46 protein-coding genes and 5 pseudogenes (1 of these 51 running past the window's edge) are annotated in these 46642 nt (G+C 59.4%); 21 read left to right on the top strand and 30 right to left on the bottom strand.

The features are described 5' to 3' along the window. The 3 genes and pseudogenes from hemW to rph form a co-directional block, all read right to left on the bottom strand. Positions 1-425, bottom strand: partial view of a radical SAM family heme chaperone HemW gene (gene hemW, locus E4P82_RS04215; RefSeq protein ID WP_169247724.1) — the 5' end (the start) only. It extends 748 nt beyond the left edge of the window; only the first 425 of its 1173 coding nucleotides appear in the window; it begins with the start codon at positions 423-425; its stop codon lies beyond the left edge, outside the window. Positions 426-435: 10 nt separating this feature from the next. Further along, positions 436-1050 carry an RdgB/HAM1 family non-canonical purine NTP pyrophosphatase gene (gene rdgB / locus E4P82_RS04220; RefSeq protein WP_169247725.1) on the bottom strand — a complete coding sequence of 205 codons (615 nt, stop codon included), beginning with the start codon at positions 1048-1050 and terminating at the stop codon, positions 436-438. Positions 1051-1069: 19 nt separating this feature from the next. Then, positions 1070-1793: pseudogene (gene rph / locus E4P82_RS04225) on the bottom strand (ribonuclease PH). A gap of 193 nt (positions 1794-1986) precedes the next feature. Here rph and E4P82_RS04230 point away from each other — a divergent pair. The 3 genes from E4P82_RS04230 to E4P82_RS04240 all read left to right on the top strand — a co-directional run bounded on the left by E4P82_RS04230 (position 1987) and on the right by E4P82_RS04240 (position 4699). Then, on the top strand, positions 1987-2853 hold the full coding sequence (locus E4P82_RS04230; protein ID WP_169247726.1) for a YicC/YloC family endoribonuclease: 867 nt from the start codon (positions 1987-1989) through the stop codon (positions 2851-2853). 196 nt (positions 2854-3049) lie between these two features. After that, positions 3050-3865, top strand: coding sequence for a cysteine hydrolase family protein (locus tag E4P82_RS04235; protein ID WP_169247727.1), 816 nt, complete (start codon positions 3050-3052; stop codon positions 3863-3865). Positions 3866-3952: 87 nt separating this feature from the next. Then, positions 3953-4699 carry a protein phosphatase 2C domain-containing protein gene (locus E4P82_RS04240; RefSeq protein WP_169247728.1) on the top strand — a complete coding sequence of 249 codons (747 nt, stop codon included), beginning with the start codon at positions 3953-3955 and terminating at the stop codon, positions 4697-4699. 222 nt (positions 4700-4921) lie between these two features. On the opposite strand, the gene E4P82_RS04245 is transcribed toward E4P82_RS04240, so the two are convergent. The 3 genes from E4P82_RS04245 to ubiK form a co-directional block, all read right to left on the bottom strand. Continuing rightward, entirely contained in the window at positions 4922-5398 is a 477-nt protein-coding gene (locus E4P82_RS04245) for a hypothetical protein (RefSeq protein ID WP_246327358.1), read from the bottom strand. Positions 5399-5445: 47 nt separating this feature from the next. After that, on the bottom strand, positions 5446-6957 hold the full coding sequence (locus tag E4P82_RS04250; RefSeq protein WP_169247729.1) for a YifB family Mg chelatase-like AAA ATPase: 1512 nt from the start codon (positions 6955-6957) through the stop codon (positions 5446-5448). A gap of 167 nt (positions 6958-7124) precedes the next feature. After that, entirely contained in the window at positions 7125-7427 is a 303-nt protein-coding gene (gene ubiK / locus E4P82_RS04255) for a ubiquinone biosynthesis accessory factor UbiK (protein WP_169247730.1), read from the bottom strand. A 315-nt stretch (positions 7428-7742) separates the two neighbouring features. Here ubiK and glnK (E4P82_RS04260) point away from each other — a divergent pair, with 315 nt between their 5' ends. The 3 genes from glnK (E4P82_RS04260) to glnK (E4P82_RS04270) all read left to right on the top strand — a co-directional run bounded on the left by glnK (E4P82_RS04260) (position 7743) and on the right by glnK (E4P82_RS04270) (position 10022). Then, positions 7743-8081 carry a P-II family nitrogen regulator gene (gene glnK / locus E4P82_RS04260; protein WP_169247731.1) on the top strand — a complete coding sequence of 113 codons (339 nt, stop codon included), beginning with the start codon at positions 7743-7745 and terminating at the stop codon, positions 8079-8081. 134 nt (positions 8082-8215) lie between these two features. Further along, a complete protein-coding gene (locus E4P82_RS04265; protein WP_169247766.1) occupies positions 8216-9556 on the top strand; it encodes an ammonium transporter in 1341 nt (446 codons plus the stop codon). 127 nt (positions 9557-9683) lie between these two features. Next, positions 9684-10022: a P-II family nitrogen regulator gene (gene glnK / locus E4P82_RS04270; RefSeq protein WP_169247732.1), complete on the top strand. Its 339-nt coding sequence runs from the start codon at positions 9684-9686 to the stop codon at positions 10020-10022. Between the two features lie 68 nt (positions 10023-10090). Here glnK (E4P82_RS04270) and speE read toward each other — a convergent pair whose 3' ends face one another. After that, on the bottom strand, positions 10091-10984 hold the full coding sequence (speE, locus tag E4P82_RS04275; protein ID WP_211203023.1) for a polyamine aminopropyltransferase: 894 nt from the start codon (positions 10982-10984) through the stop codon (positions 10091-10093). A gap of 8 nt (positions 10985-10992) precedes the next feature. On the opposite strand from speE, the gene speA reads away from it, so the two are divergent. Next, positions 10993-12915 carry a biosynthetic arginine decarboxylase gene (gene speA / locus E4P82_RS04280; RefSeq protein WP_169247768.1) on the top strand — a complete coding sequence of 641 codons (1923 nt, stop codon included), beginning with the start codon at positions 10993-10995 and terminating at the stop codon, positions 12913-12915. On the opposite strand, the gene E4P82_RS04285 is transcribed toward speA, so the two are convergent. The 5 genes from E4P82_RS04285 to E4P82_RS21750 all read right to left on the bottom strand — a co-directional run bounded on the left by E4P82_RS04285 (position 12912) and on the right by E4P82_RS21750 (position 18318). After that, positions 12912-14336 (bottom strand): HDOD domain-containing protein, encoded by a 1425-nt coding sequence (locus E4P82_RS04285; protein WP_169247733.1) that lies wholly within the window; start codon positions 14334-14336, stop codon positions 12912-12914. The genes speA and E4P82_RS04285 overlap by 4 nt on opposite strands. A gap of 102 nt (positions 14337-14438) precedes the next feature. Continuing rightward, the gene (locus E4P82_RS04290) at positions 14439-14879 is read right to left on the bottom strand and encodes a hypothetical protein (RefSeq protein ID WP_169247734.1); all 441 of its coding nucleotides are present in this window, start codon (positions 14877-14879) and stop codon (positions 14439-14441) included. Further along, positions 14876-16660, bottom strand: a complete 1785-nt coding sequence (argS, locus tag E4P82_RS04295; RefSeq protein ID WP_169247735.1) for an arginine--tRNA ligase — start codon at positions 16658-16660, stop codon at positions 14876-14878. The genes E4P82_RS04290 and argS overlap by 4 nt, the downstream gene beginning before the upstream one ends. Positions 16661-16670: 10 nt before the next feature. Further along, positions 16671-17009 carry a putative nucleotidyltransferase substrate binding domain-containing protein gene (locus tag E4P82_RS21745; RefSeq protein WP_312914123.1) on the bottom strand — a complete coding sequence of 113 codons (339 nt, stop codon included), beginning with the start codon at positions 17007-17009 and terminating at the stop codon, positions 16671-16673. After that, positions 16894-18318 carry a DUF294 nucleotidyltransferase-like domain-containing protein gene (locus E4P82_RS21750; protein WP_169247736.1) on the bottom strand — a complete coding sequence of 475 codons (1425 nt, stop codon included), beginning with the start codon at positions 18316-18318 and terminating at the stop codon, positions 16894-16896. The genes E4P82_RS21745 and E4P82_RS21750 overlap by 116 nt, the downstream gene beginning before the upstream one ends. 55 nt (positions 18319-18373) lie before the next feature. Between E4P82_RS21750 and E4P82_RS04310 the strand changes: the two genes are divergently transcribed. Continuing rightward, positions 18374-18643, top strand: coding sequence for a hypothetical protein (locus tag E4P82_RS04310; protein ID WP_169247737.1), 270 nt, complete (start codon positions 18374-18376; stop codon positions 18641-18643). A gap of 74 nt (positions 18644-18717) precedes the next feature. Here E4P82_RS04310 and E4P82_RS04315 read toward each other — a convergent pair whose 3' ends face one another. The 5 genes from E4P82_RS04315 to bamB form a co-directional block, all read right to left on the bottom strand. Continuing rightward, on the bottom strand, positions 18718-20397 hold the full coding sequence (locus E4P82_RS04315; protein ID WP_169247738.1) for a cation acetate symporter: 1680 nt from the start codon (positions 20395-20397) through the stop codon (positions 18718-18720). Continuing rightward, complete coding sequence (locus tag E4P82_RS04320; RefSeq protein WP_169247739.1) at positions 20394-20702, bottom strand: DUF485 domain-containing protein; 309 nt, start codon at positions 20700-20702, stop codon at positions 20394-20396. Before E4P82_RS04320 ends, E4P82_RS04315 begins: the two co-directional genes overlap by 4 nt. Positions 20703-21097: 395 nt before the next feature. Continuing rightward, entirely contained in the window at positions 21098-23308 is a 2211-nt protein-coding gene (locus tag E4P82_RS04325; protein ID WP_312914112.1) for a primosomal protein N', read from the bottom strand. Between the two features lie 11 nt (positions 23309-23319). Beyond that, positions 23320-23955, bottom strand: a complete 636-nt coding sequence (locus E4P82_RS04330; RefSeq protein ID WP_169247740.1) for a MarC family protein — start codon at positions 23953-23955, stop codon at positions 23320-23322. 53 nt (positions 23956-24008) lie between these two features. Continuing rightward, the gene (bamB, locus tag E4P82_RS04335; protein WP_169247741.1) at positions 24009-25157 is read right to left on the bottom strand and encodes an outer membrane protein assembly factor BamB; all 1149 of its coding nucleotides are present in this window, start codon (positions 25155-25157) and stop codon (positions 24009-24011) included. Positions 25158-25333: 176 nt separating this feature from the next. Between bamB and E4P82_RS23970 the strand changes: the two genes are divergently transcribed. Together E4P82_RS23970 and E4P82_RS04345 are read left to right on the top strand one after the other, a co-directional pair. Next, positions 25334-25510, top strand: coding sequence for a DUF444 family protein (locus E4P82_RS23970; protein WP_478219226.1), 177 nt, complete (start codon positions 25334-25336; stop codon positions 25508-25510). Further along, on the top strand, positions 25507-27021 hold the full coding sequence (locus E4P82_RS04345; RefSeq protein ID WP_169247743.1) for a SpoVR family protein: 1515 nt from the start codon (positions 25507-25509) through the stop codon (positions 27019-27021). The genes E4P82_RS23970 and E4P82_RS04345 overlap by 4 nt, the downstream gene beginning before the upstream one ends. Before the next feature lie 251 nt (positions 27022-27272). On the opposite strand, the gene E4P82_RS04350 is transcribed toward E4P82_RS04345, so the two are convergent. From E4P82_RS04350 to E4P82_RS04360, 3 genes are read right to left on the bottom strand one after another with little or no spacing between them, the layout of a single operon-like run. Continuing rightward, positions 27273-27923: a lysophospholipid acyltransferase family protein gene (locus E4P82_RS04350; RefSeq protein WP_169247744.1), complete on the bottom strand. Its 651-nt coding sequence runs from the start codon at positions 27921-27923 to the stop codon at positions 27273-27275. An 8-nt stretch (positions 27924-27931) separates the two neighbouring features. After that, the gene (locus E4P82_RS04355) at positions 27932-28864 is read right to left on the bottom strand and encodes a phosphatidate cytidylyltransferase (RefSeq protein ID WP_169247745.1); all 933 of its coding nucleotides are present in this window, start codon (positions 28862-28864) and stop codon (positions 27932-27934) included. Beyond that, positions 28855-29466: a CDP-alcohol phosphatidyltransferase family protein gene (locus E4P82_RS04360; protein WP_211203024.1), complete on the bottom strand. Its 612-nt coding sequence runs from the start codon at positions 29464-29466 to the stop codon at positions 28855-28857. Before E4P82_RS04360 ends, E4P82_RS04355 begins: the two co-directional genes overlap by 10 nt. A gap of 658 nt (positions 29467-30124) precedes the next feature. Between E4P82_RS04360 and E4P82_RS04365 the strand changes: the two genes are divergently transcribed. The 3 genes from E4P82_RS04365 to E4P82_RS04375 all read left to right on the top strand — a co-directional run bounded on the left by E4P82_RS04365 (position 30125) and on the right by E4P82_RS04375 (position 31502). Further along, on the top strand, positions 30125-30706 hold the full coding sequence (locus E4P82_RS04365) for a hypothetical protein (RefSeq protein ID WP_169247746.1): 582 nt from the start codon (positions 30125-30127) through the stop codon (positions 30704-30706). 72 nt (positions 30707-30778) lie between these two features. Next, the gene (locus tag E4P82_RS04370) at positions 30779-31141 is read left to right on the top strand and encodes a metallophosphoesterase family protein (protein WP_312914125.1); all 363 of its coding nucleotides are present in this window, start codon (positions 30779-30781) and stop codon (positions 31139-31141) included. Then, positions 31110-31502 carry a metallophosphoesterase family protein gene (locus E4P82_RS04375; protein ID WP_169247747.1) on the top strand — a complete coding sequence of 131 codons (393 nt, stop codon included), beginning with the start codon at positions 31110-31112 and terminating at the stop codon, positions 31500-31502. Before E4P82_RS04370 ends, E4P82_RS04375 begins: the two co-directional genes overlap by 32 nt. 47 nt (positions 31503-31549) lie before the next feature. Here the strand turns inward: E4P82_RS04375 and E4P82_RS04380 are convergent, their stop codons facing one another. The 5 genes and pseudogenes from E4P82_RS04380 to E4P82_RS04400 all read right to left on the bottom strand — a co-directional run bounded on the left by E4P82_RS04380 (position 31550) and on the right by E4P82_RS04400 (position 35511). Continuing rightward, entirely contained in the window at positions 31550-31960 is a 411-nt protein-coding gene (locus E4P82_RS04380) for a roadblock/LC7 domain-containing protein (protein WP_169247748.1), read from the bottom strand. Positions 31961-32013: 53 nt separating this feature from the next. Next, positions 32014-32418, bottom strand: coding sequence for a roadblock/LC7 domain-containing protein (locus E4P82_RS04385; protein ID WP_169247749.1), 405 nt, complete (start codon positions 32416-32418; stop codon positions 32014-32016). A gap of 438 nt (positions 32419-32856) precedes the next feature. Continuing rightward, on the bottom strand, positions 32857-33318 hold the full coding sequence (locus tag E4P82_RS04390; RefSeq protein ID WP_312914115.1) for a GTP-binding protein: 462 nt from the start codon (positions 33316-33318) through the stop codon (positions 32857-32859). Continuing rightward, positions 33318-34274, bottom strand: a complete 957-nt coding sequence (locus E4P82_RS04395) for a hypothetical protein (protein ID WP_169247750.1) — start codon at positions 34272-34274, stop codon at positions 33318-33320. Before E4P82_RS04395 ends, E4P82_RS04390 begins: the two co-directional genes overlap by 1 nt. 660 nt (positions 34275-34934) lie before the next feature. Then, positions 34935-35511, bottom strand: a pseudogene (locus tag E4P82_RS04400) (superoxide dismutase). 262 nt (positions 35512-35773) lie between these two features. On the opposite strand from E4P82_RS04400, the gene E4P82_RS04405 reads away from it, so the two are divergent. From E4P82_RS04405 to feoB, 6 genes and pseudogenes are all read left to right on the top strand, one after another. After that, positions 35774-36136 carry a BON domain-containing protein gene (locus E4P82_RS04405; RefSeq protein ID WP_169247751.1) on the top strand — a complete coding sequence of 121 codons (363 nt, stop codon included), beginning with the start codon at positions 35774-35776 and terminating at the stop codon, positions 36134-36136. Between the two features lie 38 nt (positions 36137-36174). Further along, a pseudogene (locus E4P82_RS04410) lies at positions 36175-37972 on the top strand (N-acetylglutaminylglutamine amidotransferase). A gap of 123 nt (positions 37973-38095) precedes the next feature. Next, a complete protein-coding gene (gene grxD / locus E4P82_RS04415) occupies positions 38096-38443 on the top strand; it encodes a Grx4 family monothiol glutaredoxin (RefSeq protein ID WP_169247752.1) in 348 nt (115 codons plus the stop codon). 239 nt (positions 38444-38682) lie between these two features. After that, the gene (locus E4P82_RS04420; RefSeq protein WP_169247753.1) at positions 38683-39192 is read left to right on the top strand and encodes a hypothetical protein; all 510 of its coding nucleotides are present in this window, start codon (positions 38683-38685) and stop codon (positions 39190-39192) included. A 135-nt stretch (positions 39193-39327) separates the two neighbouring features. Further along, on the top strand, positions 39328-39564 hold the full coding sequence (locus tag E4P82_RS04425; protein ID WP_169247754.1) for a FeoA family protein: 237 nt from the start codon (positions 39328-39330) through the stop codon (positions 39562-39564). Beyond that, on the top strand, positions 39561-41348 hold the full coding sequence (feoB, locus tag E4P82_RS04430; protein WP_169247755.1) for a ferrous iron transport protein B: 1788 nt from the start codon (positions 39561-39563) through the stop codon (positions 41346-41348). The genes E4P82_RS04425 and feoB overlap by 4 nt, the downstream gene beginning before the upstream one ends. A 34-nt stretch (positions 41349-41382) precedes the next feature. Here the strand turns inward: feoB and E4P82_RS04435 are convergent. Together E4P82_RS04435 and E4P82_RS04440 are read right to left on the bottom strand one after the other, a co-directional pair. Next, a pseudogene (locus E4P82_RS04435) lies at positions 41383-42112 on the bottom strand (esterase family protein). Between the two features lie 128 nt (positions 42113-42240). Then, positions 42241-43194, bottom strand: coding sequence for an acetylxylan esterase (locus E4P82_RS04440; protein ID WP_169247756.1), 954 nt, complete (start codon positions 43192-43194; stop codon positions 42241-42243). A gap of 161 nt (positions 43195-43355) precedes the next feature. On the opposite strand from E4P82_RS04440, the gene E4P82_RS04445 reads away from it, so the two are divergent. Next, positions 43356-43835, top strand: a complete 480-nt coding sequence (locus E4P82_RS04445) for a hypothetical protein (RefSeq protein WP_169247757.1) — start codon at positions 43356-43358, stop codon at positions 43833-43835. Between the two features lie 59 nt (positions 43836-43894). On the opposite strand, the gene E4P82_RS04450 is transcribed toward E4P82_RS04445, so the two are convergent. Next, positions 43895-44950, bottom strand: coding sequence for a protoporphyrinogen/coproporphyrinogen oxidase (locus E4P82_RS04450; protein WP_169247758.1), 1056 nt, complete (start codon positions 44948-44950; stop codon positions 43895-43897). Continuing rightward, entirely contained in the window at positions 44895-45101 is a 207-nt protein-coding gene (locus E4P82_RS04455) for an FAD-dependent oxidoreductase (RefSeq protein WP_169247759.1), read from the bottom strand. The genes E4P82_RS04450 and E4P82_RS04455 overlap by 56 nt, the downstream gene beginning before the upstream one ends. 147 nt (positions 45102-45248) lie before the next feature. Here E4P82_RS04455 and E4P82_RS04460 point away from each other — a divergent pair, with 147 nt between their 5' ends. Further along, positions 45249-46085 carry an SDR family oxidoreductase gene (locus tag E4P82_RS04460; RefSeq protein ID WP_169247760.1) on the top strand — a complete coding sequence of 279 codons (837 nt, stop codon included), beginning with the start codon at positions 45249-45251 and terminating at the stop codon, positions 46083-46085. Between the two features lie 91 nt (positions 46086-46176). Here E4P82_RS04460 and E4P82_RS04465 read toward each other — a convergent pair. Next, positions 46177-46642, bottom strand: a pseudogene (locus E4P82_RS04465) (IS701 family transposase); the annotation flags it as partial.

Consider the following 46642-nt stretch of genomic DNA (forward strand, 5'->3'; position numbering starts at 1 on the left):
ATCCGTCCCAGAGCGTGCAGGTGTCCGTCGTCGAAGCTTTGTACCCCGATCGACAGGCGATTGATGCCAACCTCACGGAATTCGGCGAATTTACTCCGCTCCACCGTGCCGGGGTTGGCCTCCAGGGTGATTTCCAGATCGGGGCGCAGCGGCAGGCGGGCGCGCAATCCCGACAGCAGCCGGTCCAACGCTTCGGCCGAAAACAGGCTGGGGGTGCCACCACCGATAAACAGGCTATCGATGCGTCGTCCCCAGACTCGGGGCAGATCCTGTTCCAGATCGGCCAGCAGCGCGTCCGCGTAGGCCCGCTCCGGCAGCGGCTCGCGCGCTTCGTGGGAATTGAAATCGCAGTACGGACACTTGCGGGCGCACCAGGGAATATGGACATATAGCGCCAGCGGGATCGGCGTGGTGAAAACGGGCATCGCGCCGCGCTCAGTTCGGCGGCGGCGGCAGTGGGTTCAGCTTCAGCGCTTGCGCCAACTGGGCCAGCGCCTGGCCGCGATGGCTGAGCCGGTTCTTGACCGCCGGATCGAGTTCGGCGGCGGTCTGGGCTTCGCTGGGAACGAGGAACACCGGATCGTAGCCGAAGCCGCCGTCGCCATACGGCTCGAAGGTGATCAGCCCCTCCCAACTGGCCTGACAGATCAACGGCATCGGGTCGGCGGCATGGCGCAGCAAGGCCAGGGCGCAATGAAAGCGGGCGCCACGCCATTCGGCGGGGGTTTCGCCCAATTCCGCCAGCAGTTTGGCGATGTTGGCGCGGTCGTTGGCTTCGGGACCAGCGTAACGGGCCGAGTAGATCCCCGGCGCTCCCTCCAAGGCGTCCACCACCAGGCCGGAATCGTCCGCCAACGCCGGCAATCCGGTATGCCGGGCGGCGTTACGGGCCTTGAGCAAGGCATTCTCGACGAAACTCAGTCCGGTTTCCTCGACTTCCGGCACGGCAAACGCCGATTGGGGCACGATCTCCACCTCCAGCCCGGTCAGAACGGCGTTGAATTCGCGGACCTTGCCGGGATTACCGGTCGCTAGCACGATTTTGCGCATGGTCATGCTCCGCCCGCGCTCAGGCCGGTAGTCCCAATACTTCCCGCTGCTTGCGCAGCAGGCGTTCGATGCCGCCGCGCGCCAGTTCCAGCATCGCCTGCAATTCCTCGATGCGGAAGGCGTGCCCCTCGGCGGTGCCTTGCAGTTCGATGAAGGCCCCGGCGTCGTTCATCACCACGTTCATGTCGGTTTCCGCTTCGGAATCCTCGGCGTAGTCCAGATCCAGCACCGGCGTGCCCTGAAAGATACCCACCGACACCGAGGCCACCTGCCCGTGCAGCGGGTTTCTCTTGAAGGATTTTTTTGTTGATCAGATGGCGTACTGCATCAGCCAGCGCCACGAAGCCGCCGGTAATGGCGGCGGTGCGGGTACCGCCGTCGGCCTGGATCACGTCGCAGTCCAGGGTGATGGTGCGCTCGCCCAGCGCTTCCAGGTCCAACACCGCGCGCAGCGCCCGGCCGATCAGGCGCTGGATTTCCATGGTCCGCCCGTCCTGCCGGCCACGGCTGGCCTCGCGGCTGGAGCGGGTGTGGGTGGCGCGCGGCAACATGCCGTATTCGGCCGTCACCCAGCCCCGCCCCTTGCCCTTGAGAAAGGGCGGCACCCGTTCCTCGACGCTGGCGGTGCAGATCACCCGGGTGTCGCCGAACTCCACCAGCACCGATCCTTCGGCGTGCTTGGTGAATTGGCGGGTTATCCGGATCGGGCGCAGTTCGTCGGCGGCGCGGTTGCTGGGGCGCATGGCGGGTTTCCTGTGGTGAAGGCGTCAAGTTTCGAAGGGGCGGCACTATAGCAGAACCGACGCCAAATCGGCCGACGGTGCGGGTCCGCCGTCCCGTTTCGAACGGAGTCGTCAGGAAAATTCGGCGCGATGACGCGCTAATCCAGGCGGCTCGACCTAAGATATAAAGGACCATTGAAGACGAGGATAGCCCATGTTACGCAGCATGACCGCCTTTGCGCGCCAAGAGCAGTCCAGCGCCTGGGGTACCATCACTTGGGAATTGCGCTCGGTCAACCACCGTTATCTGGAAACCACCATCCGTCTGCCGGATGCGCTGCGCGGATTGGAATTATTGGCGCGCGAGCGTATCGGCGGGGTGTTGAGTCGCGGCAAGGTGGAGTGCGCCCTCAAGTTGCAGACCGCTGGTGCGACGGCGGCCGCGCTCACGCTGAACCGGCCACTGGTCGAACGTCTGCTGGACGTTGCGGTGGAGGTGGAACACCTGATGGGGCCGGGTACCGGTCTGCGCCTGGTGGACGTGTTGCGCTGGCCAGGCGCGGTCAGCGAGGCGGAACCGGATCTGGATGAAATTCGGCTGGCCATTCTCGACGGTCTGGACGCGGCGCTACGGGAACTGGTCGTCACCCGGGAACGGGAAGGCCAGCGCACCGCCGAATTGCTGCGGCAGCGCTGCGACGCCATGCGAGTCCAAGTCGAGCTGGTGCGCGCCCGCCGGCCCGAAGTATTGGCGCGGTGGCGCGACAAGCTGTTGAGTCGGCTGGCCGATATCCCGGTCGACGCCGATACCGGCCGACTGGAACAGGAACTGGCGCTGATCGCCCAGCGCCTGGACGTGGACGAGGAACTCGACCGGCTGGATACCCATCTCGACGAGATTCAGGCCGTGTTCGAGCGCGACGAGGCCGTCGGGCGGCGGCTGGATTTCCTGATGCAGGAACTCAACCGGGAAGCCAACACCCTGTCCTCGAAGTCCGCCGATGCCGATACCACCCGCGCCGCAGTCGAGCTGAAGGTGCTGATCGAGCAGATGCGGGAACAGGTGCAGAACATTGAGTAGGATTTCACCCCGTTTCACCTCGTCTTGCCATACTCTGGAAAGCCGCTATTTCAGCGGCTTTCGTATTCTTGCGTTGCGATCCATCGCAACTATCCGAACCATCGTTTGAAATCTTGGGAAAGAATTTTCCACGGATACGCATACCGGTGGTTTGCCATGGATAATCAACGAAACGGGTCAAACGAGGAAACTGGAAATGTCTTCCACTTTGCACCAAAAACTAGAATTCCTGATCGTCGATCCGCAGAACGACTTTAGCGACGCACCGGACGCGGCGTTACCGGTAACGGGTGCCGGGGCGGACGCCGAACGTCTGGCGCACTTGCTGGAGCGGTTGCGCGACCGCATCGACGGCATTCGCGTCACCCTCGATACTCACCAGTTGCTGGATATCGCCCATCCCGTGTTCTGGGTCGATGATGCAGGCCGGCGGCCGGCGCCTTTCACCCAGATCAGCGTGGCCGAGGTCGAGAACGGGATTTGGCGTGCCTACGACGGGCATGCCCAACAGCGAGCGCTGGCTTACGTGCGGGCGCTGCGCGATAACGGCCGCTACCAACTGACCATCTGGCCGCCGCATTGCCTGATTGGCACCTGGGGCCATAACGTGATGCCGGTGGTGGCCAAGGCGCTGCGTGCTTGGGAGGAAGCCAAGTTCGCGCGGGTGGATTACGTGATCAAGGGTCATAATCCCTGGACCGAACATTATTCGGCGGTACAGGCCGACGTGCCCGATCCGGCCGATCCGGGCACCCAGATCAACCGACGATTGATTCAAGTCCTGGAAAACGCCGATGTGGTGGCCTTGTCCGGCCAAGCGCTCTCGCATTGTGTCGCCAACACGGTCCGGGATATCGCCGACCAGTTCGGCCAGGAGAGTATTCGCAAGCTGGTGCTGATCGAGGATACCAGTTCGCCGGTACCGGGCTTCGAGGCGCTGGCTCGGCAATTCGTGACCGACATGCTGCGGCGTGGCATGAAAACCGCCAGGGCGGCGGATTTCCTGCGCTGAGTAGCGGGCGGGCGGTCTAGCTGGCCGCATCCGACTCGCCAACATGGTCTGGCATCGTTTCCACTTAGCCCCGCGGGTAACTGCTCCATGACGATTACCCTGGACTCGCATTACACCATCGGTCAGTTGCATCTGTTCTGCCAGGACTATGTCTGTCACGGTCGGAAGCCTTACCCTCATGTGATCCTGGCGGACGGTTGTTCCGCCGAGCCGGATAGCGACTTGGGAGCGAGGTTGCTGGTGTTGAACGCCCGCCGCTTGCTGCCGCGATTTGTCGCCGCCGCCACGGACGAAGCTGGACGTCACGCCTGTCATTGGCGATTGGGGCGGCGGATCGTGCGCCGCGCCGCCCGACAAGCGCGGGAGTTGGGCGCGGACAGCGCGCTTGATGCCACGTTGTTGATCGCTTGGTGCGATGGGACCACGGTATACGTGCATCTCTATGGCGATGGCTGTCTGGCCGCTCGGCGCGCCGACGGCGGGGTGGTGGCGATTCAGGTCGAGTACGCCGGAAACGCTCCCTATTACCTCTCTTATCTGCTGGATCGAGAACGGTTGGCGCTTTATCGGGTAGTCGCCGGCAATCCGCTGGCGGCACAAAGCGTCAGTTATGTCGACGAGACCGGAACGACGACCCGGCTGGAGCGTTTCGATGCCCCCCCTCGTGTTCAGCTTCTCCTTGGACGCCTTCCCGACGGTGGCGGTGGCCACCGACGGTCTGCAGTCGTTTGTCAGCGCAAGTACCAGCGAACGGTTGAGCGTGCGGGATGTGACGCGGGAGATGCTGGAGTTCGACCGGTCGCAAGATCGTTTCGTCCAGCGCCGGTTGCATGAGCTGCTGCTCGAATACAGCAAGCAACTGGTCTTCAATCTCGACGATCTCGGTATCGGAATATTCACCCGAACGGAGTAAATCCACGGTCGCGACCGAACCGGGCCAGGTGGTGTGGGTCGACCATGGCCATGTTGCCGCGTCGTACGAAAAGCCGCCCTTTACCGTCCGATCGGCGCGCCTTCTTACCGCGCGGCATCAGCCGCCATGCGCGGTAAGATCGGTCAGAAGAACCGCAGGTAGGCTTCCAGCACCTTGAGGGTGTAGTCGCCGGTCGCGCCGTTTCGGTACTGTTCCGGGTCGCCGCTCATCCACCAGGCGGCGGCACGCTGCACGGCGACGATCTCGTTGTTGTTGCTGGCGGCAAGCTGCTCGCGTAGCACGTTCCCCATCACGCAGGCCACCACTTGTCGGGCCAGGGCCGGGTCGGCGGCGAACTGATCCGGCGTCACGTCCTGGTTCAGGCAGCGCCGCGACCAGCGAACGATATTGTCCGGCTTGACTTGCCAGTCGCTGTATAGTCCGGCCCCGGCTTGCGGCGCCGACAGGCGCAGCGCCTCGACCAGGGCTTCCACCTTGGCCTCGGAAATCGGTGCTTGGGCGGTGGCCAGCAGGGTCCAGAACAGCAGCAGGGTTCCCAGCAGCGGCAAGCGGCGCGGCCGGGCGCGAAGGGGTACGGTGACGGGGTCGGTGCCAATCATGAAGCCTTCTCTCGCGGTGACAAAGGAAAGGGTCGAGCGATGCCGTGCTAGCGTGCCAGGGTCCGGTCCAGTGCGCGATAGCTGATGGCCTCGGTAAGATGCGGGGTCTTGATGCCGTCGCCGCCGGCCAGATCGGCGATGGTCCGAGCGACTTTCAGAATGCGATGATAAGCGCGCGGCGACAGGCCCAGTCGCTCCAGCGCCTGTTCCAGCAGGCGATGGTCGGCTTCGCTCAGCGTGCAATGGCGTTCGATCTCGTGAGTGCGCAAAAGGCTGTTGGGTTTTCCGGCGCGCCGCAGTTGCTGCTCGCGGGCGGCGCAGACCCGCACCCGCACCGCTGCGCTGTTTTCTTCCGGGACATCGCCGCGCAGCGCCCGATGCGCCAGTCGCGGTACTTCGATGTGCAGGTCGATGCGGTCCAGCAGTGGACCCGACACCCGCGCCCGGTAGCGGCGCACCTGTTCCTGGCCGCAGGCGCAGCGTCGCTCGGTGTCGCCCAGGTAGCCGCAGGGACAAGGATTCATGGCCGCCACCAGTTGGAACCGCGCCGGAAAATCGGCTTGGCGGGCGGCGCGGGAGATGGTGATGTGTCCCGATTCCATCGGTTCGCGCAGCACTTCCAGCACCCGCCGGTCATACTCCGGCAGCTCGTCCAGGAACAGCACGCCGTGGTGGGCCAGCGAGATCTCGCCTGGTCGCGGCAGACCCCCGCCGCCGACCAGCGCCACCGCCGAGGCGGTATGGTGCGGCGCCCGGAACGGCCTTACCCCCCATTGTCGCAAGTCCAATCCCTGCGCGCTGATCGAGGCGATGGCAGCGGTTTCCAACGCTTCGGTTTCGCTCAGCGGCGGCAGGATGCCGGGCAGCCGGCTGGCGAGCATGGTCTTGCCGGTGCCGGGCGGGCCGATCAGCAGCAGGTTGTGACCGCCGGCGGCGGCGATTTCCAGCGCGCGCTTGGCGTGTTGCTGGCCGCGCACGTCGCTTAGATCCCGCTCCAGCAGCGGTTCCGGTTCCGGACGGGATGGCGGGTGCGACGGCAGCAGGGCCGCGCCGGTGTTCAGTTGCCGGCAAATCTCCAGTAGATGGCCCGCGCCCAACACGGTCGCCCCGCTGGCCAGCAATGCCTCGGCGGCATTATCGGCCGGCGCCAGCAGGGTCCGTCCGGCGTCGCGACAGGCCAGCGCGGCCGGCAGTACGCCGCGAACGCCGCGTAATTCGCCGCCCAGCGCCAGCTCGCCGAGGCATTCGTACTGCCCCAGCCGTTCGCGGCCGATCTGACCCGAGGCGGCCAGGATACCCAGCGCGATCGGCAGGTCGAAGCGGCCCCCCTCCTTGGGCAGATCGGCTGGCGCCAGATTGATGGTGATGCGCCGGCTGGGAAATTCGAAGCGGCTGTTGAGGATGGCGCCACGCACTCGGTCCTTGCTCTCCTTCACCGCCGCTTCCGGCAGACCGACGATGAACAGCCCCGGCAGACCGGCGGACAGATGCACTTCCACGCTGACCGGCGGTGCGTCGATACCGACTTGGGCGCGGGTGTGGACGATGGCAAGGGACATGGGAATCCTGCGAGCTGCTACGGATTACCGTCAAGCGGATTGTTGGATGGCGGCGCCGGTTGGCAAGGCGGTTTTGCACTATTTTGGGGCAATAAAGGATTGCGATAGCGATCGGTGGTGGGGCGGACATGCCATCCAGTCATAACGGAAGAGACGATCGCTGGCGGTTAACCATCGCCTTCTTCGGATTCCGCGGGTTTTTCTGCGGTTTTGCGCCGTTTGCCGCCGGGTGCCTTGCCTTCCAGTTCGGCCACTTGCTTTTCCAGCGTCTCCAGTTTGGCGCGGGTACGGGCCAGCACGGCCTGCTGCACGTCGAATTCCTCTCGCGTCACCAGGTCCAGCTTGGCGAAGGCCGCTTGCAGCGCCGCATGGAAGTTCTTTTCCATCTCCGTTTGAAACTGGCGAAAGCTGGGTGGCAGCGCTTCGGTAAAACGTTTGGCCAGATCATCAAAAGTTTTGGGGTCGATCACGTCATTTCTCCACATGAAAATTGCCGTCACTTTAGTTTAACGGGATTTTGCGGTTTGTGCGTGCCGACTGTTACGCACGAAAATGGTGCAAAGTTGGGGGTATGTGCCCAGCTACGGATTAATTACCGGGAAAAAATCCCATGAATTAAGAGTAATTTATTGTTTTTAATAAATATTATATTGATGGCACACGATATGCTTTTTTGCTGGCAACTAGCCGCCCCGTCAATGCATGACGGACGGAAGCTGTCTAGATGCGGAAATAACAAGCCGCGCCCCGTCGGGGGTGTTCCAAGCCATGGGAGATTTTGATTCATGAAACTCATTACCGCGGTTATCAAGCCGTTCAAACTGGACGATGTCCGGGAAGCACTTTCGGAAGTGGGCGCGCAAGGCATTACGGTGACTGAAGTCAAGGGATTCGGTCGGCAAAAAGGCCATACCGAGCTGTATCGGGGCGCGGAATATGTGGTGGATTTCCTGCCCAAGATCAAGATTGAGGTCGGCGTGACCGACGATCTGGCCGACCGGGTGGTCGAGGTGATTTCCGGAGCCGCCAACACCGGCAAGGTCGGTGACGGCAAGATTTTCATCGTCGAATTGGACAACGCCGTGCGCATCCGTACCGGCGAGTCCGGGCCCGAGGCGTTGTGAAGACCGTACTCACCTCTCGATCGTATTCCGAATCTTGCGGCGTGGCGGCCGACTGGCCGGTTCCCACCCAACCTGAATTCCAGGCATGACCCTTTTAGAGTTTTAACCCTAGGAGAACCTTACTAATGACGAGAATGATACAAGCGGCGAAAAACGGCGGTCTGTTGCTGCTGCTGACGGCGGTGCTGGCACCGGCGCTGGCGGTGGCCCAGGAAGCGGCGGCCCCACCGACCTTGAGCGCGGGCGACACGGCCTGGATGCTGACCTCCACCGCCTTGGTGCTGTTCATGACCATTCCGGGGCTGTCGCTGTTCTACGCCGGCATGGTGCGCGCCAAGAACGTGCTGTCGGTGATGATGCAGTGCTTCGCCATTACCGCGCTGATCACCGTGCTGTGGGCGCTGTATGGCTACAGCTTGGCGTTCGATGCCACCGGCATGACCAAGGAAGCCATCAATCTGTACACTTTCATCGGTGGTCTCGGCAAGGCGTTCTTGGGTGGAGTCGGCCGGGATAGCCTGACCGCAACCATACCGGAAAGCGTGTTTGTCACCTTTCAGATGACTTTTGCGATCATTACCCCGGCGCTGATCGTTGGCGCCTTCGCCGAACGGATGAAATTTTCCGCGTTGCTGGTGTTCATGGCCGTCTGGTTCACCGTCGTCTATGCCCCGGTGGCCCACATGGTGTGGGGCGGCAACGGCGCATTGATGTGGGATTGGGGCGTGCTGGATTTCGCCGGCGGCACGGTGGTGCATATCAACGCTGGTATCGCCGGTTTCGTGGCCTGTCTGGTGCTTGGTAAACGCAAAGGCTATCCGCATACGGCGATGCCGCCGCATAATCTGAATTTCACCATCATGGGCGCCGGGATGCTGTGGGTTGGCTGGTTCGGTTTCAACGCCGGCAGCGCGGTGGCGGCCAATGAGTCGGCGGGCATGGCCATGCTGGCCACCCAGATCGCGACCGCCATGGCGGCGCTGACCTGGATGTTCGCCGAATGGCTGTCCCACGGCAAACCCAGCGTGCTGGGCATCGCTTCCGGCGCGGTGGCGGGCTTGGTGGCGATCACGCCGGCTTCCGGTACCGCCGGTCCGATGGGGGCGCTGCTGATCGGTTTTGCTTCCGGTCTGATCTGCTTCCTGACCTCCACCAAACTGAAGAGGGCGCTGGGTTACGACGACTCGCTGGACGTGTTCGGCGTGCACGCGGTGGGTGGTATCCTTGGCGCGATCCTGACCGGTTTGTGCGCCGACGCCAGCATGGGTGGCGCGGGTTTGGCCGAAGGCATGACCATCGGCGGTCAGTTGTGGGTGCAGACCAAGGGTGTGCTGTTCACCATCGTTTATTCCAGCGTTCTGAGCTTCGTGATCCTGAAAATCATCGATGTCGTGATCGGCTTGCGGGTCACGGAGGAGCAGGAAACCGAAGGTCTGGATATCGCGCTGCACGACGAGCGCGGTTATAACCTGTAATGTTGGGCGGCGGACACCGGCACGGCGGGACTCCGGTGTCCGTCCGACATCGCGCGCAACCATGGATTTCGGTTATATTCCCGCGCAAGCATTGTGTTTTGGGTCAGGCGAACGCTAGAGGGTATCCATGAAGCTAGTCACAGCAATCATCAAACCGTTCAAATTGGACGATGTGCGGGAAGCCCTTTCGGCTATCGGGGTGCAGGGCATCACCGTAACCGAGGTCAAGGGTTTCGGTCGCCAGAAGGGGCATACCGAACTGTATCGCGGCGCCGAATACGTGGTGGATTTCCTGCCGAAGGTCAAGCTGGAAATCGCCGTGGACGACAGTTTGGTCGACAAGGTGGTGGAGGCGGTCTGCTCCACCGCCAACACCGGCAAGATCGGCGACGGCAAGATCTTCATCATCGATCTGGAGCGCGCAATCCGGATTCGTACCGGCGAAATCGGTCCCAGCGCGTTGTAACCGCCCGTGCGGTGCATCAGACAGGGCGGAGCCAGCGGCTTCGCCCTTTGCGTTTCAGGGCGGTGGATTCAGGTCGATCCGGCCAGTGCCCGCCGCATGAACTCCGGCGTGGCCAGTGCGGCGCGGTGGATTTCGGCGTTGTAATACTCGGTGGCGAACGGCTTGGCGGCGGCATCCGCTTCGCGAAAATCGCTCACCCGGCCGGTCTTGCGGGCCAGGGTGGCGGTCCACCAGCCGGATGGGTAAACGCACTGCGGGAAATGCAGGGTGTGGGTGTCGGCGAAACCGGCGGCGCGCAGCGCCCGGTGTAGCGGCAGCAGGATGCCGTCGAGATGAAACAGCGGCGACTCGCTCTGCTGGACCAATAAGCCGTCGGCGCCCAGGGCGCGGTGGCAGTCGCGCAGGAACGGTTCGGCGAACAGACCTTCGGCCGGTCCGACCGGATCGGTGCTATCCACGATAATCACGTCGTAACTGCCCATCTCCGCGTTTTTGACCCAGGCGATGCCATCCTCGAAGCGCAGTTGCGCCCGCGGATCGTGATTGGAGGCGCACAGTTCGGGAAAGTAGCGCTCGGCTGCGCGAGTCACCTCCGCGTCGATATCCACCTGGATCACGGTCTCGACGTCTGGATGCTTGAGTACTTCCCGCAGGGTGCCGCAGTCGCCGCCGCCGACGATCAGCACCCGTTTCGGCCTGGGGTGAGTGAACAGCGCCGGATGGGCCATCATCTCGTGGTACAGAAAATTGTCACGGCTGCTCAGCATAATATAGCCGTCGATCGCCATCAGATGGCCGAAGGCCTCGGTGGCGTGGACCGCGATGCGCTGGTAGGGGCTTTGCGCTTCGTGGAGCGTGCCCTTGAGCTTGAGGGAGAAGGCGGAACCCGTCGCCGGGTGGATCTCGGAAAACCAGGACTGATCCAGCGTCACGTCGAACCCTTTCTTGTGGAGGAGAGGCATTGAACGACATGCGGCATTCACCGCCGGCCTGGACCGTGGCTCAGGCGCGCGAAGTATACAATACCGCCCGCTGGGGCGGTGGCTACTTCGAGATCGACGACGCCGGCAAGGTGCGAGTGCGTTCGCCGCGTCATCCCGATCATCCCGGAGTCGATCTGGCCGCCTTGGCCGAGGATTTGCGGGTCCGGGGTTACGGGCCGCCGGTACTGGCGCGGTTCAGTCATATCCTGCACGATCGGGTCGACACTCTGTGCGGGGCCTTCGCCGCCGCCATCGCCGAGTTGGATTATCGTGGTGGCTATACCGCCGTCTATCCGATCAAGGTCAACCAGCAACGACGGGTGGCGGGCGAAATCGTCCGCCACGGCGGTTGCCGGGTCGGATTGGAAGCGGGCAGCAAGCCGGAACTGATGGCGGTGCTGGGCTTGTCCGCGCCTGGCGGCGTGGTGGTTTGCAACGGCTACAAGGACCGCGAATACATCCGCCTGGCCCTGATCGGCCAACTGATGGGCCTCAAGGTCTTTATCGTGGTCGAGAAGCTGTCCGAGCTGGATGCGATCATCGAGGAATCGGCCCGGTTGAACGTGCGACCGCAATTGGGGATGCGGGTGCGGTTGGCCTCGATCGGGGCCGGCAAATGGCAGAACACCGGCGGCGAAAAATCCAAGTTCGGTCTGTCGGCCAGCCAGGTGCTGGCGGCGATACGGCGGTTGCGGGAACAGGGGATGCTGGATGCGCTGACGCTGCTGCATGCGCATCTGGGTTCGCAAATCGCCAATATCCACGACATTCAGCGTGGCCTGCGGGAGGTGGGACGCTATTACGCCGACCTGTGGCGGCTGGGGGCTTGCCTGCGGTGGGTGGATGTCGGCGGCGGCTTGGGCGTGGATTACGAGGGCGCCGGTTCCCGCGGCGACTGTTCGATGAACTACAGCGTGCGGGAGTACGCCAATACGGTGGTTCATACTCTGTGGGAGGTCTGCGCCGAACAGAACCTGCCGCAGCCGCACCTGTTCAGCGAATCGGGGCGGGCGCTGAGCGCCCATCATGCCGTACTGATTGCCGAGGCGATCGATCGCGAACCCGCGCCCGGCGAGGCGTCGCCCCCGGCGCCCGGCGCTGGCGATCCGTTGATCCTGCACAATCTCTGGAAAGGGTACCAAAGCCTCGCGCGCGGGTCGGTGGTGGAGGCGTACCACGCCGCCGTGCATTGGCTGACCGAGGCGCGGGGTTTATACCTGCACGGCGTGTTGCGGCTGGAACAGCGTGCCCGCGCCGAGCAGCTCTATTTCGCGATCTGTCGCAAGCTGAGGCCGCTGCTCAATCCCAGTGTCCGCGCTCATCGCGATTTGTTGGACGAACTGAACGACAAACTGGCCGAGAAGTTGTTCCTGAATTTTTCGCTGTTTCAGTCGATGCCGGATGTGTGGGCACTGGATCAGATTTTTCCGATCCTGCCGCTGCAAGGGCTGGATCGGCCACCGAGCAGCCGAGCGATGCTACAGGATCTGACCTGTGATTCCGACGGTTGCATCGAGCGCTATGTGGATGGCGAAGGGCTGGAGAGTACTTTGCCTTTGCCGCCGTACCGGACGGGCGAACCGTACCGGCTGGGAATTTTCCTGCTGGGGGCCTATCAGGAGATTCTCGGCGACATGCACAACCTGTTCGGTGATACCGCTGCGGTCAACGTGGAGCTGAGCGCGGACGGCGGTTACCGGCTGGTCGAACCCACGCGGGGCGATACCGTGGCGGATGTGCTGCGCTACGTGCGCTACGAGCCGACGGCGTTGTTGGCCGCTTGCGGGGAAAAAATCGCGGTCGCCGATCTCGATCCGGAACGACGCGCCGCCTGTCTGGCGGAGTTGGAAGCCGCCTTGGCGAACGATACGTATCTGGAACCCTGGCGGGATGATGCTAGCCTCGGCTAACCCTCGGAGGGTAGTTGCAGCGCTTCCGACAAGGTGTCGAGTGCTTGCATGCTAGCTTGCACCTGCGTCAGCGCCGCCATGGCCTGGTCGTGACCGATGCCAAGCGTGAACATGGCCAGGGCTGGCAGGCGACTACTTTCTTCATCTCCGATCCCGATGTAGTGCAGCAAGCGGTTGGCGATCAGCACCAAATTGGAATAAGCCGCATGAGGTTGGGTGCAGTCCTCGTGGTGATGCCAGCGCACGGCGGCGATCACTTCCTCGGGCATGGACCACGAATGCATCAGCCAAGCACCGATATGCCAGTGCTCGGTGCCCAGGACATAGCGCTCGATCGCGCTGACCGGTACATGCCGGTTGACCGCCAGAAACCGGTTGAACAGAAAAAAGCGGGCGGGGAATACGTGGCCCAGCACTAGGTAACCGAAATCATGTAGCAGCCCGCACAGGTAGGCGAGCTCCGGCTTGACATCCACCGACTCGGGCAACAGCTTGGCCAGCTCACTGACCAGGGATGCGCAGTAGATACTGTGCCGCCAGAAGGCTTTCAAGCCGACCGGGCCATCGGCCGGGATGCGAAAAGTTTGGCTCATGCTGGAGCCGAGCAACAGGTTGAGCGTGTTATCGACGCCCAGCACCTGTTCGATCGCGGTTTGCAACGAATCCACGGCGACCGGATGGCCGTGCAATGGTGAGCGTGCCCAATACACCACCTGGGCGGCCAGACTGGGGTCCTGCTCGACGATGCGGAGGATATCCTGGGCGTTGGTGGTTAGATGGGCGCGCAACATCAGGATCTGTTGCACGGTTTGCGGCATGACCGGCAGTTCGGTGATGGCCTCGATCCCTTCCCGCAATCCCGCCGGGGTATAACGATTGGTAAGGCTGGTCAGGTTTTGCGGCGTGATGGCCTGCTGGCTGAGCAGGGAATCGAGATCGTCGACGGGAACCGCGAAGTGTTCCCAGCGCGCCCGGCCGAGCAAACTCCGGAAATCGACGTTGCGCATGCCGATCAGGGTGTCGCCACTGCCGCCGTCGAAGTAGATTTCATCTTCGTCCGCCAGGATCAAACCATCGTCGGCCAGCGCGGGGATACCGAAAGCCTCATGCAGGGGTGGGTAGGAACCTGCCTTACAGCCGCGGTTTTGGAAAAAACGGATGGTTTCCGCGCCGTATAGGGGTGCCAAGTCGCGCCGCAGCGCCTGGCACAGCATGGAAAAATCTAGGATGTGGCTACCCGGCAGAATAGCCATGACCAAGCCGGAGCTGTCTTTCAACAGGACGATCCGCACCATCCGGCGGAGCGGGAGATCAAGCCGCGTCGCGACCTGACCGAGCGTTTCACCGCTTGGGCACGCCATCGTCCGATAGGGCAGCTGCCGCTGATCCAGGTAGCTCCGAACGGTATCGGGCAGGTTCATGGTGGTGGCTCTGGAAGAAGTATGGCGATAACCGTTGTGCCGGTCAGAAAGATAGCTCGAATAGGGAGAATGGTTGCTTCAGCCCAAAACGCGGGATGAGGGTCATGAGTGATCGGCCATGCCTTGGCCGGCGGCGGCCTGGATCATGGTCGGCGGTTTGCGCAACGGCGCGACGGTCGGCTTCGGGCGAGCGGACGGTGGGTGCGAGACACCACGCGGACCGGGAGGGTCCTGTTGAAAGTTGATCTGCCGCTTAGGTAATTCAGTGTAAAAATCGTATTTAGGTTTGAGCGGCGCGGGCACGATTTCGGGCGCGGCGGGCGGCGGTTGGGGTACAGCGGGGCTGCTGGCCGATGGCGCGGGTGGACTGGGCGCAACGGCCGAGACTGCTGGATGCGGGCTCCGGTCGCCCTTGATGTAGGTCAGCAAGCCACCAAACAGGCCAATTAGCACCAGCGTTACCACCAGCAGACCATGACGGCGCGCCGACTGCCGGCGGCGTTGCCAGGTCGAGGCAGGCTTGTAGTCGCGTCGGATGCTCACATGACCTCCGGAGCCGAAACGCCCAGCAGGGCGAGGCCGTTTTTGATTACCTGGCGCGTAGCCACGGTCAGATTGAGCCGGGCATCACGCAGCGCGTCGTCGCTCACCAGAACCCGATGCTCGTTGTAGTAAGTGTGGAAGGCATTAGCCAAATCCCGCAAATAATGCGCCAACTGATGTGGTTCATGATTGAGAGCAGATGTTTCCACGATTTCGGAGTAGCGCGACAGTGCCACTAGCAGGACTTCCTCATGCGGTTCGACTAGCAGTGCCATCTGGGCTTGGCCACGCGCCGGGTCGTGGGAGAGACCTTTTTCATGCAGTTGTCTCATGACGCTACAAATTCTAGCATGGGCATACTGGATATAGTATACGGGATTATCCTTGGATTGTGACTTGGCCAAGTCGAGATCGAAATCCAGATGTTGCTCGCTCTTGCGCATGACATAGAAAAAACGGGCGGCATCGTTGCCGACTTCCTGGCGCAACTCGCGCAAGGTGACGAACTCGCCGGAGCGGGTGGACATCTGCGCCCGTTCGCCGTTACGGTAAAGAATGGCAAACTGCACCAGCAGCACGTCCAGGCGGTCGGGATTCTCGCCCAGCGCTTGTAGCGCGGCCTTGACTCGCGGGATGTAGCCGTGATGGTCGGCGCCCCAGACGTCGATGACCCGGTCGAAGCCACGCTCGAACTTTTCCAGGTGGTAGGCGATATCCGAAGCGAAATAGGTGATCTGGCCGTTTTCCCGCTGTACCACCCGGTCCTTCTCGTCGCCGAAGGCGCTGGAGCGAAACCAGAGCGCCCCGTCCTGCTCGTAGATGTAATCCGTATCGCGCAGCCGGTTGATGGTCTTGTTGACCGCGCCGCGTTCCGTCAGGGTGAGTTCGGAATACCACTCATCGTAGACTACGCCGAACTCCCGCAGGTCGTCGCGGATGTCGTCCAAGATGGTGTTCAGACCCAGTTCGAAAATGTAGCGGTAGTGATGGGCGCCCAGCAGGGTGCGGGCACGTTCGACCAGGGCGTCGATGTGGGCTTCCTTGTCGCCAGGCGCGACCACCTCGCCCGCTTCGTTGCGAATCTCGTCCGGCGGCGTGTCCTGGAACACCCGCGCCGCCGAAGCCACATAGGCGCCGCCGTGTTCGGCGTGGAGGCGGGCGGCGATGTCGCGCACGTAATCGCCCCGGTAGCCGTTGCTGGGAAAGCGAAACTGTTCGCCGCAGTGCTCCAGATAGCGCAGCCAAATGCTGGCGGCCAGGATATTCATCTGTCGGCCGGCGTCGTTGACATAGTATTCGCGGTGGACCCGGTAGCCAATCGCTTCCAGCAAATTGGCGACGGTGGCGCCAAATGCCGCGCCGCGGCCGTGGCCGACGTGCAGCGGGCCGGTGGGGTTGGCGGAGACGAACTCCACCTGTACCCGCTGGCCGCCGCCAAGCACGCTCCGACCGAAACCGTCCCGCTGTTCGAGGATCTCGTCCACTGTTGCCTGGTAGGCGGCGGGCGCTAAAAAGAAATTGATGAAACCAGGCCCGGCGATGTCCACCTTGGCGACATGGGCGGATGGGGGTAGGGCCGCCATGATGCGTTCGGCCAGTTCGCGGGGCTTGCGGCGGGCGGTTTTGGCCAGGGCCAGCGCGATGGTGCTGGCGATATCGCCGTGCGTGCGGTCGCGGGTGCGTTCCAACGGAATCGAGGATGGATCGACATCGACCAGCACCCCCTCCCGTTGGAGTTGTTGGAGCGCCTGGGCGATGAGGTGGTGCAGATGCGTTTTCAAGGGGAAAGCCTCATGGGGGTTTTCCGGTTAACTGATCATCCCCAGTTTGAAGTGGTAGGTGATGAATTTTTTTGAATTCGTTGACGATCTTGAACGAATCGCGCAGCACTTCCCGTTGCAGCTTGTTGAGATCCTTGGGGTTCAGGTAATTGTCTTGCGGTATTCCCTGTTTGATTTTGCGCAGACCGGCCTCGGCGCGCAAGGTGGACAGATAGGTGAAGACTTCGATCAGTTCACCGCCGAAGGAGGGCTTGAACAGGTTGCGCTGGCTTAAGGCCATGATGCGGTCCACGGTATGGGTCTGCGGCAGCCGGTATTCCAAGGCCAAACTGCGGGCACCGTGAACGATGGGGAAAATGCCGCCTTTCTTGATGTCCAGCTCGTCGCGGTTTTTTTTCGACCACGAAATTGGTGAAGAACCCCAGCGGCGTTTCGAACGCAACAGTGGATTTGGCGAACTGGCTGTAGAAAGAGCGATGATCGCCGAGCAGACGATACATGTGGTCCTTGACATGGCGCAGCAGATTCTCGTCGCCGGCCACCGCCGTGGCGTCGAAGAAGATGGCGAATTGCAGAAAGGAGTCGTGAGTCGGGTGGACGATCCATTGGAACAGTTCGTCCTTGAAGGCGGCAACCGATTTACTCCAATATGGGTTCGACACCATGATGTTGCCGGGACAGCGCGGATAACCGAAATCGATCAAGCTTTCGGTAAATTCGTGGGTGATTCGCTCCAGGTCGGGGTAACTGAAGCCGTCGCGCAGGATCAGGGCATTATCCTGATCGGTCTTCAGCACCTGTTCCTCGCGGCCTTCGCTGCCTAGCACCAGCAGGCAGGCGTTTTCCAGCAGTTCCGGCGGTGCGATCAAAGCGAACAGCTTGCGCAACAGTTTCTTGTTGAGTTCCGACACCAGTTGCATGATGTAGCGGATTTTGATGCCCTTGTTGTGCAGGTCGCGGATCACGTTGACCAGATCGTGGCTGGCCCACTTCAGATCTTCCTGGGAGCGCGCCCGGTCGATTTGCAGGGCGATCAGATGCGAGTGGTTGGAAAGATAACTGAGCAGATCGATCTGTTCGAGAATGCCATGAATGGTTTTGCTGTCGCGGATCACCAGCCGGTTGACGTTATGGTGGGTCATTCGCAGCAGGGCATTGAATAGAAAATCGCCCGGTTCCATGCCGATCAGGTCGTAGGTGGCGAGTGGCCCGATGGCTTCGTCCACGGACCGCCGCTGGATGATGGCCGCTTCCCGCAGATCGGTGGCGGTGACGATACCGACCTCATCGCCATATTGGACCAGCACCGAATTGATTTTGTGGGTTTTCATCGCCAGCGCGGCTTCGTGGATGGACGCTTCGGCGGTCACGAAAACCGGTGGATGAATATAGACGTCCTGAATCCTGGCGATGGTGAAGGTCGCCAACTCTTGGCGGTCGTCGATCTCGCGCAGGGTGGCGAGCCGCTGGGAAATTTTCTGATTGTAGAAAGCCGCCAGCGATGGATGGTTCTGAATGACTTGCAGGAAGACCGGTCGCGGCATCTGCAAGCAGTGGGTTGGTTTGCCGACCACGAAACTGTGGATACCCGTGCCTTCCAGCAAGGCGCCGGCGTCAAAGACATCCTCGGCGCCATACAGGGCGATCACGCACCACATGGGCGGGCCATCGTTGGCGACTGTGGCAGTCTCCGCGCTCGCGCGACCCGGGAGCGTGGGGGTCGCCGTCCACCTCGTAAACCAAGCCGTCGACGATGAGGTAGAGACAGGCGGGGACTTCACCCGCTTTCTGCAAGATTTCGCCCGGTTGAAAGTGGCCGACCTTCAATTCGTCGGCAAGGCGTGCCAGATCCGGCTCGGAAAGCTGGTTGAAGGGAGCAAGGCGCGCGAGGAACGTTTGATGATCCGGGATAGTCACGGCGGCGATTCGATTCCGATTGGCCAAACAAGAACCCCTTCGCGGCGCGAGCCGGAAGGGGCTTAATCTTAGCAGGATTCGACCGAAGCCGGAGGATCGCCGCACTCGCGCGGCGACCTCCAGACCGGGTGGACCACTGCCTAGTGGCTGGACGCGCCCTCGGCGCCAATGCCGGTCTGGCAACGGATGTCCTGCGCTTCGAAGGCTTCGTGTTCCCGCTTGGCGCGTTCGCTACCGTCCAGCATGGAACCGATCCAGATGCCCAGGAAGGCGATGGTCATCGAGATGAATGCCGGGTACTTGTACCCGAAGAGCGGATCGCCGAGTTGCAGAATTTCTTTCCACACGGTCGGACCGACGATCACCAGAACGGTGGCGCTGATCAGACCCAGCCAGCCACCGATCAATGCGCCGCGGGTGGTCATCTTGCCGTAGTAGATCGACATCAGCAAAATCGGGAAGTTGGCGCTGGCCGCTACCGAGAAGGTCAGGGCTACCAGGTAGGCGATGTTTTGCTTCTCGAAGGCGATGCCCAGCAGGATGGCGATGATGCCCAGCACGACGGTGGCGATCTTGGAGACCCGCACTTCCTGTTGTTCGTCGACGTTGCCATGGGCGAACACGTTGGCGTACAGGTCGTGGGAAATCGCCGAAGCGCCGGCCAGGGTCAACCCCGACACCACCGCCAGGATGGTGGCGAAAGCCACGGCGGAGATGAAGCCGAGCAAGAGATTACCACCCACCGCCGCCGCCAGGTTGACCGCCGCCATGTTCTGGCCGCCCTTGATGCCGCCGATCGCGGAAGGATCAGCGAATTCGGGATGACCGGTCAGCAGCACGATGGCGCCAAAGCCCATCAGGAAGGTCAGGATGTAGAAGTAGCCGATCCAGCCGGTGGCGTAAAATACGGACTTGCGGGCTTCGATGGCGTTGCCCACGGTAAAGAAACGCATCAGGATATGTGGTAGGCCGGCGGTGCCGAACATCAGCGCCAGACCCAGCGAAATCGCCTCGATCGGGTCGTTCACCAGTTTGCCCGGACCCATGATGCTGATGTCGCCCTTGCGTGCTTCGACGGCTTTGGCAAACAGCCGTTCCGGACTCATGCTGCCGTCCGAGGCTAGATATAGCGCGCCGAAGGCGATGATGGTCGCGCCAAATAGCAGCAGACCGGCTTTGATGATCTGCACCCAGGTGGTGGCCAGCATGCCGCCGAAGGTGACGTACATGATGATCAAGACGCCGACGATGATGACCGCATAGGTGTAGTCCAGACCGAACAGCACCTGAATCAGTTTACCAGCGCCCACCATCTGGCCGATCAGGTACAGAACCACCACGATCAACGCGGCGGTGGCCGCCAGGGTGCGCATTGGCACTCGCTCGAAGCGATAGGAAACTACGTCGGCATAGGTGTATTTGCCCAGGTTGCGAAGCTGTTCGGCGATCAGGAACATGATGATCGGCCAGCCGACCAGCCAGCCCACCGAGAAGATCACACCGTCGTAGCCGTTCAGAAACACCAGGCCAGAAATACCTAGGAAGGAGGCGGCGGACATGTAGTCGCCCGCGATGGCCAAGCCGTTTTGAAAGCCGGTGATTCCGCCGCCGGCGGCGTAGAAGTCCTTGGCGGTCTTGGTGCGTTGCGCTGCCCAGTAAGTGATGCCCAGAGTGGCCGCGACGAACACCAGAAACATGATGATGGCGGGGATATTGACTTCCGCCTTTTTGACCGCCCCCAAATCGCCGCCGGCGGCTAGGGCACTGCCGGCGACCAGCATCAAAAGGAGGGTGGGAAATACACGCTTCCAGAAACTCATAATACTTCCTCCTTGATTTCGCGGTTGAGCTTGTCGAAGACAGCGTTAGCCCGCTGGATATAGATACCGGTCAGGATAAAGGCCGAGATAATCACCCCGATACCGATCGGAATGCCAATCGTCGTGACGGAACCGGACGACAGGGGAGTGGCCATGAACTGCTTATTGAAGGCGATGGTCAGGATGAAGGCGTAATAGATCACCAGCATCACAACGGACATGGTCCAAGCGAACTTAGAGCGCTTGGAAACCAGTTCGTGGTACTTCGGATTGCTTTTTATCTTGTGAACCATGTCTTGCTGCATCGTTTTTTCCCATCGGTGGTAAGTGGATGACGGGTGTCGTGACGAGCGGGATTCGCAGCGTGAACGCAGCCGCGGGTGAGGTGGACTCACCCCGGATACCTCTCAGGAATCCAATCCCGCCACACCTCCTTTAGTGGTTGCTCTCGGCTGCGGAGAAACCCCGCGAGCCTCGAAAAAGTCTAGCCGTATCCCACGTCAAGTAAAGGGTCAATGACGAAGTTATTTTTTCAATTATTTGAAATTATTGAAAATCAGTTGTGGCAAATAGTCGCGCATTTTCTGGGTATAAGTTTATAATGTAATGATTTATATCATTTATTTTTTTAAATGAAACATATTCTTGCGCGCGACTTGACCCGAAGGGTAGGGAGGGCGACGCGATTTCAACAGGATGTTCAGAAGAGTTCCGCCGGATCGATATCCAAGGACCAGCGTACCCGGCGATCCGCGTGCTCCGCCCGCAGTCGCGCGATCCAGGATTCCAGGAAACGATGCAGATCCTGACGTCGCGCCGCTTGCAGCAGCAAGTGTGCCCGGAAGCGGCCGGCTCGGCGCTCCATCGGCGCGGGCGCCGGACCCAGCAGTTCGATTCCGTCGGCATAGGGATCGGCCAGCGTCCGCGCGGCTCGTAGAAACGTGGTGGCTCGCCCCGGCTCGGCTGCTTCCGCCCGCAGTAGCGCCTGATGGGCGAACGGCGGTAGCCATGCCGATTGTCGCTCCGCCAATGCCGCCGTCGCGAACGCCGGATAACCCTGGGATACCAGCACATGCAGCAGCGGATGGTCGGGGTGATGAGTCTGAATGATGACCACGCCCGGTTTCTCGGCGCGGCCGGCGCGGCCGGCGACCTGTAGGACCAGTTGCGCCATGCGCTCGCCGGCCCGAAAGTCGATGCCGTACAACCCTTGATCGGCATCGACGATCCCCACCAGGGTCACCTCGGGGAAATGGTGACCCTTGGCCAGCATTTGGGTGCCGATCAGGATGCGGCGTCCCCCATTGTGAATATCGGCCAGCAGAGCTTCCAGACTGCCGCGACGGCGGGTGCTGTCGCGATCCATGCGGGTGAGGTCGGTCTCTGGAAATTCCCGCCGCAGCGCTGCCTCCAGGCGTTCGGTGCCGTGGCCGATCGCCCGCAGGTCCACGCTACCACAGAGCGGGCAGGCGGCATCCACCGGCTGACTGTCGCCGCAGTGGTGGCAGATCAGCCGACGCTGGCGCAGATGCAAGGTCATGCGGGCGTCGCAGTGGCGGCACTGACTCAGCCAGCCGCATTCGTGGCAGAGCAGAATCGGGGCGAAGCCGCGTCGGTTGAGAAATAGCAACACCTGCTCGTTGCGGGCCAGATGGATTCGCATTCGCTCCAGCAGCGGTCGCGACAGTCCCTCGGCCATCGGCTGGCGACGCACGTCCAGAATTTCGATGGGTGCTTCCGCGCCGCCGCCGACCCGTTCCGGCAGTTGCAGCAAGCGATAGCGGCCGCGCTCGGCGTTGTGGCGGCTTTCCAAAGCCGGAGTGGCCGAACCCAGTACCACCGGAATCCCGAGTTGCCGGCCACGAACGACCGCCAGATCGCGGGCGTGATAGCGGAAGCTATCCTGCTGTTTGAAGGATGGATCGTGTTCCTCGTCGACGATGAGGATGCCCGGCGCGCGCAGTGGCGCGAATACCGCCGAGCGGGTGCCGACCACCACCCGGGCGATACCGGCGCGAGCCAGCAGCCAGGCATTCAAGCGTTCCCGATCGCTCAGACCGGAGTGCAGCACGGCCAGCGGTCCCGGTAGCCGCTCCCGGAAGCGGGCCAGCAACTGCGGGGTCAGACCGATTTCCGGTGTCAGTACCAGCGCCTGCCGGTCGCGCGCCAGCACGGCTTCGATCAGGCGCAAGTAGACTTCGGTTTTGCCGCTGCCGGTGACGCCTTCCAGCAGAAAGACCTGGAAGCGGTCCAGTTCGGCCGTGACGCTGGTCACCGCCGCCGCTTGCGCCGCGTTGAGTGCGGGCGGCGGGCGTGGCGCGCACGCGGTTTCCGCCAGGATGGCGGCTGGGCGGGCCAGTGGTTCCGCCCAGTTCTTGGCGCGCAGCGCGCGCAAGGTGGCGGTGCTGTCGCGCACCACCGCGCGCAAGGTGTCGGCATCGGCGCCGTCGGGACAACGTGCCAGATAATCGAGCAGCAGCTTCTGGGCAGGTGCGCGGCTTGGGCCGGTGGCGAGCGCGGCACGCCCGGAGGCGGTGATTTGCCAGAGTGGCGCTGGCGCTGGCAACTCGGTCGATTCGCCTTGGCGCAAGAGAGTCGGCAAGGCGGTGGCGAAGACCTCGCCAGGGGGATGATGGTAGTAACGCTGTGCCCATCGCAACAGCGCCAGTACGTCGGCGGGCAGCACCGCTTCGGTATCGAGCACCGCTTGCGCCGGCCGCAGCGCGGTGGGGTTCAGGGTGGTGTCGGTGCCAAGTTCGAGCAAAAAACCGACGACGTGACGCCGGCCGAATGGTACCCGTACCCGCAGGCCGGGTTGCAGAGTAGCCAGGTCGCAACCCGGCGGCGGCAGGTAATCGAAGGTCCGATCCAGAGGCGAAGGGACGGCGATCCGCAAGATCAGGTCGGACACGGCGCGGATCGTCAGGTGCCGAACAGACCGGCGCGCAGTCCCTCGAACATGAACTGAACGGCCAGCGCCGCCAGGATCACGCCCAATAGGCGGTCGATTACGTTGGCGCCGGTTTCGCCCAGCAGTTTCATCAGCGGTGGGGCCAGCAACAGGGTCAGCAGGGTCAGCAGCAAAACCGCCAGCAGCACGCCCAGCACGGCGAGAAACAGCAGAGGGTGTTTCGCCGAGGATATGCTACTGGTGGTGAGCAGAATGGTGGTCAGCGTGCCGGGGCCGGCCAGCAAGGGAAACGCCAGCGGAAACACCGAAATATCATCCTTGTACTGCGCTTCTTCCTGTTCCCGTACCGTCGCCGACCGCAGGCCGGAAGGCCGGGCGAACACCATGTCGATCGCTAGCAGAAACAGCAGGATGCCGCCGCTGACCCGGAATGCCGCCAGGCTGATGCCGAGGAAGCGCAGCAGGGCGTCGCCGGTGAACACGAAGAACAGGCAGATCAAGGTGGCGATCAAGGTGCCCTTGAGCGCCATGCGCCGGCGATAATGATCGCTGCCGCCGCGCGTCAGCGCCGAAAACATCGGCGCGACGCCGATCGGGTCGATCACGACCAAGAAGGTCACGAAGACGGTAACGAGCTGTTCCAGCATGGCGGACGCCGGGGGCGCGGCGTCAGGCTACGACGTGGCCGCGCGTCCGGACTTCACCCTTCAGCCCGGAAAGCGCTGAGCGCGCCGCCCTGGCCGTACACGAACACGATGTTGCCCGCCGCGACGGGTGGGGCAACGATACCCTTGCTCGCGGCTCGAACCCGGCCGACGATCCGACCGCTGTCCTTGCTCAGCCAGTGCAGGTAGCCCTCGTAATCGCCGACGACCACGTAATCGTTGGTGGCGGCCGGGGCGGACAGCCGGCGGCCGCTCAGTTCGGATTGTTTCCAGAGCGTGCCGCCGTTGCCGCGATCCAGCGCCAGCACCGAGTCGGTATCGTCGCTGAGGTAAACCTGCCGGGCATCCACGTCGAGCCCGGCATAGCTGGACAGGTTGCGAGTCCATAGCAGATTGCCATCGCGCATGTTGATCGCGGCCACGTTGCCGCGATAGGCCGCCAGATACAGGGTGTCACCGAACACCTTGGGTTCGGAATCGATATCGATCAGTCGTTCGATCTCGGTGCGTCCGCGTGGTGGCGCGATGGTCTTCTCGGTGATGGGCAATCCCTTGTCCAGAGACAGTACCAGCAGCTTGCCGGTATCCAGTCCGGCGATGATCAGGTTGCCGACCACCAGCGGCGGCGCGCTGCCGCGCAGGCTGAGCGCCGGCACGATATGGGAATATACCCAGCGCCGCTCCCCAGTGCGGGCGTCGAGGCCAGTGAATTTGCCATCGTTGCTGCGCACGACCACCAGATCGCCGCCGGCGCGCGGCGGGGCCAGCACCTCGCTTGAAACCTGGGAGCGCCAAGCTTCCTTGCCGTCTTCCTGGCGTAGCGCGACGACCTGCCCCTTGTCCGTGCCGAACAACACCATGCCGTTCTGGCTGACGCCCACGCCGCCGGAAATCGGTAGCTTGGTCGCGGTTTCCCATAGTCGCTGTCCGTTAATGGCATCCAGTGCCACCACCGTGCCATCGTGGCTGGCCGCATAGAGCCGGCCATCCAGCAGCGCCGGGGTCAAGCGGATGAATTGTTTCTCCGTGCCGGAGCCTACCTGGGTTTCCCAAAGTTGCTGCACGTTGATCGGTTGAGCAATCGATATCAGTTCGGCTGGCGGGATCGAGTTATCGGAGCCGCCGAACCAGCTACAGCCGGCGCTCAGGATAAGGAGCAGTAACGGGACTATGCGGCGGATCATGGGATTATTGACCTGGTGCGGGAGTGGGTGATATCGGCACGGGCGCCGTTTCGCCGTCAACGGTGGTCGCGGTGGGCTCGACCGGTGGGGTTGCGGGCTCGACCGGTGGGGTTGCGGANNNCGACAACGGCNCCACGGNTTCGCCGGCCTGCCGGGACATCCTGCTCAAGCAGATCGTGCCGTTCGTGCGCTACTACGCCTACATCGAAATCACCCCGGACCGCCATCAGAGCCTGTGGGAAGCCTACGAGGAAGTGAAGGAGCAACACCCACACTTCGCCATGCGGCAGATCGACGGCCCGGCCGACATCTACCCGGTATTCCGGGATCTGTTCAAGAGGCGCGTGTCATGAGCTCGTCGCGACTGATTGCCGAGTCGTCCGAATGGACGTTCTCGATGCTGGAACGTTACAACGAGGTCATCGGCCGCATCGCCGCCGAGGAATTCCAGCTCGATACCTACCCCAACCAGATCGAGATCATCACCGCCGAGCAGATGATGGACGCCTACTCCTCGGTGGGAATGCCGCTGGGCTACAAACACTGGTCCTACGGCAAACAGTTCGTGTTGACCGAGAAGAATTACCGGCGCGGGCAAATGGGATTGGCCTACGAGATCGTGATCAACTCCAACCCTTGCATCGCTTATCTCATGGAAGAAAACACCGCCATGATGCAGGCGCTGGTGATCGCCCATGCCGCCTACGGCCACAACTCCTTCTTCAAGGGCAACTACCTGTTCCGTGCCTGGACCAGCGCCGACGCGATCATCGACTATCTGCTGTTTGCCCGAAACTATGTCGCCGAATGCGAGGAACGCCACGGCGAGCAAGAAGTGGAACTCTTCCTCGATTCCTGCCATGCGCTGATGAACTATGGGGTGGATCGCTACAAGCATCCGGCGCCGCTGTCGATGCGGGAAGAACAGCAGCGACAGCAGGAGCGGGAAGCCTACCTGCAATCGCAGCTCAACGATCTGTGGCGGACCGTGCCAGTTCGGCCGTCCGAAGCCGCCGCTGCGGTTGAATCGCGCTACCCGAGCGAGCCGCAGGAAAATCTTTTGTATTTTATCGAGAAGAACGCGCCGCTGCTGGAACCGTGGCAGCGCGAGATCGTGCGCATCGTGCGCAAGATCGCCCAGTATTTCTACCCGCAGCGACAGACTCAGGTCATGAACGAAGGCTGGGCGACCTTCTGGCATTACACGCTGATGAATCGCTTGTACGACGAGGGCTATGCCAACGACGGTTTCATGATCGAATTCCTGCAATCGCACACCAGCGTCATTCAGCAATTACCGTTCGACCATCCCTACTATTCCGGCATCAATCCTTACGCGCTGGGCTTTGCCATGATGAGCGACATCCGCCGCATCTGCCAGGAGCCCACCGCCGAGGACCGTCACTGGTTCCCGAACATCGCCGGGCAGGACTGGATCAAGACGCTGGACTTCGCCATGCGCAATTTCAAGGATGAAAGTTTCATCGCCCAGTATCTGTCGCCGAAGGTCATGCGCGATCTCAAACTGTTCGCGGTGCTGGATGACGATATGCAGGAAGAGCTGGAGATCACCGCCATCCACGACGAGGCCGGCTACCGGCGGCTGCGACTGGCGTTGGCCGATCAGTACAACCTCGGCAGCCGCGAGCCTAATATCCAGGTATGGAACGTCGCTCACCGTCAAGATCGCTCGCTGACCCTGCGTCACACGCCCTACAATCGCCGGCCGCTGCACGCCGACAGCGCCCAGGAAGTGCTCAAACACTTGCACCGGTTATGGGGCTTCACGGTGCGCTTGGAAACGGTGGACGAAGAGGGTCAAGCGGAATTGATCGGGGAATGCCCGCAGGGGCGGGGACGATGAAATTTCGGCTCCATGAAATTTTCCGTGGTAGCCACAAGAAATATGTGGTGTGGGTTTCACGCCCAAAGGCATGGACCCTCGATATCCAACCACATCCAGCGAAACGGCTCGACCAGGCGATCAAGACCAAAGCGTCGGCACTTGAACACCTTGCGTTTGTTGTTGATGCCTTCAACAAAGCCGCTGCATGGCTGCCGGAATACGCCCAAGCCGGCGTTCAATGTCGACGCTGCCGGATAAAACCCGCGACGCTAGATCTGCCCCTCGCGGACCGCCGCCACTTGCGGTTCCGGGGGCGTCAGACTGGCCGCCAGCGCGGCCATGAACCCGGACCGGTCACCTTGCCAGCGCAACGTCTCCCCCACCCAGGCATCGCAAAGGAACGGCACCGGCAACCAGTGACCCTTGGGTAGCACCTTGCCCAAACCGGACAATCGCACCGGATGAACCGGTGTCTCCGGCAATTGCTCGACCAGCCAAACGATACCGGTCTTCAGCTTTCCCAGGCATTCCGGCTCGCCGCGCGTCCCTTCCGGGAAAAAGATCACCATATCGCCCACCGCCAGCGCATCGCGCACCGGCTCCAACACTTCGGCGCGGGAACCGCCGCCGCAAGTTGCCACCGGAATAATCCCGATCACACGAGTGGCAAACCAGGATCGCCAGCGCCCGCGCAAAAAATACTCAGCCGACGCCACCGGCCGCACGCGCGGCAACAAGCGCAAAGGCAACATGGCCATCAGCACCAGCGCATCCAAATGGCTATTATGGTTGGCGACGATCAGGGCCGGCCCCCGCCGCGGCAAGCGGTCGCGGCGGCGCACGTTGATCCCCACCGCCAGCAGCAGAAACGGCTTGACCACCAACAGAAAGAACAGCAGGCGTAGTGCGGCGCAACCCATGGTCAGCTTCAAAAATAAAAGTAACGGATGAAATGGAAAAACAGCGGTGCCGTATAGGTCAGGCTATCCACCCGATCGAGAATGCCACCATGACCCGGTAGCAAATTACCGCTGTCCTTGATACCCAAATCGCGCTTCAGCGCCGACAGGCTCAAATCGCCGAAGAAGCCGGCCACCGCGATCAGCGCGCCGGCCAATAGTGCGTCCACAGTGGAAAACGGCGTCAGCCACGGCGCCAGCAGCGCGGACAACAGCACGGTGGTGACCACCCCGCCGACGAAACCCTCCACCGTCTTGTTCGGGCTGACGGTGGGCGAAATTTTATGCTTGCCTAGCCCCTTGCCCCAGCAGTACTGGGCCACGTCGTTCAACTCGGTCAACAACAGCAGAAACAGCACAAGCCCCGCGCCGCTCACGTGAGGATACTGGGCTTGCGGCAACACCAGCAGATAGGCGAGATGGCTCAGGCCGAACACCATGCTCATCAGTCCCCAATGCAGGCTGCCGGCGGTGCGCAAATGGCCCTGGGTTTCGCCACTCAACACCATCGCCACCGGCAGCAGCAGGAACAGATAAACCGGGATGAAGATGATGAACATCCCGTACCACTCGATATGAATCCAGAAATATTGCACCGGAATGCTCAAGTAGGCCCAGAGCAACACCCGGCGGTCGGCGCGGCGAGTGGGAATCAGGGTTAGGTATTCCTTGAGCGCCAGGAAGCTGACCAGGGCGAAAAACAGCAGCGCCGCCGTCCGGCTGAAGGTCAGCGCCAACGAACACAGCACCACGATCAGCCACCAACTCCGAACGCGCGGACGCAACTCCCCGTTCACGGCGGAAGCCGGTTCCAACCGCCAAACCACGGCGGTCGCCAACAGCAGCAGCGCCCACACTCCGCCCAAAACGACCGTCAGCGGCGAAAACAAAGTCACGGACATGAGGAAAGCTCCCGCAGCGCGGCACGCAGTCGGTTGAAACAGGTCACGGCCAACAAACCGCTGGCAACCAACAATATGGCCGTCAGCCAAAAACCGGGCGACAGGCCGAAACCCAGTAACAAGGCAATGCCGCCGAACAGCAAGGCGCGGTCGCTTTTGCCCAGGGGACCATCGTAACGACGGCTGGCGCCGATCAGCACCGCCACCACACCACTGAACTCGCTCAGCAGCGCCAGCAACACGAATGTCACCACCCATGCGACCGGTGCACCGGGGACCAGTGCCAATGGTAGATACAACCCGATATCAGCCAACACATCGCCCATTTCGTTCAATATCGCCCCCAATGGAGTCGGTTGCTGAAAATCGCGGGCCAGCATACCGTCCAAGGCATTCAGCGCCATACGCAGCAACAGCATCGGCGGAACCAGCAACCAAACCACCGGTGCGACCCATCCGCACAACGCGGCACCGGTCGCAAGCGATAACAATAAAGCCGCGACCGTAATCTGATTGGCACTGACGCTGTGATCGTGCAGCCAGCGCGCGATTGGTCGCAACAGTTTCTGAAAACCAGGTTTGAGCGAATAGAGGGTGATCATGTGAACTTCCGAATCAGTGGGACATCGGGCCAGGTCGGCTAGCGGGTTCGGTGCAACGGTTTGAGTCCACCCGATCACCCATAAGTCATTCATCGCTGGCGTACACGGCGCGAGTGGATTCCTCACCAGCCGATGGCATTTAGAGAATGCCGATCGATCATTCGACCGCAAGGCGATTGCGGTAGACGTAATCCAGACAGCAGGCGCAGACCCGGAATCGCATGATTGCCGGCGCGAATTGCCGTATCCCGCTCCATCGATGCAATGCCGCAATAACTGAGAAGTAGGCTTCGGCATACCGAATTGAACCGACGAACAGCGCGAAAATATCTGATGATGAGATATGTTAGGGGGATACTTGGCTATTTACCTGTTACACCATACAAGTGTTATACTTTAGTTGGCCAGTAAATTTTTATAAACTTAGCAGATAAAAATCCGATTTTTCCAAAATCTGCAAAACCATTTTATGAGGTATCGCTTGCGTGAACTCAACAACTCCAATTAAGGATATTCAAATTATTGGTTCAGTTCAACCAGATCAAAGTATAGATCTTAATACGATCCATATGATATTCAAGAGTGAAGCTCGACCACTAATCCATGGCGATACGTTTACAGGACGCCCTGTCACTAAAAATAATCGCTGACGATCACTATGTCATCAAGTACCACTCTGAATACCAATTCAACGAACGCGACAGTAAACGCTGGATTGAAAAAAACTCTAGAGAAGGAACGCCAATATTGTGTTCACAACCCTGCAAAAACCTGGTTTTATATATGGCAATCCGAGCAGATTCTCATTGCCAATATAACACCAAAGCTGTTGCCATTACATATCGGATATAAAACTATTTCTCCAGATGAGTTACTGAAGCATATAGCAAATATGGCGGACATGTATTTTCGAGTTGCCGCTAATTTCAATGTCAAACTTGACGAAGGATTATCTAATTATGGCATTGATGGACAAGGAAACCTACACTACCTAGATGATGATATCTACAAATGGGATAATTTTACTGGATTAACTCAGATACTAGGTGTTTGGTTTCGACAATTGGAGTGGTTGACCCAAGAACACGCTCAAAGACTTGGTGCCATCTTTCAGGAAGTACTACTCAAATATTTCACTGATACTCATTGGATTGTGGTTATCAGCCGACAGCTCAACTCATTATTTTACGCCAATAAAAATACAAATAGAACGCAAACAATATTTTCTGAAGGGCTTTGAAAAAAATACCTTCAATCAAAGGGATAAACAAAAAAACAACAACCTCCAAAAGTTGAGGGAAAGCGATTTGCTATTCTAGCGGATATACATGCCAACTATCCTGCCCTAATGGCCGTATTAAACCGGTTGGATGAGTTGGAAATTAAAGATGCGATTGTCCTGGGAGACATCGTCGGTTATGGCCCTCATCCAATGGAATGTATTCGCGAGCTTCAAAAGCGTAACTTCTTGGTTATTAAAGGCAACCATGACCATGCATTGGTCACCGGAATCCCTGCCCGCGGATTTTCACCAGTTGGTCGCTGGGTATTGGAGTGGAGTGCGGCCGAGGTAGAAAAAGCAGAATGTGACTGGTTGGCTAATTTACCAGCCTATCATCAACAGGACAATTGGATTGCGGTACATGGCGCACCACAAGATAAAACATTTTTTTAATGCCTATGTCTATCGCCTGACCTATGAAGAAAACTTGAGCTATCTAGCAGAGCACGCCATCCCTATCTGCATACATGGACATACACATATTCAGGGTACTTATTATCTTCGTGGGAAACGTCATGGATTTGAAAACACCGATGAATTACGGCTTGATGATATCAAGCACTGTCTGGTATGCCCAGGCTCCGTGGGACAACCTCGTAGCGGCAAGACTGATGCGGAATTTGCCATCTTCGACCAACAACAAGAGATTATTCAATTCCATCGAACAAATTACGACTTGGAGTGCATTGTGAAAGATATGCACCACCATGGTTTTCCGGTACAGCTCATCGATCGTCTTCGCCAAGGACGATAAAAAAGGCGCTCAGCGAGCGCCATAGGAAGGCTAATCAACAATATTCTTCAGGATGGGCACAAAGGAGCAACTTTAGGCAAAGCCCCCCGCACCGCAGCCCATCCCATCCCTAGATTTGCTTTTTTCCCAGTAATCAGCACAAGCAAAGAATTTTCCTTACCTGGAACGACCGACATAAAATGATATGTCTTCTCGGTCGTCATTTGTACTTCTTTAATCATATGACTTACAGTCGAGCCTCGCTGGGTGCTTAACATATCCTCAACGGCGCTGACAGTATTGCCACGGAACATATCCACTGCCGCTGCCGCGACCGCATCCAGGTAGCTTTGAGTGAAATAAGGTACATTATGGGCCACAGCTAACAATAGCCCAGAAGAAAGGTCCACAACAGCGGCACCCAACGCATCGTTAACGCCTTTAACCAATTGCTCACAAACTTCATTCAAGGAAGACATACAGGGTTCTCCTCATTATTAAAAAAGGGTTATTAAAACACACCTTACAACTTTCACGGCAGTATCTTTGCCAAAGAATCCGCAGTGTTACGACCAGCACTCAACAACATTCCAAGATTCGTGCTCTTGGAGGAAATACAGGTCAGCATCAATATATCATTGACGCGCAAAGAAACGACACGACCATCACTGTTTTCCAAAATAACAAATTGACAAAGCTGCTGTAAAGACTCTCTGGCGATGCTCTCGCCAAGCGCCAACAAGGAGCTATTCATTGTCGATATTTTGTGTGTCGGTAGGTCTCGCTTTAGAGAATACGCAATTTCATGACCATCTACTGTTGAAATAAGCGCACCATAAGCGCCAATACACGCACTCATGAACTCAGCAAGCTTTGCTTCACTCTGTGCCAACTGTTCTTTAGTATAATTAACAACAATTGTATCTTCGTATTCCATGCCTGATTCCTGGGTTTCTACTTCAGTTTCATCACTTGCAGATTCAATCTCTGAAACTAACTGAGCAGAGTCGCTTATATCAGCTTGCTCATTTGCTTGTTCAATATCGGTCGGTTGTATTGAATCTGTTTGTTCTTTTTTCGCTCAAATCCATCTGCGATTCGGAGGCATGGGTAGGTTTTTTTTTCTGAGCCGATAGCCTTATCCTGGCCTTTAAACCCCAACAAGGCGCTTAGTTTATCTCTCGTAAGCTTCATGGCGGGTTATTCTACCTTATGCATTCACGTATCAGATGGTCCACATATATCAATCTTGAATACTATATCAACAATAAAACAAAGAATTCACTGAAACCAAGATGTACATAGCTCATGAAAGTTCCAAACATGTCAATAAAAGCATTTAGCAAAAAAAAGCACATCATCCTTATTGCGAGCATCAATAGCAAAGGTTGGAAAAACCTGGCCACGCTTTTGCAAAAAATTCCTGATAATCATCGATGCTTGGAGTGTCTTTAATATCCGAACAAGTAACACCAATAACCGCATCAGTTTCGTTAATAAAATCAGCAAAATTGTCCAAATACATTTCTAAATCTTTAAGAGGCTCTGGACGTCTATTATCGACCAGAACAATTAAACCCAGACCACCTTGTACCAAAATATCCCACATAAACTTAAAGCGTTTCTGGCCTGGAGTTCCATAAAGTCCAATTTTCTGCCCATTATCCAAAGTAATTTGTCCAAAATCCATGGCTACCGTTGTTTTTTCCTTAACCTTCGACAAACCATCAGTGGAAAACACATCCGTGGAAACCGGTGGGAACTCGCTAATAGTTGCGATCGCCGTTGTTTTTCCAGCCCCTGGTGGTCCGGTAAAAATAAATTTAATTTGTTTCATTAGATCCCCAATCGACTACGAATCCTACTGAATAAGCTACGTTTGCCGGTATTTGATGGTTCTTTCTCAGGTACCGAGGCAGGTTTCCCTTGTTGTTCCAAATAACTCAAGGTACGGCAAGCATTAATAAAATCAATAACATCTTCGATTGGAACCTTAAGATGATCAGCAAAATAACTGATATTGCCGCCACGTCTTAACAACGCCGTAAGCTTCAAATGCAGGGGATCTTGGCCTAATTTCTTCAGATCGGGCCAGCGATTTAATCGATAGGATTCAGCAAGAGATAAGCCATCAAATAACTGACCAGTAGATATGGCTAAGGCTGCTATCCAGAGTGGCACGTCTAAATCTTGTGCCTTAAGGTTTTGTATCGCTTTAGCAAGCTGATTATGATTAACTTCTTCTAGTTGTATATTTTCAACAGGAGAAGCAAGCAAATCCTCTATTTCCATTTGAACAAGATTGGTGGTGTAATAGCGGCGATGCTCTATATCGAAAATGACGAAACGTCCAACCCTATCGATAATTTTTATTATTTTATTATGATTGTTATATAAAACTTCCAAAACCCGACGAACTCCCACGGAAGTACTTGCAGTATCAATTTTCTCGTCCAGTGCACTAGACTGAGAAACCCGAGGAGATTCTTGCTCTTTTTGTTCTGGAACACGACCGAGAAACTGCTTGCTAGCCTGCCGCAAAACCGGCACCAACTCCGCAGACCGCAATGGACGAGGCAAGACCAAAACCTTTTCCGGTAAGCCTTCAGTCCTACCACTGAATGCGATTAACACTTGGCGCTTATTTTCACGCGCCCAGTCTTCCAATTGAAGGCGCCCCCCCTCACTATCGGCATCGACCAGCAAAGCCGCCGCCGTCTCCAGGTTGTTGGTATGCTCCCAGCTTGCCACTTCATCATTTTTGGTAAACTCTAGAAATACTTTCAGAGTCAACTCATTACTACGGGATAAATAGCTGGTGAAAAGCTGTAGTCTTTGTGGCATTGGCAGTGGTTACAAATGAGGTTGTAAACTATGTAAGTGTTCAAAATAACCGCTAGCGTGACCGGTTAAGGCATGGTGACCCAGCAGCGCCAGCGCGCGGCCTATGTTCGGTGGGAATCTCAGTAGCGGGGGTGGCTTCAACCGTGAAGACAGCAGGCGGATCGTTATTTGCGCTACCCCCCTTCATCCTTCAACTCCAATCGCTGGATTCTGAGTTCGTTAACCGACTGATCTTGCTTGTGTGCAATGCACTCGTATCACTATTCACATGGATCTACAGCTCAGTATAGGCATGAAATTATAAAAAAATCCATTTTTTTTGTAATATAAGCTACACAATCGAAACCCTAAACTTTAGAAGTTACACAATATAAACATTAACTCATTGATTTATATTGAAACCTGGTTACTTGCTATATGAGCTTAATTTAATAAAAAATCAACAAGTTATATATTCTGCCAAGCATTAATCGGATGGCCTATGTGTATAAAAATTTGAGAATTTATGTAATTTCATGAAAAGCCACTAAATGGCGACACGGAACATTTGGTGGTTGAGGCAAGCCCGATATACACCTAACCCCAACCACACTCGTTCAACTCGTTCAATCAGAACTGGCTGGCGACGAAATCCCAGTTGACCAAATTCCAGAACGCTTCGACGTACTTGGGACGAGCGTTGCGGTAATCGATGTAATAGGCGTGTTCCCACACATCGCAGGTCAGCAGCGCGGTCTTGCCAGAGGTCATCGGCGTACCAGCGTTGCTGGTGCTCATCAGTTCCACCGAACCGTCCGCGTTCTTGACCAACCAGCCCCAGCCGGAACCGAAGGTACCGACCGAAACCTTGGTGAATTCCTCCTTGAACACCGCCAGTGAACCAAATTTTTTTATTGATCGCCTCGGCCAGCGCTCCGGTCGGCTCGCCGCCACCGTTGGGCTTCAGGCAATTCCAGTAGAAAGTGTGATTCCACACCTGCGCGGCGTTGTTGAACAGCCCTCCAGACGACTTCTGGATAATCGCCTCCAGCGGCAGTTCTTCGTATTCGGTACCCTTGATCAGGTTGTTGAGGTTGGTGACGTAGGTCTGGTGGTGCTTGCCGTAGTGATATTCCAGGGTTTCCGCCGAGATGTGAGGCTCCAGCGCGTTCTTGGCATAGGGTAGTTCGGGCAGTTGATGAACCATCGTCGTCTCTCCATTGATCCAGTAGATGACAGATAAGCCTTCAGGGTCGCAGCGCCCGGTTAGAGCATGGGGAAGGCATTAAAGTTTTACCGCCGGTGTGGGGTCCGATCAGCAAAGCCGGGCTAGTCTAGACGCCGGTTCCAACCGATGCAACGCGGGTTTCAGCCAAGCGGGGTGTGTTATTCTTGCCGCCAGACCGGCCGCCGGACTGGTACGAAGTCGGTCCGCACGCCCTGCGTTTCAGCCCACGGAGACCGAACAAATGCATAAACTCTCTCTCATTCTCGCTTTTCTCGCCGCCCTGACCCTCACCGCCTGCGTCGGGCTGGGTGGCGGCTCCAGCAGTGACACCAGCACCAGCGCCAGCACCAGCACCAGCCTCAGCGACAATGCGCGCCGTGGACCTAAGGTCAGCGATTCCGAAATCACTGCCTCCATCAAGGATGCCTTTAAGCAGGACGATCTATTGTCGAACGCCAGTATCACGGTCACTTCCGATCAGGGTGTCGTCAGCATGAGCGGCCGCTTGACCGCCCGCGCCGCCAACCGTGCCATGTCGCTGGCCCGCGCGGCACCCGGCGTGTATCGGGTAGTCTGGTCCAGCATCGACTACATTCCCGAATAAGCCGAAATACCGGCCCATCCCACAAGCGCGACGATTCCATGTGCGGCATTGGCGGTGAATTGCGCCTCGACGGCGGCGAACCGGATGGAGCCTTGATGGGGCGGATGCTGCGGCGTCTGGCCCGGCGCGGCCCCGATCACGAAGGCACCTGGTCCGATGGTCCTCTGTTGCTGGGTCACCGGCGGTTGTCGGTGATCGATCTCAGCGACCGCTCCAACCAACCCATGGTGGACCCTGAACTGGGGCTGGCGCTGGTATTCAATGGCACCATTTACAACTATCGAGAACTACGGCGAGATCTGCTGGCCAAGGGTTACCACTTTTTCTCCGAGGGGGATACCGAAGTCATCCTAAAGGCTTACGCCGAATGGGGCGAGTACTGTGCCGAGCACCTCATCGGCATGTTCGCTTTCGCCATTTGGAACCTGCGCGAGCGCACGCTGTTTCTGGCGCGCGACCGCCTGGGCATCAAGCCGTTGTATTACAGCCGCACTACGCGCGCCTTCCGTTTCGCCTCCAACAGTCAAGCTCTGCTGGAGGCACCGGATGTGGATACGGCGATCGACCCGATCGGTCTGCACCATCAGTTGACCCTGCACGCGGTCATCCCCGCGCCACGCACGATCCTGCAAGGCATCCGCAAGCTGGCGCCCGCGACAACGCTCAGCATCGCCGCCGACGGCCGGGAAACCAGCCGAGTCTACTGGCAGCTGCGCGCCGAACGGCCAAAGACGCCACATGGCGAGCGGGAATGGCTCGACGCCGTGCACGATGCGCTGCGGCTGGCGGTGCGGCGACGGCTGGATATCGCCGACGTGCCGGTGGGCGTGCTGTTGTCCGGCGGACTAGATTCCAGCCTGCTGGTGGCGTTGCTGGCCGAATCCGGGGTGCGCGACCTGCGGACCTTCTCGGTCGGCTTCGAGGATCAGCCGGAAGAAAAAGGTAGCGAGTTCGAATATTCCGACCAGGTCGTCGCCCGTTACCAGACTCGCCATCACAAATACCTGATCCCCAACGACCGCGTGCTCGAACGCCTGCCCGAGGCGATCACCTGCATGGCCGAGCCGATGGTCGGTCAGGACGCGGTGGCGTTTTTCCTGCTGGCCGAACAGGTTTCCCAGGCGGTCAAGGTGGTACAAAGCGGTCAAGGCGCCGATGAAGTATTCGGCGGCTATTTCTGGTACCCACGGATGGCCGCCGAGACCGGCGACAACCTGGAGCGGTTTCGACGGCACTACTTCGACCGCGATCACGACGAGTGGCTGGCCACGGTCGCGCCGGCCTACCACGGCCCCGACCACACCGCCCAACTCATCTCCCAGCGGCTAGCGGAACCCGGCGCCGAGGAATACCTGGACCGGGTGCTGCGGCTGGACGTCACCACGCTGATCGTGGATGACCCGGTCAAGCGCGTGGACAACATGACCATGGCCTGGGGGCTGGAAGCCCGAGTGCCGTTCCTGGACCACGAACTGGTGGAACTGGCGATGCAACTGCCGCCGGAATTGAAGATCGGTGGCGGCGGCAAATACGTACTGAAAAAAAATCGCTCGCGGACTACTGCCGGATGCGGTGATCGACCGGCCCAAGGGTTATTTTCCGGTGCCGGCGCTCAAGTTCGTGCGTGGGCCATTTCTGGCATTCATGCGCGACATCCTCGACTCGCGCGCCTGTCGGGAGCGCGGCCTGTTCCAGCGTGACTATCTGGATCAGCTACTGGCCGAACCGGAAGCGCACCTGACCCGACTGCTGGGCAGCAAGCTGTGGCATGCGGCACTGCTGGAACTGTGGCTGCAACTGAATGTGGATTCGGTTGGCCGGAACGACGTGCCCTGATCTCTCCCAATCGGATACCCGCCATGCAACCTCTCGCGCGCCGCCGGTCTAAAATCGCGTATATCCATCCAGGATAGCAATGCCGTTTTCTTGCCGAATCACTCTCTAACCCGAGGTCATGCAATGGACGTCTTGGAACTGATCAAACAGCAAGTGGAATCCAATCCAGTGGTTATCTACATGAAAGGCACCCCGGAGATGCCGCGCTGCGGTTTCTCGCAGCGCGCGACCCAGGCGCTGGCGGCCACCGGCCTGCCGTTTGCCTACGTGAACGTAATGGAAGACCCGGAGATTTTCGATAACTTGCCGCGCTATGCCGACTGGCCCACTTTTCCCCAGATCTATGTCGGCGGCGAACTGATCGGCGGTTGCGACATCACCTTGGAGCTTTACCAGAGCGGCGAACTGCAAAAACTGATGGAAGAAGCCGTCGGCAAATCCAATACCGTGACTGACACGCCGTCCGCCTGAATCAATTTTTCCGCCCACCCCGCCCGGCTCCGCCGGGCTTTTTTTGTGATTGTGCAATACGAAATATTTTATTGTTCAAACCTATACAGCCGCTCCATGAATACTACAATAATGACTATCCAAGCTCCGTGATCAGGCTCCTCGAATTCACAAGCCGGCTTGAATCCGCCTTTTCAGGCTCGGTCTTTGTTCCGGGAAGGCGTCGATCCTTGGTCACGGTCGAACGAGGTCGAGAAATCATGCCCAGTTATCTACAGCAGATCGCCTCCCGGTTCGAAAACCTTGAACCCGACAAAGCGCGGGAGCTACTTCGAATCGACGCAGCCTACATACGCTTCGGACTGAGCGACGGCGTTTTTGGTGATCCGCGCGACGGCGCGGCCAACCGCTTGCTGCGCCATTTGCCGAGAATGGCGCGCATGCGACATTTTCGTCTATACCGAATCGGTATCGGCGAACGTGCGGACGGCGCCTATACCCACCAGGCGGTCGCCCTGCTGGATGCCCAGCAACTGCCCACGCCGGGCAATACCCTTGCGGTGCTGGACCCAACCGGAAACGCTACTACCCAAGCCACGGCCCGGGAATACGATTGTCATCAATATTCCTTCGAAACCTGGCAAGACTTGCAGCGCTACTACGGACGCGGTTGTGCCTTGCTCGCCAATCACCCAATACCCCTTCGGCCATCCCTGGAACCGCCGCTCCCCAACCCGCCGCCTGCCCCCGTATCCCAACTCTACCGCTGAAGGGGCGCCACGACACTCAGACCCGTGCACGGCGGGTCTTTTCGATCCCTACCCACAAAATTCTCACGACACCATTGCGGTTTATGCACACTTATTGAAAAATACGAATCATTCGCATTCGCGGGGTGTGCTTGCATGAACTTGATCTGCCTTTCCGAACTGGCGATCGGCCAGCGTGGCGTCATCGAAGAAGTGGAAACCGAGGAGCAATTCCGCTGGCGGCTACAAGCCCTGGGTTTTCGCATCGGCCGAGAAGTGCGGTTGATTCGCCAAGCACTGTTCGGCGGACCACTGCAAGTCCGAATCGGCAGCGTCAACGTGATGCTGCGCCGACATGACGCCGCTTTCATCCATCTTCGAGCCATGGGATGAAGCGCATCGCCCTGCTGGGGATGCCCAACACCGGAAAATCCACCTTTTTCAACCGTCTGACCGGCGCCGGCGCCCGCATCGGCAACTGGCCGGGTATTACCGTCGATCTGCTGAGCGCCAAGATCCTGCTCGGTACCGAGATGGTCGAAGTGGTCGACCTACCCGGCCTTTACGATCTGCACGGATTCGCCGAGGACGAGCAGGTAGTGCGGCGCTTTCTGCTGAACAACCCGGTGGATCTGCTGTGCATCATCCTGAACGCCACCCAGATCGACCAGCAACTGCCGCTGGCGCTGCAACTGCGCCGGCTGGGACTCAGGGCGGTTGCGATCATGAACATGACCGACGAAGCCGAACAGTTGGGCATCCGCTTCGACGCGGCGGCGCTGGCGGCGGGGCTGGACTGTCCGGTCTGTTTCATCAGCGCCAAATACGGTCGTGGCTTCCCGGAGGCCCGCGAGACGCTGCGGCATGTCCTGAGCCTGGACGCCCCCACCGCCTCCCCCACCTCACAAACCGATTTCGTCGCCGATGAGGCGCTGATCGCCGAAGCCGAGAAGTTGATCGCCCGCTCCGTCAAGATGCCGCGAGTGCTGGAATACGGCCTGAGCGAGCGCATCGACCGCTTCGCCCTGCACCCGGTGCTTGGCGTCCCGCTGTTCTTCTTGGCCCTGTTCCTGCTATTTCAGGCGGTCTATACTTTGGGTACACCACTGCAGGATGGGGTGGCTTGGCTGCTGGAGCAGTTCCGCGAGTTGGGACTGGTGCATTTGCAGGCGATTCTGCCCGGCTGGCTGTACGGGCTGTTGGTGGAAGGCGTGTACGACGGCTTGGGCACGGTCGCTTCGTTCGTGCCGGTAATCGTGCTGTTCTTTCTGGGCATGGCACTGGTCGAAGACAGTGGCTACCTGTCGCGCATCGCCTTTCTGATGGATGCGTTGATGGCGCGAGTCGGTCTGGACGGGCGTGGCTTCGTGATGCTGTTGATGGGATTCGGCTGCAACGTGCCGGCGCTGATGGGCACCCGGGTGATACGCGCGCGCGGCCTGCGCTTGCTGACCATGCTCATCATCCCCTTTTCGCTGTGCTCGGCCCGGCTGCAAGTCTTCATCTTCCTGATCTCGGCATTGTTCAGCCCGACCGAAGCGCCGCTGGTCCTACTCACGCTGTATGCAACCAGCTTCCTGATCGCCCTCGCCACCGCCCTGCTGTTCAAGAATCGGCTGGGCGGCGGCGAGCCGCTGTTGATCGAGCTACCGCCCTACCGGTTACCGACGTTCCAGCAGGTGGTACTGCGCGCCTGGCACGAAATCCACCATTTTCTCAGTCGCGCCACCCGCTTCATCGTTGCGGGAGTGGTGGCGATCTGGTTGCTGACCCACCTTCCCACCGGCGTGCCGGCTGGTGGTCCCGAAACCCTGGCGGGAATGTTCGGCGGCTGGCTGGAACCGCTGCTGCGGCCGATCGGCATCGACCAGCAGATGGCGGTGGTGCTGCTGTTCGGTTTCGTCGCCAAGGAGATCGTGCTGGGCGCGATGGCGGTGGTCTACGGGGTGCAAGGCAGCGCGCTGGCACAATTGACGGCCCAGCACATGGACTGGGTGCAGGCGTTCAGCTTCATGCTGTTCACGTTGGTCTACACTCCCTGCCTGTCCACGGTAGCGACTCTGCGCGGCGAATCCAAGAGTCTGGCCTTCACCGGTGTCAGCATCGCCTGGTCGCTGGCGCTGGCCTGGCTGCTGAGTTTCGTCTTCTATCAGGGCGCGCGGTTGCTGGGGTATTGACCTCTATGATCCCGCCATCGACCGGCATTGGCGCTCAAACATAAAGCTCCACCATCTTGCGCCAATGCTTCGGGCTGTGCGCCCCGCCCCTGCCAGACATGCATGGCGTTCCAGACCCCTTTGTGCCACAGCGATTCGCTGAGTTGTCGATTATTGTCCAGAAACGGATCTCGATCGCCAATCGCCAGCACCACGTCCAGACGCCGCAGACGATCCAGCAGATACGGATCGGACAGATTCGGCACGAAGTGGCTGGGTGTATTGAAGTAAACGTGCTCGTCGTAATGACCGTCGAACAGGTTGTGGAAGTGCTCGACCGGCTGGGTCAGATCGAAGCGGCCGCTCAACGCCACCACCTTGTGAAACACCTGCGGATGACGAAAGGCGAAGTTGACCGCATGGAATGCTCCGAAGCTGCAACCGTGCGCAATGACGCAAGGGTGGCCGTTCTTCGCCCACATCAGCGGCAGCACTTCATTCAACAGATAGGATTCATACTGCATGTGCCGGTGGACACGATCCCAGGGCCGGTTCCAGAAGCAGTAGAAGCTTTCTTCGTCGATGCTATCCACACAGTACAACTGCAGCCAACCCCGGTCGATCTTGTGGCGCAACGCCTCGGTCAGCCCCATATTCTCGTACTCGTAAAACCGGCCGCAACGAGTGGGAAAGACCAGCACCTTGGCTCCGGCGTGGCCGAAGACCAGCAGTTCCATATCCCGGTTCAGTCGATGGCTATACCACTTGTGATATTCTCGATTCATGCCTGCGGATCAATTTCAACAAATTGAATTGGTTGAAATTTACCGCAGAAATTTGACATGCGTATGAAAGAGGAATGACAGGTCCGCGCGGTGTGGAGCGCCCATCGTCTCCAGCCGCCCGGCGTGGCTCAATCGCGGTTGAAGAAGTACGCCAGCGCATCCAGCAAGCGTCGGTCCTCGACGATCGTGCCAGCGTGATCGAAGTGGCCCGCCCGCAGCACGAACAGCTCCTTGGGACCGGCGAGCGCGTTATAAACCGCGAACTGGCCGGGCGGCGGCACCGCCGGATCGAAGCGAGCGGCGGCGACGTGCATGGGGATGCGTAAATGGCGCGCGGCAACGGCGGCGTCAAAGTAGCGCAGTGTATCCAGGACCTGGCCAGTCCGCCGCTGGTGGCGACGGACCGCCTCGCCGCTACCCACGCAGGGCATCCCCAGCCGCAGCGGATGATGGCCGAAACTAGGCACGTTCAGATGGGCTCGATGAAACCGTTCGTCCCACGGCAAGGCCAGCGCGCCGATGCCGCCACCGAAACTGATCCCCAAATACTCCAACCGCCGCGCCGCCGTGGGAAACAGCTCCAGGAGCGCCGAAGCCGCGCACCACACGGTATCGGCCGCGCAAGCGCCGTGCACGTAAGTATCCCGCTCACCGATCCCATGCAACACATGATCGTCCGGGTTCGCCGGAATCCCGGCGCAGGCACTGCGGGAAATGCCTCGGGCACAGGGAAACAGCATCGCCGCCCGAGGGATGGGCAGATGAAAATCCGGGCCATCCCGACCGCCATAACCGTGACCAACCACGACGCCGCGTTCGACGGGCGCATCGCGCGGCCGGGTCAACCAGCCCTTGACCAAAAACCCGTTCAGCGATGTGAATTCCAGCTCGAACATATGGATACGCGGGTGTGGACTGGGAACCTCCCGCAATATCGGCGCAACCGTGACCTCGCGAGCACGGGCGTACAAGCTTCGCCAGAAACTGGCGAAATCGGGTGACTCGGCCGGTGGTGTCACCGCCAGCAAGGTGGCAAGATCGTAGCCATGGGTCGGATCGAAGAAAAAACCGTGTTGAAGCATGCGGCTGGCTCAAGTTGGATTTAAAAATGGCGCACGATAATCCACACTATTCCAAGCTGTCAGTCAGTTGGAGACTCGTTCGCGCTTGGGTTAGACTCAAAAAGTCGCCATGATGGCAAACCGTATTTTCGTAATCAAACTACTCACCAGAGGATCGATTCATGCCGAAGAAGAAAGAGCCGACCAGCACTCCGGTCAACAAGGACCCCAAGAAAACCACCAAACCGACCACGGCAGCCGCCGCCGCAACACCTGCCGCATCCGTAACCCCCGCCAAGGCCGAGGCGCCAAAACCCACCGCGAAACCGGCATCCACCAAAGCCACCAAAGCCCCAGCCGCGCCCGCCAAAGCCACGGCTACGGCCAAAAAGGCCATCGACTCAACCGCCACGGTTGTCGTCGCCAAATACGATGTCGGATTCGGCAATAAGCTGTTCATCCGTGGCGAGGGCGCCGGCCTCAGTTGGGAAACCGGCGTGGAAATGAAAAACGTCGAGAACGACGTTTGGGTGTGGACCAACAATGATCTCAAAAAGGGTGCGGTCGCCTGCAAATTCCTGATTAACGACGATGTCTGGTCGACTGGCGAAAATCTCTTCGTCCCGGCCGGCGAAACGTCCACGGTTTTTCCCAACTTTTAATCCGCTTGATCGAGTGGACCCGACCGGCGCGACTCGCGCCCGGGTCCGGCTCAAACCGTTCACAATCCCTCGCCTCGTAACCGCTCGAACTCCGTTCGCGAGCGGGTCACGCAATCCTCGATCGCCACTCCGTTGAAGTAATTGCCGACCAGCGCCAAGCGATGTCCGGCCAATGCCTGGTTCAGCTCTTTGGCCCGTTCACCATGACCGACCCGCAGCGCGGGCAATTGGTTGAGCTTCGACACGATGTTCCCGGATTCAAGCAGGGCTTGATCGATGCCGAGCACTTGGGCGATTCGTTCGAGCTTCTGTTCTTCGCCCAATACGCCGGGCCGGAAGTGGAAGGTAAAACCTCGCCAGTGGGCATCGGACACGGTATCGCGCGACACCATCGAGTAAAACGGCTCGCCTCGGCCGATCAACCCCGCCACCGGCGGTAGGGATAAGCGCGCGGCCGGCAACGCCACGCCAACCGATTCGACCTGGGCGGTCTCGATCTCCGCCAGTCGCCCGGCGACCTCGGGAAACGGCGCGTGCAGCAGTTGGGTCGCCGTTGCCACCGGCGTGGCCAGACACAGCGCGCGGGCGCCGTACTCGCTGCGATCGGTACGAACGACCCAACCCTTACCATCGCGCCGAATCTCCCGCGCGCTTTGCCCGAGTTCGACGGAGAAGCCCATTTGCCCAGCCAGGGTGTCGGCGATGGTTTGCAGTCCGCCGGGCAGCGTGAAACCGCGTGGTACATCCTTGCGCCGGGGCCGGGGTTGAAACAGGCTGTCGGCGGGAAACTCGCCGGCCGGCTGACAAATCACCGCGTCGAAGGCCGGCTCGAACACCGCCGCGTAATTGCGGCGGCCGACGATGTGGCCGTAGTACTCGGCGACGGTGCGTCCGGTTTTGATCAGGCCGAGCATGCGAACCGGGGCCAGCGCCAGTGCCGGGAAGTACAACTGGGAAGGAATGCTTTTGACCGCGCCGCCGACCAACAATCGGAACCCGACCCTGACTCGGCGTTGCAATCGGCTCAGCAACCCGACCCGTTCCAGAATCGCCAACAGATTACCGTAGGAATTGAAACCGCTGTGCGCGCCCAACTCCAGCCAGAACCCGTCCATCTCGCCGCCGAAACGATGCGAGTGCAGGCATCCCCCCCACCCGGTCTTCCCGCTCCAACACCAGCACGTTCAGGCCAGCGGCGGCGGCGTAATGGGCCATGCTCAAGCCGCTGATACCGGCTCCTATAATCAATAGATCGCGGTCGGCCATAAACGAACTCCGGTAGGGATAAACACTCGAACGGCGATTTTCGACAAGGGTGCAGCAACGGTCAAGTCAACCAAACCGTGACAGGTTGGTCGATCCAATCTTGCTTTGATTTTAAGGGCTTATCACACTCCAACTCAGGAGAACATCATGAACATCCGCTCTTGTTTCGCTCACGATCTATTCCAAGGCAAGACCGTGTTCATCACCGGCGGCGGCAGCGGCATCAATCTCGGCATCGCCCGCAACTTCGCGGCGGTCGGTGCCGATCTTGGCATCCTCGGCCGCTCGCAAGACAAGCTGAACGCGGCGGCGGCGGAACTGCGCGCACTCGGCGCGCGAGTCTCGACCCATGCCGCCGACGTGCGCGATTACCCCGCGTTGGAAAAGGCCATGCGGGACGCTCGCGAGGAACTGGGACCGATTCATACCCTGATCTGCGGCGCGGCCGGCAACTTCCCCCTACCCGCCGAACAGATCAGCCCCAACGGCTTCAAGTCAGTGGTGGACATTGATCTGCTGGGCAGTTTTCACACCTGTCGGGCGGCGTTCGAGCAACTCCAGGAAACTCGGGGCAACATCATCTTCATTTCCGCTGGCATGGCGTTCATGCCGTATGCTTTTCAAGCCCATGTCGGCGCCGCCAAGGCCGGTATCGACAACATGATGCGCAACCTGGCGCTGGAATGGGGCCGGTTCGGCATTCGCTGCAACAGCATCGCGCCCGGCCCGATCGAGGGTACCGAGGGGGTACGGCGGCTAGTGCCGGAAGGCAGTGCCGACGCCCTGAAACAGGCGATTCCGCTGGGCCGCTTCGGCACGCCGGACGATATCGGCCAGTTGAGCGTATTCCTGGCCTCGCCGCTGGCGTCCTATATCACCGGTACGCTGGTGGTCGCCGACGGCGGCCAGAACTTGCCCGGTTCCGGGGCGTGGACCCAGTTGATCATGACGGAGATGGCGAAGGCTGGAAAATCCTCAGCATGACTCTGGGTCACGATCTTTCCCGGTTCGTTACCGAATCATGGAAGGCTCTATGAGATCTCCCGTGGAAACCACAAGATATAGGGGTTAGGAGTTACGCAGTTGGGGGTAATGTGTAAAGTGGATTAGTCAGATAGGCTTGTACGGCGGATCGGATGATGGTGGTCTTGGCTTCGAACCCACTGATTCCCGCGTGATGGCAATGCCGCTCCAGGCGCAAGAAGGCACGTAGCGCCAAACCGATGTGGTTCCGTTGGGCGCGAGCGGCGCGCACCTGAGCGCGTTCCACGCCACAATACTGTTTGATCCCACGATGATAGTGTTCGACGGTCCAGGCATAACCGGCGAAACGGACTCGGGTCAGCGCGGTCATGTTCAGGTCATTGGTTGCCCAGTATGCCTTGTCGCCGTCTGGGGCGACGATCAGGAACAGGCGGATCGGACCATAGCCTTTCAAATGGACGATCTTCCCTTGCGCCGCTGTTTCCACATAAGCCACCGGGCGTAACCCCGTCCGGTCGGGGTTGACCAAGCGGTTGGCTTTCAGCCGTGTCAACCAC

It is taken from the genome of Candidatus Competibacter phosphatis (genome assembly GCF_012939995.1).
GTDB lineage: Bacteria > Pseudomonadota > Gammaproteobacteria > Competibacterales > Competibacteraceae > Competibacter > Competibacter phosphatis.

Coding starts and splice junctions, on each gene's coding strand:
- E4P82_RS04320 (WP_169247739.1), bottom strand. CDS start 20,702: ATGCAGCAAGACATGGTTCACAAGATAAAAAGCAATCCGAAGTACCAC.
- E4P82_RS04355 (WP_169247745.1), bottom strand. CDS start 28,864: ATGTCCGTGACTTTGTTTTCGCCGCTGACGGTCGTTTTGGGCGGAGTG.
- bamB (WP_169247741.1), bottom strand. CDS start 25,157: ATGATCCGCCGCATAGTCCCGTTACTGCTCCTTATCCTGAGCGCCGGC.
- E4P82_RS04420 (WP_169247753.1), top strand. CDS start 38,683: ATGCCCAGTTATCTACAGCAGATCGCCTCCCGGTTCGAAAACCTTGAA.
- E4P82_RS04245 (WP_246327358.1), bottom strand. CDS start 5,398: ATGATTGGCACCGACCCCGTCACCGTACCCCTTCGCGCCCGGCCGCGC.
- speE (WP_211203023.1), bottom strand. CDS start 10,984: ATGCCTCTCCTCCACAAGAAAGGGTTCGACGTGACGCTGGATCAGTCC.
- grxD (WP_169247752.1), top strand. CDS start 38,096: ATGGACGTCTTGGAACTGATCAAACAGCAAGTGGAATCCAATCCAGTG.
- E4P82_RS04250 (WP_169247729.1), bottom strand. CDS start 6,957: ATGTCCCTTGCCATCGTCCACACCCGCGCCCAAGTCGGTATCGACGCA.
- E4P82_RS04440 (WP_169247756.1), bottom strand. CDS start 43,194: ATGCTTCAACACGGTTTTTTCTTCGATCCGACCCATGGCTACGATCTT.
- E4P82_RS04330 (WP_169247740.1), bottom strand. CDS start 23,955: ATGCTGGAACAGCTCGTTACCGTCTTCGTGACCTTCTTGGTCGTGATC.
- E4P82_RS04385 (WP_169247749.1), bottom strand. CDS start 32,418: ATGGAATACGAAGATACAATTGTTGTTAATTATACTAAAGAACAGTTG.
- E4P82_RS21750 (WP_169247736.1), bottom strand. CDS start 18,318: ATGTGGTGCGTGATCGCCCTGTATGGCGCCGAGGATGTCTTTGACGCC.
- E4P82_RS04350 (WP_169247744.1), bottom strand. CDS start 27,923: ATGGGTTGCGCCGCACTACGCCTGCTGTTCTTTCTGTTGGTGGTCAAG.
- E4P82_RS04455 (WP_169247759.1), bottom strand. CDS start 45,101: ATGGCCGACCGCGATCTATTGATTATAGGAGCCGGTATCAGCGGCTTG.
- rdgB (WP_169247725.1), bottom strand. CDS start 1,050: ATGCGCAAAATCGTGCTAGCGACCGGTAATCCCGGCAAGGTCCGCGAA.
- E4P82_RS04315 (WP_169247738.1), bottom strand. CDS start 20,397: ATGAGTTTCTGGAAGCGTGTATTTCCCACCCTCCTTTTGATGCTGGTC.
- E4P82_RS04240 (WP_169247728.1), top strand. CDS start 3,953: ATGACGATTACCCTGGACTCGCATTACACCATCGGTCAGTTGCATCTG.
- E4P82_RS04380 (WP_169247748.1), bottom strand. CDS start 31,960: ATGTCTTCCTTGAATGAAGTTTGTGAGCAATTGGTTAAAGGCGTTAAC.
- E4P82_RS04405 (WP_169247751.1), top strand. CDS start 35,774: ATGCATAAACTCTCTCTCATTCTCGCTTTTCTCGCCGCCCTGACCCTC.
- E4P82_RS04365 (WP_169247746.1), top strand. CDS start 30,125: ATGTCATCAAGTACCACTCTGAATACCAATTCAACGAACGCGACAGTA.
- E4P82_RS04230 (WP_169247726.1), top strand. CDS start 1,987: ATGTTACGCAGCATGACCGCCTTTGCGCGCCAAGAGCAGTCCAGCGCC.
- E4P82_RS04345 (WP_169247743.1), top strand. CDS start 25,507: ATGAGCTCGTCGCGACTGATTGCCGAGTCGTCCGAATGGACGTTCTCG.
- E4P82_RS04360 (WP_211203024.1), bottom strand. CDS start 29,466: ATGATCACCCTCTATTCGCTCAAACCTGGTTTTCAGAAACTGTTGCGA.
- speA (WP_169247768.1), top strand. CDS start 10,993: ATGCGGCATTCACCGCCGGCCTGGACCGTGGCTCAGGCGCGCGAAGTA.
- E4P82_RS04285 (WP_169247733.1), bottom strand. CDS start 14,336: ATGAACCTGCCCGATACCGTTCGGAGCTACCTGGATCAGCGGCAGCTG.
- feoB (WP_169247755.1), top strand. CDS start 39,561: ATGAAGCGCATCGCCCTGCTGGGGATGCCCAACACCGGAAAATCCACC.
- E4P82_RS04450 (WP_169247758.1), bottom strand. CDS start 44,950: ATGGACGGGTTCTGGCTGGAGTTGGGCGCGCACAGCGGTTTCAATTCC.
- E4P82_RS04390 (WP_312914115.1), bottom strand. CDS start 33,318: ATGAAACAAATTAAATTTATTTTTACCGGACCACCAGGGGCTGGAAAA.
- E4P82_RS04425 (WP_169247754.1), top strand. CDS start 39,328: ATGAACTTGATCTGCCTTTCCGAACTGGCGATCGGCCAGCGTGGCGTC.
- E4P82_RS04375 (WP_169247747.1), top strand. CDS start 31,110: ATGGCGCACCACAAGATAAAACATTTTTTTAATGCCTATGTCTATCGC.
- E4P82_RS04265 (WP_169247766.1), top strand. CDS start 8,216: ATGATACAAGCGGCGAAAAACGGCGGTCTGTTGCTGCTGCTGACGGCG.
- E4P82_RS04445 (WP_169247757.1), top strand. CDS start 43,356: ATGCCGAAGAAGAAAGAGCCGACCAGCACTCCGGTCAACAAGGACCCC.
- glnK (WP_169247732.1), top strand. CDS start 9,684: ATGAAGCTAGTCACAGCAATCATCAAACCGTTCAAATTGGACGATGTG.
- E4P82_RS04460 (WP_169247760.1), top strand. CDS start 45,249: ATGAACATCCGCTCTTGTTTCGCTCACGATCTATTCCAAGGCAAGACC.
- E4P82_RS04235 (WP_169247727.1), top strand. CDS start 3,050: ATGTCTTCCACTTTGCACCAAAAACTAGAATTCCTGATCGTCGATCCG.
- glnK (WP_169247731.1), top strand. CDS start 7,743: ATGAAACTCATTACCGCGGTTATCAAGCCGTTCAAACTGGACGATGTC.